Below are 57,671 nucleotides of genomic sequence, written 5' to 3'. Positions count from 1 at the left end.
GCCAGACCCAGCGCGCGGGCCGCCTCGGCCTGGGCGAGACCCTTGGCCTCGGCCGCCGCGGCCTCCGCCTGGCCGGTCGCCTTGGTCGCCTCGGCGGCGGCCAGACCCCGGGCCCGGGTGGCCTCGGCCTCGGCCGCCGCGCCGATCTTCAACCGGTTCGCCTCGGCGGCGGCCTTCAGCTCGGTCTCCTTGGCGTCCGCCTCGGCCGCCGAGATCCGCGCGTCACGCTCGGCCTCGGCCTTGGTGCGGGTCTCGTACGCCCGGGCGTCGGCGGGCTTGCGGACGTCCGCCTGGAGCTGCTGCTCCTTGCGGTGCGCCTCCAGCTCGGCCACCTTGGTCTCCTGGACCACGACCTCCTGCCGGGCGGCGGCCTGCGCCAGCGGTCCGGCCTGCATCGCGGCGGCCGTCGCCTTCTCCAGCTCGGCCTGGTAACCGGCCTGCTGGATACCGGAGTTGCGGGTCGCCTCGGCCTTGCGCGCGGCGGCCTCCTGCTCGGCCTCGGTGGCCTTCCGGTCGGCCGCGGCGGCCGCGATGCGGGCGTCCCGCTGGACGGCGGCGGCGTGCGGCGCGGCCAGGTTCTTGATGTAGCCGGTCGGGTCGAGGATCTCCTGGATCTGCAGCGAGTCGATGATCAGACCCAGCTTCTCCATCTCGGTGCCGGACGCGGCCCGGGTCTCACCGGTCAGCCGCTCGCGGTCACGGATCATGTCCTCGACCGTCAGATTGCCGACGATGGAGCGGAGGTGACCGGCGAACACGTTGTGCACCCGCTGGCCCATCGCCTTCTGCTGGTCCAGGAAGCGGCGGGCGGCGTTGGCGATCGACACCGCGTCATCGCCGACCTTGAAGATCACAACGCCCTTGACGTGTACCGGAATTCCCTGCGACGTCACGCACTCGACGTCCAGCTCGGCCTCGTTCAGGTCGAGCGACAGTCGGCGGACCGCCTGCACGCCGGGCACCACCAGCGTGCCGCGGCCGGTGACTATCCGGAAGCCCAGGCCCTCGCCGACCCCCTCGGCGCGGTGCTTGGACCCGGAGATGACCAGTGCTTCGTTGGGTTCGGCTACCCGCCACATGAGCTTGAAGACGGTCACGATGACCACAAGAGCGACGACCGCTCCCACAACGCCGATCAACATCGGCATTCTCCCCCTTCAGGGCACCGGTTCCGTGGCTGCGCTCTGTTGTGCAGGATGGCGCGGAACGCGGTGGCAGCAGGAGATTCTGCGCCTGATGAGATCCAATGTGAAGCCGGGACGGTCCGTGTTCTGCATCGAACCCGTCAAGATTGCGTCAACGCGATGACAATACGGGTGACTTGGACTTGTGCCGTCCGGCCGGAGCAGTGTTCGGGCCGGCGCACGGGCGGCGGTGCTCAGGCCAGTGCGCGGGCCACGTAGACCGTGCGCGGCGGCTGGTACTCCACCACGACCACCGGAGTACCGAGCGGCAGCGTCTCGTCCGGCACCGACGGGTACGCCAGGAACGCCTCCGTCCCGCACCGCTCCGGTACGTGCACCAGCACCTCGCCGACCAGACCGGCACCGACCTTGCCGGTGACCCGGCCCGTGTTACCCACCATGGCCCCAGTGTGCCCCTCACCGCGCACGGCCGGAACCCGTCTGGACCGCCCGGGTTTCGCCCGCTACGGTGTTGGACGTCTCACGCAGGCAACACCGCCTGCCGAAACGGGAGCTCGGAGCACCGGGCTGAGAGGGCGCTGACCGGTACGCGCGTACCGAACGCTGCGCCGACCGCAGGAACCTGACCGGGTAATGCCGGCGTAGGGAGTAGAGGTCCGAGATGACCACGTTTGATGCACAGCAGCCTGCCCGCGAGCCGGAGGCGACCGCCAAGGTCACCAGCGCGAGCACCGGCTACCCGACCCCGGCATGGCGGAAGGCGTACCGCGAGGGCTCCCGGCCCGACCTGCGGGTGCCGTACCGCGAGGTCCGGCTCACCAACGGCGCCACCGTGCCGCTGTACGACACCTCAGGGCCGTACACCGACCCCGCGTACGAGCCGGACGTGCGCCGCGGTCTGCCCGCGCTCCGCGACGCGTGGATCCGCCAGCGCGGCGACGTCGAGGAGTACGACGGCCGTGAGGCCCGCCCCGAGGACGACGGGATCCGGCACACCTCGCCGCGCGGCGGCAACCTGCGCAACCTGGACGCGGTCTTCCCGGGCCGCCCGCGCCGTCCGCTGCGCGCCCGGGACGGCGTCGCGGTCACCCAACTCGCCTACGCGAAGCGGGGGATCGTCACACCGGAGATGGAGTTCATCGCGCTGCGCGAGGGCCTGGAGGCGGAGTTCGTCCGGGCCGAGGTCGCCGCCGGCCGGGCCGTCATCCCGCTGAACGTGAACCACCCCGAGGTGGAACCGGCCATCATCGGCACCAACTTCCTGGTGAAGATCAACGCCAACATCGGCAACTCCGCGGTGACCTCCTCCATCGAGGAGGAGGTGGAGAAGATGACCTGGGCGACCCGCTGGGGCGCCGACACCGTCATGGACCTCTCCACCGGCCGCAACATCCACACCACCCGCGAGTGGATCCTGCGCAACTCCCCCGTGCCGATCGGCACCGTGCCGCTCTACCAGGCGCTGGAGAAGGTCGACGGCAAGGCCGAGGAGCTGAGCTGGGAGGTCTACCGCGACACCATCATCGAGCAGTGCGAGCAGGGCGTCGACTACATGACCGTCCACGCGGGCGTACTGCTGCGCTACGTCCCGCTGACGGCCCGTCGCAAGACCGGCATCGTCTCGCGCGGCGGCTCGATCATGGCGGCCTGGTGCCTGGCGCACCACAAGGAGAACTTCCTCTACACCAACTTCGAGGAACTCTGCGACATCCTGCGCGCCTACGACGTCACCTTCTCGCTCGGTGACGGCCTGCGTCCGGGTTCGATCGCGGACGCCAACGACGAGGCGCAGTTCGCCGAACTGCAGACGCTGGGCGAGCTCGGGCGCATCGCGCGTTCGAAGGACGTCCAGGTGATGATCGAGGGCCCGGGCCACGTCCCGATGCACAAGATCAAGGAGAACATGGATCTCCAGAAGGAGATCTGCGACGAGGCGCCCTTCTACACCCTCGGCCCGCTCACCACGGACGTCGCCCCCGGCTACGACCACATCACCTCGGGCATCGGCGCCGCGATGATCGCCTGGTGGGGCACGGCCATGCTCTGCTACGTCACGCCCAAGGAGCACCTGGGCCTGCCCAACCGCGACGACGTCAAGACCGGCGTGATCACCTACAAGATCGCCGCCCACGCCGCCGACCTCGCCAAGGGCCATCCCGGCGCCCAGGCCTGGGACGACGCGCTCTCCGACGCCCGCTTCGAGTTCCGCTGGGAGGACCAGTTCAACCTGGCCCTGGACCCGGAGACCGCGCGTGACTTCCACGACGAGACCCTCCCCGCCGAGCCCGCCAAGACGGCCCACTTCTGCTCCATGTGCGGGCCGAAGTTCTGCTCGATGAAGATCAGCAAATCCATCAACGAGAAGTTCGGCGGCGGGGCCTCGCCGGAGTACGACGAGACGGCCGTCGAGGGCATGAAGACCATGTCCGAGGAGTTCAAGGCCCAGGGCAACCGGGTCTACCTCCCGCTGGCGGACTGACACCACGACTGTCAGGGCTGCCTCGGAAACCCGGACGGGGCTCCGGGGCAGCCCCGGTGCCCCGAGCAGCTTCGGCCGCTCGGGGCACCGCTTCGTTGTCGCGCGTGTCCCGGCCGGACGAGGCCGTTAAGTGCCCTGTCCCGGGCCGGCGTTCGGCGGTGGAAAACCCAAGTCGGCAGCCGGAGCGGGGTCGGGTGCTGACGGCCGGGCCGCCGGAGCGCCAAGATGAAGGAATGTCAGCTGACTTGAGCACACCACGACGTATCGCCGACGACCACGTGGAGCGGGTGGCCGCGCAGGACCCGTCGGTCGCCACCGCGTTGGGGCTGAACCCGGGGGACGACCGGCAGCCCGACCTGTCGCCGGAAGGCTTCGAGGCACTCGCCGAACTCGCCCGCGGCACCCTCGGCAGGCTCGACGGCCAGGAGGCGGGAGCCGACCCCGCCGAGCAGGCCTGCGCCCGGCTGCTGCGCGAGCGGCTCACCGCCGAACTCGCCGTGCACGACGCCGGCGACCACTACCGTTCGCTGCGCAACCTCAACTCCCCGGTGCAGCGGCTGCGTTCCATCTTCATCCTGATGCCCACCGAGACCGAGGACGACTGGGCGGCGGTGGCCGGCCGGCTGCGCAACCTCCCCGGCGCGCTGGACGGTTACCGGGCCACCCTGTCCGAGGGGATCTCGCGCGGTCTGCTCTCCGCCCCGCGCCAGGTGGGCGCCGTGATCCGCCAACTCGACGCCTGGACCGGCCGGGACACCGGCGGTACCAGCTGGTTCGCCGACTTCGTCTCCGGCTGCGCCACCGGGCAGCGCCCCGGGCTGGACGACGACGCCGTCGGGGCGAGCGCCGCCGTCGGCGAGTTCCGCGACTGGCTGCACGGGACGTACCTGCCCGCCGCCGCCGGAGTCCCGGACCCGGTCGGCCGGGAGCGCTACCTGCGGTCCGCCCGCTTCTCCACCGGCGCCGACGTCGACGTCGACGAGGCGTACGCCTGGGCCTGGGACGAGTTCCACCGGAACCTGGCCGAGATGCGGGCCGAGGCCGGCCGCATCCTGCCCGGCGCCACCGTGCTGGAGGCCATGCACCACCTGGACGAGTACGGCCACGTCATCAAGGGGGAGGAGGAGATCCGGGTCTGGCTGCAGCAGATCATGGACGAGGCGATAGCGGCGCTGGACGGCACCCACTTCGACATCTCGGGGCCGCTGCGCCGGGTCGAGTCGAGGATCGCGCCCCCCGGCAGCTCCCCCGCGCCGCACTACACCCGTCCCAGCCTCGACTTCAGCCGCCCCGGCCGGACCTACCTGCCGACCCTCGGCAAGGACACCTTCCCGACCTGGGAGATCGTCAGCACCTGGTACCACGAGGGCGTTCCGGGCCACCACCTCCAGCTGGCCCGCTGGGTCGAGGTCGCCGACCGGCTCAGCCGCTACCAGGTGACCCTGGGCAGTGTCAGCGCCAACACCGAGGGCTGGGCCCTGTACGCGGAGCGGCTGATGGACGAACTCGGCTTCCTCTCCGACCCGGGCCGCCGCCTCGGCTACCTCGACAAGCAGATGCTGCGCATCATCCGCGTGATCATCGACATCGGCATGCACCTGGAACTCGCCATCCCCGCCGACTCCCCATTCCACCCGGGCGAGCGCTGGACTCCGGACCTGGCCACCGCGTTCATGGCCGCCTACCACGGCAGTTCCGTCGAGCGCCGCACCGGCGAGGTGGACCGCTACCTCGGCTGGCCGGGTCAGGCGATCAGCTACAAGCTCGGTGAACGTGCCTGGCTGCAGGGCCGCGAGGCCGCCAGGAAGCGGCACGGCGGCGCCTTCGACCTCAAGGCCTGGCACATGAAGGCGCTCTCCCAGGGCTCCTACGGGCTCGACGACCTGGCCGCCAACCTCGCGACGCTGTAACCGGTCGTTCCAGAACGAGGAGACCGCGCCATCCGAGGGCGCGCGGCCCGGCCGCGCGCCCGCCGCGTCGGCTGCGAAATCCCACGGCCTTCGACTTCCACGCCGCCGAGGGCCGCTCCTGGCGCCTCACGGTCGACGGCGACGGCGCGCGCTCCACCCGCATCCCCGCGCCCACTGCCGCGACCGGCGAGGACTCGGACGCAGCCGGCGCCTCCATCCATGGCACGGCCAGTGAGTTGGTCCTCTACTTGTACGACCGTATCCCGGCCGACTCCTTGCACGTTGACGGAGACGCAGGGTTGCTCGACCTGCTCCGCGCCTGGGAGCCGGAGGAGAAGTAGGACGTAGCGGGGGCGGTTGGCCGCGCCTCCGCCGAGCCGTAGACCGGTTCACCTGGCCCGGCCCGGCCGCATGTGCTCTGAAGCCGCACGGACCGGCGGAGAAGACGCGGCGCTGAGACGGGACCATCGCCCGCCGCGAGACCACGAGCCGGAGCCGGACGGTCAGACCTCGTCCGGTCCGGTGAAGCCCGGCGGGCTGTAGCCCGGGCTGCTGAACTCGGCGGTACGCGGCGTACGGCCCTCGGGGTCGGTCAGGTTCTCGGCACCCGGGCTGGTGAAGCCCGGGCTGCCGAAGGCCGCGCGGCTGTAGCCGGGACTGAGCAGCTCCGGCGGGTTGGGGCGGGCGGCCGGTTGGGCGGGGAGCGCGGGTTCGGCGCTCAGGTTGGCACCCAGGTAGGGGAGCAGTGCGCGTTCGAGCAGCGCGGTGTGCCAGGCGAGCCGGGCCTCGGCGAGGCCGTCCGGTGGCGTGGGAGCGTCCGTCCGGCCGCCGCCGGTGCCGCCGTCGGGCGCCGACCCGACTGCCGCCCGGGGCTGTGCCGCCGCCTGGGGCTGTGCTGCCGTCTGCGGCGGTGCGTACGGCGGCGGTGCCGTGCTGTCGCGCAGTGCGGTGAGCAACAGTCCGACCGCGCCGGCCACCAGCGTGGCGACGCCGACGGCCAGCGCCGTCCACCCGGCGGTCACCACGGCCCGTCCGAGGGCGAGAGCGGGGCTGGTGGCGCGCAGGGTGTAGCCGAGCAGCAGCAGGACGGCCGCCGCCGACCAGGAGAGGATCGGCGCCAGCACGGTGAGCGCGGGCAGCACCCCGACGCCCTGTTCGGCCGGCGCGGGGGCCGGCTCCGGTTCCGGCCGCGTCCGGGGCCGGGCGTCCTCCTGGTGGCGCCGGGCGGTGCGCATCCCGGTGCGCATCCCGGTGTAGCGAAGGTACTCGTCCGCTGCGCCGGCCGCGGCGGTGTCGGCGGCGAGCAGGGCCTTGGTGCGGAGCTGGGCGGCGGTGAGGTGCGGGCCGGCCCCGGCCAGGGCAGCGAGTATCTCCGGGGCGCGCAGGGCTTCGTCGAGGATGCGCTCGAAGTCCGGGCGGTCCTCGGCGAGCAGATGTGGGGTGGTGGTCATGGGTACCCCGTTCCGCTGGATCACGGAGGTGGACTGGACCATGCCGGTGGACCGTCGGGTGCCGGCGCTCGGGGCGACCGGGACCCGGCCCGGCATGGTGCATCGATGGTAGGGGCGAGCAGTGAGTGACTGACAGTCGGTTTCCAGATTTTCAGTGGTACGAGCACCCTTGTGGTATCGGACGGCCGTTCGCTCTGGTGCGGCCGTTCGAAAGCGCCGGCACCCGGCCGGAGACTCCGGGCCGGGCGCCAGGTGTTGATCCGGCGTCAGTTGAGCGGCAGTCGGGCGACCAGCAGCCGCCCCTCCATGGTGACCCCGCCGTCCATCGCGATGGCCAGCTCGTCCGCGTAGATGTACGGGCCGGGGATGTGCGGCGGCACGCCCTCCTCGGCGTGCGTGGAGCCGGTGAGGTACGGGATCGGGCTGTGCCCGTGCACCACGCGCTGCCCGCCGTACGCTGCGAGCAGCTCGTGCGCGGCCATCGGCCCGGCCTGGCCGCGGAAGGCGAACCGCTTGGTGAAGCGGCGGAAGCAGTCCCACCACTCGTCCGCGCCCTCGTCCGCGAGCAGGTGGTGCACCGCGTCGTTGACCTCGGCGATGGACTCGCCGTACTCCAGGTAGGCGGTGGTGTCGGAGTGCAGCAGCAGGTGGTTGTCCTCGAGGGCCATCGCGGGGAGCCGGGAGAGCCAGCTGATGTGGTGCGGCTCCAGGCGGTCCAGGTCCTGCTGCTGGCCGCCGTTGAGCCGCCAGGCGGCGAGGAAGGAGGCGGTGCCGGCGGTGGACTGGACCGGCTCGTCGCCGTACTTGGCGGCGCCGAGGAAGAGCAGTTCGTGATTGCCCATCAGGGCCCGGCAGTAGCCGCCCGCGGCGGCGGCCTCGGCGGCGAGCTGCATGACCAGGTCGATGACACCGATGCCGTCGGGGCCGCGGTCGGTGAAGTCGCCGAGGAACCACAACCGGGCGCGACCGGCGGACCAGTGGCCCTCGGCGTCGATCAGGCCCTGCTGGTGCAGCGCGGCCCGCAGTTCGTCGAGATAGCCGTGCACGTCGCCGACCACGTACAGCGGGCCCGGGGCCTCGCCGGGGGTGGGCTGCGGGTACGGGAAGTGGACTTCCTCGGGCAGCGGCGGAGCGAGCGGTGGACCCAGTTCGATGGTCGGCCGGTCCTCGTGGTGGACCGGCGCCGGCAGCGGCTCGCGGTGGACCATCTGCACTGTCACGTCGTCGGGGTGACTGTGCGTCGGCCAGTGCTGTTCGAGGAAGCGGGCACCGCCGTAGCCGCTGTAAGTGGTGTCGTAGCCGTACCCGGGCGGCGGCTCGGGAGGCTCGTAGTAGGAGCCGTACGGGAGCACGTCGAGGTCCTGGGGGTGGTGGGGGCCTGAGTCGGGCAGTTCAGGCCCGGGGAAGCGGTCCTCGGGTGTCATTCGCCCATCATAGGAAGACCACTCTCCCGGCGTCCTCACCTGGTCGGTATCCAATCGGCCGGAGAGTCTCGCCGACCCGCTCCGAGCGGGCACGGACGGTGCTTCCGGCGCCTCAACCGGGGCGGTGTACGCCCCGATTTGTCCCATCGTGTGGCGGTCCAGGGCCTGTCCGGCGCCGCCTGCCCGGAAAGATCCGCCGGGCAGGCCCTCAAACCTCGCCCGGTGGGCGGGGGGCGCTGATGGTGGTCCGGGGACTGCGGCGCTGTGAGGATGCCCGCACGATCAGCTCGGTGGGCATCAGGGTGCCCGGCGGGGGTCCGGTGCCGGCGGTGCGGAAGCGCGGCGGGAAGAGCCGGGTGCCCCCGGTCAGGTCGGTGAGCGCCACGCCCGTGCCGGAGTCGACTCCCTCGATGGCGTCGATCAGCAGGTTGACCACGGTGGTGCCGATCCGGCGCGGCTTGAGCGAGAGGGTGGTGATCGGCGGCTCGGTGCCCGCGTACACGTCGCTCTCGCTGCAGCAGACCAGCAGCAGGTCGTCGGGGACCCGCAGGCCGTACCGGCGGGCGGCGGCGAGCAGGTCGGTGCCGTTGGGGTCGAACAGGCCGTACACCGCGTCGGGGCGGTCCGGGCGGGCCAGCAGCCGGTCGGCGGCGACCGCGCCGGCGGCCGGGTCGTGGGCGGGGTAGGTCTCGTAGACCGGTTCCTGGCCGACCCGCTTGCACCAGGCGAGGTACGCCTCGGTGGAGAGCCGGGTGTAGGTGTCGGTGCTGGTCCCGGTGAGCAGACCGATCCGGCGGGCGCCGGCCTCGGAGAGGTGGTCCAGGATGCCCAGCACGGCGGCCTCGTGGTCGTTGTCCACCCAGGCGGTGACCGGGCAGTTGCCGGGCTTGCCGTCGCTGACCACCGGTACGCCCGACCGGTACAGCTCGCTGACCAGCGGGTCCTGGTCGGGCGGGTCGATCACCACGGTGCCGTCCAGCGCGATGTTGCTCCAGACGTCGTGCCGCGAGGAGGCGGGCAGCACCACCAGGGCGTACCCGCGGCCGAGCGCCGCGCTGGTCGCCGCCCGGGCCATCTCGGCGAAGTAGGCGAACTCGGTGAAGGTGAACGGTTCCTCGCCGTAGGTGGTCACGGTCAGCCCGATCAGTCCGGACCGGCCGGTGCGCAGGGTCCGGGCGGCCGCGGACGGGCGGTAGCCGAGGCGCTCGGCCACCTCGCGCACCCGGCTTCTGGTCTCGTCGGGCAGGCGGCCCTTGCCGTTGAGGGCGTCCGAGACAGTGGTGATCGACACTCCGGCGGCTGCCGCCACATCCCGGATGCCGGCCCGCTCCAGACGCCGGGAGGTGGGTCGCCGACCGCTCTGATTGGCTGCTGCTGTCATGGCTGACCGATCGTATGGCGCATGGCGGCGGTCCGTGTCCGGGGCGTCAACCGGGTGAGAAGTACCGTTTCTCCAAGAAGTGTCGTGGTGGTCCCCTTGGATATCCGCGCCAATTCCGGCTTCCTGCCTCTGACATGTGCCGTCGGAACCCGGCAGAATGGCTGATCCGCGTCCATGGCCCCGAGGACCATCTCACTCCTACGGGTGAGCGCGATCGGTATCGTTCAAGGCACCCGACCGGGGCGGAACGGGTGCGTCGGAAGGGTTCGACACCGCGCGGCGACCCCCGCGGCACCGGGCACCGATCGCACTGCGGCCACCAGGCGGCACGTACCCGCCGCACGAACAGCAATGAGCAGAAGGAGTGCACCGTGAGCGAGACGGCAGCGCAGGGGCCCCGGCTGAGGCCGACCCTGGACGCCATTCCGACCTACAAGCCCGGTAAGCCCGCCGGCGCCGACTCGTACAAGCTGTCCTCCAACGAGAACCCCTACGACCCGCTGCCGGGCGTGCTGGAGGCCGCCGTGGCCGCCGCCGGCTCGCTGAACCGCTACCCCGACATGGCGGTCACCGAGCTCACCGCCGAACTGGCCGCACGCTTCGACGTCCCCGCCGAGCACATCGCCACCGGCACCGGCTCGGTCAGCGTCGCCCAGTCCCTGGTGCTCTCCACCGCCGGTCCCGGCGACGAGGTCATGTTCGCCTGGCGCTCCTTCGAGGCGTACCCGATCATCACCCAGGTCGCCGGTGCCACCCCGGTCGCCGTCCCGCTCACCGCCGACGAGGCGCACGACCTGGACGCGATGCTCGCCGCGATCACCGACCGGACCCGGCTGATCTTCGTCTGCAACCCCAACAACCCCACCGGCGTGGTGATCCACCGCGCCGAGCTGGAGCGCTTCCTGGACGCCGTCCCCAGCGACGTCCTGGTCGTCATCGACGAGGCGTACATCGAGTTCATCCGCGACGAGCAGGTCCCCAACGGGATCGACCTCTACCGCGACCGCCCCAACGTCTGCGTGCTGCGCACCTTCTCCAAGGCGTACGGCCTGGCGGGCCTGCGGGTCGGCTTCGCCGTCGCGCACGAGCCGGTGGCCACCGCGCTGCGCAAGACCGCCGTGCCGTTCGGCGTCAGCCGGATCGCCCAGGACGCGGCCCTCGCCTCGCTGCGCTCCGAGGACGCGCTGCTGGAGCGCGTCGAGGCACTGGTCCAGGAGCGCGCCCGGGTCGCCGCGGGTCTCGTCGAGCAGGGCTGGACGGTCGAGGACTCCCAGGCCAACTTCGTCTGGCTGCGCCTGGGCGAGCGCACCCTCGACTTCGCCGCCGCCTGCGCCGAGGCCGGCGTGGTGGTCCGTCCGTTCCCGGGCGAGGGCGTCCGGGTCACCATCGGCGAGACCGAGGCCAACAGCATCTTCCTGGCCACCGCCGCGGCCTTCCGCAAGGAGCTCTGACCTCCCGCGGGCCCGACCGGCAGGGGCACGGCGCGCGCATCGGCGCGCCGTGCCCCTGCGTCGTCGAGGGTGGTGTGAGGCGCGCGGCCGGACACCCACTTCGATACGCAGGCCTACACGGACCACTTCGCGGGCCGGCCGACCGCCGAGAGTTCCGGGGCCAACGGGCCCGCCCCTGACGGCTGCTGCCCCAGGAGGGGCCGGACCGGATCAGAAAGCGGACCGGAAACGCTGGGAAATCCCTGAGAGGTCGATCAACCGCTGCCCAAGCGGGAGGAAGCGTTCCGGCCGCCCGGGACCCGGTATGAGGCTGAATGTCCGGATTGCTGGCGTCAGCTCGCTCCCAGGTCTGCCCCAGGACTTGGCAAGAGCACCGCGTCACGCTGACCCCCATGAAGGTGCTCCCGCGACGGCGTGGTGCCGTCCTCGTCAATTCCGCGCTCGGCGTGGTCCTGCTGGGTGGTGCCGCCCTGGCGTACGCCACGCTGGGCAGCGGTACCAGTACGGCCGCGGGCCGGCCGCAGACCCGGACCGCCACGGTGACCAAGGGCACCGTGCTGGCCACGGTCTCCGGCTCCGGCACGCTCTCCTCCCCCGGCGACGCCGGGCAGGACTTCGCCACGGGCGGCAAGGTGACCGCGATCAAGGTGGCGGTCGGCGACACGGTGAAGAAGGGCCAGCTGCTCGCCACCGTGGACACCACGCAGGCCCTTCAGCAGGTCACCGCGGCCGAGTCCGCGCTCACCGCCGCCCAGGCCAACCTCACCAAGGCGCAGGACGGCGAGACCACCACCACCCAGGTCCCCGCCAGCGGCAGCAGCAGTGGCAGCGGCCGGGGAGGCGCGTCGGCCGCCCCCAAGACCACCACCGTCACCACCACCAAGGTGGATGCGGCCCAGGTCGCCCAGGCCCAGCAGCAGCTGACCACGGCCGAGGCCGGGCTCACCAATGCCAAGGCGGCGCTCGCCGGCACCAGCCTGGTCGCCTCGGAGGACGGCACGGTCGCGTCCGTCGGCGGCAAGGTCGGCGACACCGTCGCGGGCAGCTCGGGCTCCGCCGGCTCCGGCTCGGGCGGCAGTGCCGGCAGCAGCGGCAGTGGCAAGTCCGGTGGCAGCGGCTCGGGTTCGAGCACGACGAGCACGCCGAGCGGCTTCATCGTGCTGACCAACCCGGCCGGGATGCAGGTCTCCGCGTCCTTCTCCGAACTCGACTCGCTGAAGCTGAAGAAGGGCCAGGCGGCCACCGTCACCCTGAACGCGAAGTCCGACACCCAGCTGAAGGCGACCGTGCTGTCGGTGAGTTCGCTGCCGGTCGGCTCGGGCAGCGGTGGCGCGGGCGGGTCCTCCAGCGCGGTCCAGTACGGCGCGGTGCTGCAGATCGACGGTGACACCAGCTCGCTGCGGACCGGTCTCAGTGCCACCATCTCGGTGGTCACCGGCGAGGCCGACAACGCGCTCTCCGTCCCGACCGCCGCGCTCTCGGGCACCGGTGACTCCCGGACCGCGACCGTGGTGCACGACGACGGCAGCACCGAGCGGGTGGACGTCACCGCCGGGGTGGAGGGTGACTCCACGGTCCAGGTGGTCTCCGGGCTGACCGAGGGCGAGCACGTCCAGCTCACCTCGACCACCGCGGGCACCGGAAACGGCTTCCCCGGCGGCTCCTTCCCCGGCCTGGGCGGCGGTGGTGGCGGCGGATTCGGCGGCGGTGGCGGTGGCGGCTTCGGCGGCGGCCGTGGCGGCAACGGCGGTGGCGGCAACGGCGGTGGCGGCAACGGCGGTGGCGGGGGCGGTCGCGGATGACACCCTCCCAGACGGCGGCCGCCCCGGAGGCCCGGCAGCGGGCCGTCCAGCAGCCGCCGGTGATCCAGATCCGCAACCTCACCAAGGCGTACGGCCACGGCGACGCGACCGTGCACGCCCTGCGCGGCCCGCTCGCGCCCGGCACCGGCGAGCCCCAGGGCGTCAGCCTCGACATCGCCCAGGGCGACTACGTCGCGGTGATGGGCAGTTCGGGCTCCGGCAAGTCCACGCTGATGAACATCCTGGGCTGCCTGGACGTCCCGACCTCCGGCCGCTACCTGCTGGACGGCATCGACGTCGGGCACCTGGACGAGCAGCAGCTCTCCCTGGTCCGCAACCGCAAGATCGGGTTCATCTTCCAGTCCTTCAACCTGGTGCCCCGTACCACCGCGCTCGCCCAGGTAGAACTCCCGCTGGCGTACGCCGGCGTGCGCGCCGCCGAGCGCAAGCGCCGGGCGCTCGCCGCGCTTTCGCTGGTCGGCCTGCTGGAGCGCGCCGGGCACCGGCCCAACCAGCTCTCCGGCGGCCAGCAGCAGCGCGTGGCGGTCGCCCGCGCGCTGGTCACCGCACCCGCGATGCTGCTCGCCGACGAACCCACCGGAAACCTGGACAGCCACTCCACCAAGGAGGTGCTGGCCATCATCGACGGCCTCAACGCCACCGGCCGCACCGTCGTACTGATCACCCACGAGGACGAGGTGGCCGAGCACGCCAAGCGGGTGCTGCGGATGGTCGACGGGCGGATCATCTCCGACGTCCGGCAGGCCCCGGTGGACGGGCCGCCGCCCGCGCTGCGCGAACTCACCGGAGCCCGCCCGTGATCGTCTGGCAGATGCTCCGCTTCGCACTCGGCGGCCTGGCCGCCAACAAGGTCAGGTCGGCGCTCACCATGCTCGGTGTGCTGATCGGCGTGGCCTCGGTGATCCTGCTGCTGGCGGTCGGCAACGGCTCCTCGCAGGCCGTCAAGAACTCGATCACCTCGCTCGGCACCAACTCGCTCACCGTCTCCTCGATGAACGCCCGCGGCGGCGGCTCGGCAGCCAAGAAGCTCACCGTGGACGACGCCAAGGCGTTGGCCGCCGCCACCGACGCACCGTCGATCAAGTCGGTCGCCCCGGTGGTCACCACCACCGCCACCGCGCTGTACGGGAACATCTCGTACACCCCGGGCTCGATCATCGGCACCTACCCGGCGTACTTCGAGACCGCCAACCAGAAGGTGGCGCACGGCGACTACTTCAGCAACGACGACGTGCTGAACTCCCGCAAGGTCGCGGTGATCGGCTCCACCACCGCCGCCCAGCTGTTCGCGGACGAGGACCCGGTCGGCAAGCGGATCGTGGTCGGCGGCACCCCGTTCACCGTGGTCGGCGTGCTCGCCACCAAGGGCAGCACCGGCTTCAACGACCCGGACGACGTGGTGATCGCGCCGCTGCCCACCGTGCAGAACGCCTTCACCGGCTTCGGCTCGGTCAACCAGATCCTGGTGCAGGCGTCCTCGGCCGACGCCACCACCGCCGCGCAGAGCGACATCACCCGGATCCTGATGGGCAGCCACGGGATCTCGGACCCGAGCAAGGTGGACTTCCGGATCAGCAACCAGACCTCGCTGCTGACCGCCCGGGAGAGCACCACCAAGACGTTCACCGTCCTGCTCGGCGCGGTCGCCGCGATCTCGCTGCTGGTCGGCGGGATCGGGATCACCAACATCATGCTGGTCACCGTCACCGAGCGGACCAGGGAGATCGGCATCCGCAAGGCGCTCGGCGCCCCCAAGGCGGTCATCCTGGGCCAGTTCCTCACCGAGTCCACCCTGCTGTCGGTGCTCGGCGCCGGGCTCGGGGTGCTGGCCGGGATCGTCGGCTCGCAGTTCAGCATCGTCGGCATCAAGCCGGTGGTCATCCCGCAGTCGGTGCTCGGCGCCTTCGCCATCGCGGTGGCCATCGGCCTGTTCTTCGGCAGCTATCCCGCCAACCGGGCCGCCTCGCTGCGCCCGATCGACGCCCTCCGGCACGAGTAGACCCCCCCCACGAGCAGCCCCCAGAGCAGACCCCTGAGACGAGCAGAAGAAGGCCACATGACCTCCGAACACGAGCCGTCGGCGCAGCCCGCGGCGCCGGCCGACCCCGCCGCGCACGTCGAGCTGCTGGCCACCCCGCCGGACGCCCGCGACATCACCGCCGAACTCGCCGCGCCGCCGCGCCGCAAGCTGCCCTGGGTCACCCTGGCCCTGGCCGGCGCGGCCATCGCGGTGTTCTCCTTCGCCGGCGGTGCCTGGTACGAGCAGGGCAACGGGAAGAGCAACACCACCCAGCGCGCCGCCGGCCAGCGCGGCCAGGGCTTCGGCGGCGGCCAGGGCGGTTACGGCCAGGCCGGCGGCCGCCGCGGCGGTGGCCAGGGCGGCCAGGGCGGGGCCGGCTTCACCCGGGGCACGGTCAAGGCCGTGGACGGCAGCACGGTCTACCTCACCGACGCGAACGGCAACACCGTCAAGGTCACTACCGGCGACAGCACCAAGGTCCAGCTCAACAAGGAGGGCAAGGTCTCCGACCTCCAGCCCGGCCAGAGCGTGACCGTGATCGGCACCCCCGACTCCTCCGGCGGCTACGCGGCCACCCAGCTCACCGAGGGAGCCGGTGGCCCCGGCGGCTTCGGTGGTGGCGGTTTCGGCGGCGGGGGCCTCGGCGGAGCCCGTAACCCGTCCAACCCGTCCAACCCGTCCAACCCGTCCAACGGCTGAACCCCGCAGTCGTCGGACGAACCCGGGCCCGGCAGATCCCCCATCGGCCGGGCCCGGCCCCGTGGGCGGTGGAACCGGGCCAAAGGCTGGTGGAGCGAACACAAGATCCACTACTGTCCGGTCCGGCAAAATCAAATGATCATCGGGGGAATCGTGTCGGACCAGACTCCGGCTCGGCGGAGCGGCGCGGCCGCGCTCGGCTGGGTGTTCACCATCATCTTCAACATCGTCGCGCCGATCCTGACCGAAAGTCAGCTCAAATCGCACGGGTACCCCGACTACACCGCGCTGCTGGCCTCGGCGGCCTGGCCGATCCTGGGCATGCTGATCAGCATCGCCTGGCAGCGCAAGATCGACGAGTTCGGCATCTTCAGCCTGATCATCGTCGCGCTCACCCTGGCGGTCACCCTCGTCGGCCCGCACTCGGCCCGGCTGCTCCTGGTCAAGGACTCGGCGATCACCGGCCTCTTCGGCCTGGTGTGCCTGGCCACGCTGGCCGCTCCGCGCCCGCTGATGTTCTACTTCGGCCGCAAGTTCGCCACCGACGGCTCCCGCGAGTCGATCGACCACTGGAACGGCCTGTGGGCCTACGAAGGCTTCCGCAAGGTCCAGCGCACGATGACCCTGGTCTGGGGCCTGGGCTCGATCGCCGAGGCGGCACTGCGGATCGTCCTCTCGTACGTCCTGAGCAGCGGCGCGATGGTCGCCGTGAACTCCGTGCTCTCCTACGGAGCCACGGCCGCCCTGATCGTCTGGACCATCGCCTACGGCAAGCGTGCCCACGCCCGGGCGGCCGCCACCACGGCCGCGGCTGCCACCTCGGCCGCGGCTGCCTGATGCTTCGATGGGGCGCGGGGGAGCCTCGTCCGCCGTGGCGCGCCGGGCGCGCCACGGCGCGCACGCGGTCGGCCTAGGACGGCCCCGCGCCCGTGGGCGTTACCTGGTCGATGTACGTCTAATCCCGTCCTCATCAACCACGCGTAGCCTCCCCGGGCTATCGTCCAACGAGGATGCATCGTCCGACCGGGAGGCGGAACAGCAGTGCAAGGGACAGTTTCGACAGCCAGCGGTACCGCCACAGCGGGTGTGCCCGCACGTCAGGCTGGCTCGGGCGGCGAACCGTTCCTGCTGGTGGTGGACGACGAGCCGAACATCCGCGAGCTGCTCTCCGCGAGCCTGCGCTTCTCCGGCTTCCGGGTGGCCTCCGCCGCGACCGGCGAGGAGGCGCTGCAGGCCGTCGCCGCCGAGCGGCCCGACCTGGTGGTGCTCGACGTGATGCTGCCCGACCTGGACGGCTTCACCGTGGTCGAGCGGCTGCGCCAGCAGGCCCAGTGGCCGCAGGCCGCCGAGCACGTCCCGGTGCTCTTCCTCACCGCCAAGGACGGCACCGGCGACAAGGTCCAGGGGCTCGCGGCAGGCGCCGACGACTACGTCACCAAGCCGTTCAGCCTGGAGGAGCTGATCGCCCGGATCCGGGCCATCCTGCGCCGGGCCGGCGGCCCCGCGGAGGACGGCCGGCTGGTGGTCGGCGACCTCACCCTCGATCCGGTCGCCCACGAGGTCACCCGCGGCGAGCAGACGATCTCGCTCTCGCCGACCGAGTTCAAGCTGCTGCACTACCTGATGGCCAACGTCGGCCGGGTGGTCTCCAAGGCCCAGATCCTCGACCACGTCTGGGCGTACGACTTCGGCGGCGACCTCTCCATCGTCGAGTCGTACATCTCCTACCTGCGCCGCAAGCTCGACTCCGGGCCCGCGCACGGTCCCAAGCTGATCCATACCGTGCGCGGCATCGGCTACGCCCTGCGCCGCCCGCCCCAGCACTGAACCCGTGCGCCGCCTCCGCCTGCCCAGAAAGCTCCCCGGACTGCCGAGGCTGCCCCGGTTCACCCGCCTGACCAGGTCCGCCCGGCTGCCCCGGCTCACCCGCCTGACCAGGTCCGCCCGGCTGTCCCGGTTCACCCGGCTGTCGCTGCGGGCGAGGCTGCTGGTGCTCGCGGTGCTGCTGGTGGCCACCGGGCTGGTGGTGAGCGACACCGTCGTCCTCGGGACGGTCCGCGTCCAGCTCGCCGACCGGGCCGATCAGCAACTGCTCCGGTTCGCCGGACCGCTGTCGCGCCGCGCCCCCGGCAGCAACCGCCAGAACAACCCGAGCCCGAACCTGCACCGGGCGGGCCAGTTCCTGCCCAGCCAGTACGTGGTGCAGTACCTGTCCGCCGACGGCACGGTCCAGCAGACCATGCGGCAGCCGATCGCCGAGACCGATCCGGCACCCGATCTCGGGAAGCTGACGAAGAGTCAACTTGGCCAGCATGCGGGAGAGTTGACCGGATTCGACCTTCCCGACCAGACCGGCCAGGGGCGCTGGCGGGTGGTCGTGCTCCCGCTGCTGCACACCGGCGGCAACCCGTTCGCCGCCCCCTCCTACGTGCTGGCCGCGGTCTCGATGGACGACGTGGACGCGACGGTGGCCAAGCTGCGCGCGTCCTTCTGGGCCATCGGCGGCGCCGTCCTGGTGCTGATCGCCGCGCTCGGCGCGATCGCGGTACGGGCCGGGCTGCGCCCGCTCGCCAGGATCGAGCAGGACGCCGAGCTGATCGCCGCCGGACGGCTCTCGCACCGGATGCCCGAACTCCCGCCCGGCACCGAGGTGGGACGGCTCTCCGCGACCCTCAACGGGATGCTCACCCAGATCGAGGCCGCGTTCGCCGCCCGCGCCGAGTCCGAGGCGAAGATGCGCCGCTTCGTCGCCGACGCCTCGCACGAGCTGCGCACCCCGCTCGCGGGCATCCGGGGCTTCGCGGAGCTGTACCGGATGGGCGCGCTGCCCGACGTGGACCGGGCGATGGACCGGATCGAGAGCGAGGCCGTCCGGATGAGCGGGCTGGTCGAGGACCTGCTCACGCTCGCTCGGCTCGACGAGGAGCGCCCGCTCGACCTGGCACCGATGGACCTGCGCACGCTGGCCGCCGACGCCCTGCACGACCTGACCGCGCTCGACCCCGGCCGCCCGGTCTCCCTCACCGGGCCCGACGGCAGCGGCGCCCCGCAGCCCGCTCCGGTGCTCGGCGACGAGGCCCGGCTGCGGCAGGTGGTGACCAACCTGGTCGGCAACGCGGTCAAGCACACCCCCTCGGGCACCGCCGTCCGGATCGGGGTCGGCACCACCGGCGACGGCCACTGCCTGCTGGAGGTCGCCGACTCGGGCCCCGGTCTGACCGAGGAGCAGGCCGCCCAGGTCTTCGAGCGCTTCTACCGCGTCGACGCCTCCCGCAGTCGCCACGAGGGCGGCGGCGCCGGCCTCGGCCTGGCCATCGCCACCGCCTTGGTCCACGCCCACGACGGCACCCTCACCCTCTCCACCGCCCCGGGCAGGGGTGCCGCCTTCCGCGTCCACATCCCCGCACAGAGCCACTGAGCGAACGGGCGGCCCCGCCGCCAGGGCATCTCTCCCGCGGCAGGCATTTCGGGCACGTCTTCCGGGTGGGGCCTTTGGGGCCGTCCTTCCGGGGCGGGCAGGCAGCCCGGGGGAGACCCGATCTGCCCGCGAGGAGTGCCCGTCCGGCCCTTGCCCCGAGGGCCGCCGCGCAGTCGCCCTGTCAGGCTCCTGACCGGCCAAGAAGCCCGCGGTTGCCGTGCCGTCCGCTTCTCGTCGCAGGTCACAGCCGCGCCGGATGATCCGTCCGGCCATCCGAGACCCACCCCCCACTGTCCGCGCTGTCGTAAGCATGGGAGATACTGCCTTGTGAACGTGTTCACGTTCACAAGCGGGCAAGCCTGTGCCGATCGCTCTCGGGCCGAAGTGCGGCTTGTCCGAAATGCGGGGAACGACCAGAGAGAGGGCGCCGTGGAGCTAGCAGTCGCTCACGAGACCATCGCGAGATGGCAGTTCGGTGTCACCACCGTCTACCACTTCCTGTTCGTGCCGCTGACGATCAGCCTCGCCGCCACCGTGGCCGGCCTGGAGACCGCCTGGGTACGGACCGGCAAGGAGAAGTACTTCCACGCCACCAAGTTCTGGGGCAAGCTCTTCCTGATCAACATCGCCATGGGCGTGGTGACCGGGATCGTGCAGGAGTTCCAGTTCGGGATGAACTGGTCCGACTACTCGCGCTTCGTGGGCGACGTCTTCGGCGCCCCGCTCGCGATGGAGGCGCTGATCGCCTTCTTCTTCGAGTCCACCTTCATCGGCCTGTGGATCTTCGGCTGGGACAAGCTGCCGAAGAAGATCCACTGCGCCTGCATCTGGATGGTGTCGATCGGCACCGTGCTCTCCGCGTACTTCATCCTGGCCGCCAACTCCTGGATGCAGCACCCGGTCGGCTACGCGGTCGACAAGGCCACCGGCAAGGCGCGGCTGACCGACATCACCAAGGTGCTGTTCCAGGACACCACCCTGGTCGTGGTCTTCCACACCCTCACCGCCGCCTTCCTGACCGGCGCCGCCTTCATGGTCGGCATCGCCTCGTACCACCTGGTCCGGGCCGGGCGCGCCGCCGCGGCCGGAGAGGTCACCGAGGCCCAGCGCAAGAAGGTCGCCACCATGCGGACGTCGCTGCGGGTGGGCCTCGCGATGGCCGTGGTGGCCGGCCTCGGCACCGCGATCAGCGGTGACACCCTGGCCAAGGTGATGTTCGAGCAGCAGCCGATGAAGATGGCCGCCGCCGAGGCGCTCTGGGACACCCAGTCGCCCGCGCCGTTCTCGGTCTTCGCGGTCGGCGACGTCACCAAGGGCCACAACTCGGTGGAGCTGGAGGTGCCGGCGGCGCTCTCCTTCCTGGCCAAGAGCGACTTCAGCTCGGCCGTCCCCGGCATCAACAACACCGCCGAAGCCGAGGCGGCCAAGTACGGCGGCAAGCCCACCGGCTACATCCCGAACGTCTTCGTGACGTACTGGGGCTTCCGCCTCATGATCGGTTTCGGGATGACCTCCTTCGTGGCCGGCCTGATCGGGCTCTGGACCACCAGAAGAAGATTCCTCCTCGCCCCCGAGTTCCGCACCGAGGATGACGAGGCACCCCGGCTGATGCTCACCAGGACCCGGGAGATGGGTCCGTTCCTCACCAAGTGGAGCTGGCGGATCGGCATCTGGACCATGGGCTTCCCGCTGATCGCCAACAGCTTCGGCTGGGTCTTCACCGAGATGGGCCGTCAGCCCTGGGCCGTCTTCGGCCTGATGACCACCGCCGACGCCGTCTCGCCCAACGTCAACGCCGCCACCCAGATCGGCGCGCTGGCCACCTTCACGCTGCTGTACGCGATCCTCGCGGTGATCGAGGTGCGGCTGCTCGCCAAGTACGCCTCGGCCGGACCGGTCACCTCGGAGCAGCCGCCCGCGAAGGACCCGACGCTCCGTGGCCCGTCCTCGGCAGAGGACGCCGAAAAGCCCCTCGCCTTCGCCTACTGAGACCCCGTTCACCGAGGGACAGTGACATGCAACTCCACGACGTCTGGTTCGTCCTCATCGCGGTCCTGTGGATCGGCTACTTCTTCCTCGAAGGCTTCGACTTCGGCATCGGCGTGCTCACCAAGCTGCTCGCCAGGAACACCGCCGAACGCCGGGTCCTGATCAACACCATCGGCCCGGTCTGGGACGGCAACGAGGTTTGGCTGCTCACCGCCGGCGGCGCCACCTTCGCCGCCTTCCCCGACTGGTACGCCACCCTGTTCAGCGGCTTCTACCTGCCGCTGCTGGTGATCCTGGTCTGCCTGATCGTCCGGGGCGTGGCCTTCGAGTACCGGGCCAAGCGCACCGAGGAGCGCTGGCAGCGCAACTGGGAGCACGCCATCTTCTGGACCTCCCTGCTGCCCGCCTTCCTGTGGGGTGTGGCCTTCGCCAACATCGTCCACGGAGTGGCGATCGACGAGCACAAGAACTACGTCGGCGGCGTCCTCGACCTGCTGAACCCCTATGCGCTGCTCGGCGGCCTGGTCACCCTGGTGCTGTTCACCTTCCACGGCGCGGTGTTCGCCTCGCTCAAGACGGTCGGCGAGATCCGCGACCGGGCGCGCGCCGCGGCGCGCCGGCTCGGGCTGGCCACCTCCGTGGCGGCGGCGGGCTTCCTGGCCTGGACCCAGGCCCACCAGGGCACCGGCTGGAGCCTGGCCGCGCTGCTCGTCGCGGTGCTGGCGCTGGCCGCCGCGCTGGTGGCCAACCAACTGGGCCGCGAGGGCTGGGCGTTCACCTTCTCCGGGCTGACCGTGGTGGCGGCGGTCGCTATGCTCTTCCTGTCGCTCTTCCCGGACGTCATGCCCTCGACGCTGAACAGCAGTTGGTCGCTGACGGTGGAGAACGCCGCCTCCTCGCCCTACACGCTCAAGCTGATGACCGTCATCGCGGCGGTCTTCACCCCCCTGGTGCTGCTCTACCAGGGCTGGACGTACTGGGTATTCCGCAAGCGGATCGGCGTCCAGCACCTCCCGGTGGTCCACACCGCCGACCACTGACCCGCCCGCGCACGCACCGAAGGAGCCGACCGTGAAGCCTGTGGACCCCCGGCTCCTGCGGTACGCCCGCACCACCCGCGCCTTCCTCGCCGGGTCGGTGGTGCTCGGTGCCCTCGGTGCAGTGCTGGTGGTGGCCCAGGCCTCGCTGATCGCCGAGATCGTGGTCCGGGCCTTCCAACGGCACTCCTACCACCTCGCCGCTCCGCTGCTCTGGCTGGCCGCCACCGCGGCCGGCCGGGCGGCGGTCGCCTGGCTGACCGAGCTGACCGCACACCGCTCGGTCGCCACGGTGAAGTCCACCCTGCGGCGGCGGTTGCTCGACCACGCCACTGCCCTCGGTCCCGCCTACCTGTCGGGCCGGCGGACGGGGGAACTCACCGCGCTGGCCACCCGGGGCGTCGACGCCCTGGACGACTACTTCGCCCGCTACCTGCCGCAGCTGGCCCTCGCCGTGGTGGTCCCGGCGGTGGTACTAACCCGGATCCTGGGTGCCGACTGGATCTCCGCCGCGATCATCGCGGGCACGCTGCCGCTGATCCCGCTCTTCATGGTGCTGATCGGCTGGGCCACCCAGTCCCGGATGGACCGGCAGTGGGCCTCGCTCTCCCGGCTCTCGCACCACTTCCTGGACGTGGTCGCGGGCCTCCCCACGCTCAAGGTCTTCAACCGGGCCAAGGCGCAGGCCCGCACCATCGCCAGGATCACCGACGAGTACCGCCGGGCCACCATGCGGACCCTGCGGATCGCCTTCATCTCCTCATTCGCCCTGGAGCTGCTCTCCACCCTCTCGGTCGCCCTGGTCGCCGTCTCGATCGGCTTCCGGTTGGTCGACGGCAGCCTCGGTCTGGAGACCGGGCTGCTGGTGCTGATCCTGGCGCCCGAGGTGTACTTCCCGATCCGGCAGGTCGGCGCGCTCTACCACGCCAGCGTCGAGGGGCTCGCCGCCGCCGACCAGATCTTCGAGGTGCTGGAGACCCCACTGCCCGCCTCGGGCACCAGTCCGGCCCCCACGCCGGCCGGTGCGGTGATCTCGGTCGAGGGGGTCGGCGTCACCCACCCGGGCCGGACGGCCCCCGCGCTGTCCGGGCTCTCGCTCACCATCCGGCCGGGTCGCACGACCGCGCTCACCGGCCCGAGCGGCTCGGGCAAGAGCACCCTGCTGTCCGTCCTGCTCGGCTTCACCCGGCCGGACTCGGGCCGGGTGCTGGTCGACGGCCAGGACCTCGCCGACCTCGACCCGGTGAGCTGGCGCAGCCGGATCGCCTGGGTGCCGCAGCACCCCCACCTGTTCGCCGGGACGATCGCCGAGAACGTCAAGCTCGCCCGCCCCGACGCCACCGACGACCAGGTCAGGGCCGCGCTCGCGGCCGCCCACGCCACCGACTTCGCCGCCCTGGACACCGTGCTCGGCGAGGGCGGCGCCGGCCTCTCGGCCGGCCAGCGCCAGCGCATCGCGCTCGCCCGCGCGCTGCTCACCGACCGGCCGCTGGTCCTGCTGGACGAACCCACCGCCAACCTGGACGGGGCGAGCGAGGCCGCCGTCGTCGAGGCCGTCCGCGCCCTGGCCGGCCGCACCGTCCTGCTGGTCGCCCACCGTCCGGCCCTGCTCGCCGTCGCCGACCACCACTACCACCTCGCCGCCCCCGAACCCGTGCCGGTCGTACAGGCCGCCCAGGCATCCGAGGGGCAGCCGGAGAGCGAGCAGGACGCACTCCGCGACCCCGGCGGGGCGGTGTCCGCGCTTCCCGTAGCGCGAGTGCCCCACGCGGTTCCCCGCGACGCCGAGGACGAAGGCGCCGTCCCAGGGCTCCCCGAGGCGGCTGCCAAGCCCCGCCTGGCGCCCGCCGTCCTGCTGGGCGCCCTCGCGCTGGGCTGCGCCGTGGCCCTGATGGCCACCTCCGGCTGGCTGATCTCCTACGCCTCAGAGATGCCCCCGGTGCTCTACCTGATGATGGCCGTCACCTCGGTACGGGCCTTCGGTATCGGCCGCAGCGTCTTCCGCTACGCCGAGCGCCTGGTCTCCCACGACGCCGTCCTGCGCGCCCTCGGGGGCGTCCGGACCGCCGTCTACCGGCGGCTCGAACAGCTCGCCCCGGCCGCCCTGCCCGCCTTCCGCCGCGGCGACCTGCTCTCCCGCCTGGTCCGTGACGTGGACGCGGTCCAGGACCACCACCTGCGCTGGCGCCTGCCCGCCGCCGTCGCAACTCTGGTCTCGCTCGGCTCCGCCGCCGCCCTGGCCGCTTTCCTCCCACTCGCGGGCGCCCTGCTGGCGCTCGGCCTGCTGCTCGCGGGGGCCGTCGTACCCGCCCTCGCCGCCCGGCTCTCCGGCCGTGCCGAGCGCCAACAGGCGCCAGCCCGTGGCGAGTTGGCGGCCATTGTGGTCGACACCCTGACCGGTGCCGCCGAACTGGCCGTCGCCGGGGCGCTGCCCGCCCGGCTCGACGCCACCCGCTCCGCCGACCGCCGCCTGACCGCCCTCGCAGCCCGCTCGGCCGCCGCCGGCGGGGTGTCGGCCGGGCTGATCGCCCTGGTCACCGGGCTGACCGTGGCCGCGAGCGCGGCCGCCGGAGTGCAGGCGGTCAGCGGCGGCACGCTCCCGGGGGTGTGCCTGGCGCTGGTGGTGCTCACCCCGCTGGCCGCCTTCGAGGCCGTCGCGGGCATGCCCACCGCCGTGCAGTTCCGCGAGCGCAGCCGGGCCGCACGGGCCAGGCTCGCCGAGGTGCTCGCGGCCGAGCCGCCGGTCGCCGAACCCGTAGCACCGGCCGCCCCGCCCGCCGACCCGTTCCCGATCACCGTCCGTGGCCTGACCGCCCGCTGGCCGGGACAGGCCGAGGACGCGCTGCGCGACGTCGACCTCGACCTCACCCCGGGCCGTCGGATCGCCGTGGTCGGCCCGTCCGGCTCCGGCAAGACCACCCTCGCCCAGGTGCTGCTGCGCTTCTTGGGCCAGCGCGCGGGGGCCGTCACCCTCGGCGGGTGTCCACAGCCTGTGGACACCCGGATGCTCGACTCGGACGACGTCCGCCGCGTCATCGGCCTCTGCGCCCAGGACGCGCACGTCTTCGACAGCTCGCTGCGCGAGAACCTGCGCCTCGCCCGGCCGGACTGCACCGAGGAGCAGCTGCGGGCCGCGCTCGCCGCCGCCCGCCTGCTCGACTGGGTGGACGGCCTGCCCGACGGCCTGGACACCATGGTCGGCGAGCACGGCGCCCGGCTCTCCGGCGGCCAGCGCCGGCGCCTGGCACTCGCCCGCGCGCTGCTCGCCGACTTCCCCGTACTGATCCTGGACGAGCCCGCCGAGCACCTGGACCTGCCCACCGCCGACGCCCTCACCGCGGACCTGCTGGCCGCCACCGCGGGCCGTACCACCCTGCTGATCACCCACCGGCTGGCCGGGCTGGACGACAACACGGTGGACGAGGTGATCGTCCTGGAGCACGGCCGGATCGTGGAGTGCGGCCGCTGGTCGGAACTCGCCGCGGATCCGGACGGCCGCCTCGGCGCGCTCCGCCGGCGGGAGGAGCGCGCCGACACGCTGCTCGCCGCCGTCTGAATCATCGGGTCAAACCTGGACAAACTAGGCTCACAGGCATGGAGAGCAGACCGGACCCCGCCCGAGAGGACCGGCCACAGCCGGGCCGCTCCGTGCCGGAGCGTCCTGTCCCCGGGCGCACCGCGCCGGCGTACTCCGCACCGGACCTCACCACGCAGCCAGCCGCCGGCCAGCCCCCGCACCGGGTGCCCGAGATCGCCTCGCTCGGCCTGGACACCCTGGTCACCGAGGTCGCCGAGCGACTCCAGTCCGCCGCCGCCGTCACCGAGCGGATGCAGCGGCTGCTGGAGGCCGTGGTCTCGGTCGGCGCCGGGCTCGACCTGCACGCCACGCTGCACCGGATCGCCGCCGCCGGGGCCGAACTGGTCGACGCCAGGTACGCGGCCCTCGGTGTGATCTCCCCGCACGGCGACGGGCTCTCCGACTTCATCCACATCGGCATCGATGACGAGACCGCCGACGAGATCGGCCAACTCCCCACCGGACGCGGCATCCTGGGCGCCCTGATCGAACGCCCCGAACCGCTGCGGCTGGCCGACCTCGCCACCGACCCGCGCTCCGTGGGCTTCCCGCCGCACCACCCGCCGATGACGTCCTTCCTCGGCGAGCCGATCCGGGTCAGGGGCGAGGTGTTCGGCAACCTCTACCTGACCGAGAAGCGCAGCGGCAGCGGCGTCTTCACCCCGGAGGACGCCCAGGTGCTGAACGCGCTCGCCGCCGCGGCCGGGGTCGCCATCGAGAACGCCCGCCTCTACGAGGAGGGCCGCCGCCGCGAGCGCTGGATCGCCGGCGCCGCCGCCGTCTCCACCGCGCTGCTCTCCACCGACGAGGCCGAGGTCGCCCTCACCGTCGCCGCCGAGCAGGTCCGCGAACTGGCCGACGGCGCACTGGGCATGATCCTGCTGCCCACCGGCGACGGCCAGATGCGGGTGGCCCACGCCTCAGGCGAGGCGGCCGAGTTCGTCCGGGGCGAGCTGCTCCCGGAGGGCAGCTTCGCCTCCCGGCTGCTGGCCGGTTCGGGCGTCTACCTGGACGACATGTCCACCGACCCCGACGTGGAGATCCGGCTCGCCCGCAACTTCGGCGCCTCGATGGCCGTCCCGATGATCGCCGCCGGACGGGTCCTCGGCGGGCTCTGCGTCTGGCGCAGCGTCGGTGCGCCCCCGTTCACCGAGACCGAGAAGCAGCTCGCCCAGACCTTCGCCTCGCAGTCCGCGCTCGCCCTGCGGCTGGCCGAGGGCCAGCGCGACCAGCAGCGGCTGGCCGTCTTCCAGGACCGCGACCGGATCGCCCGGGACCTCCACGACCTGGTGATCCAACGGCTGTTCGCCACCGGCATGATGCTGGAGGGCGCGGCCCGGCGCGCCATCGTCCCCGAGGTCAGGACCGGCATCGGAAAGGCGGTGGACGAGCTCGACGCCACCATCCAGGAGGTCCGCACCACCATCTACGCCCTCCAGCACGACGAGAGCGGCGACGAACCGGACAACCTGCGCACCCGCGTGCTGCGCGAGGCCAGCCAGGCGGCCGCCGCCCTCGGCTTCAAACCCTCGGTGACCTTCACCGGCCCGGTGGAGAGCCTGGTCGGCGAGCAGACCGGCCGCCAACTCCTGGCCGCGATGAGGGAGATGCTCTCCAACGCGGCCCGCCACGCCCGCGCCTCCCGGGTCGGCACCGAGATCGACGCCACCGTCCACCTCGACGCCGACGGCCACCCGCTCTCCGGCGACCCCGAGTCGCTGGACCTGGCCGGCCGGCCGGGCGTGCTGCTCACGGTCACCGACGACGGGGTCGGCATTCCGCACGGCGGCCGGCGCAGTGGGCTGAAGAACCTCACCAGGCGCGCCGAGAACCTCGGCGGCGCCGCCTGGCACGAGCCCGGTCCCCACGGCAAGGGCACCCGGGTCCGCTGGTCGGCCAGGCTCTGACGACCGGGCCGGAGCGTGCCGCCCGGCCGCGCCGGGTCAGCCCCGTTCGAGCAGTTCCTCGATCGCCACCGCCACGCCGTCGTCCTCGTTGCTGACGGTGTGCTGCGCGACCGCAGCCAGCACCTCGGGGTGGGCGTTGGCGACGGCGTACGAGGTACCGGCCCAGGCCAACATCTCCAGGTCGTTCGGCATGTCGCCGAAGGCCACCACCTCGGAGCGGTCGATCCCCTGCTCACGGCACCAACTGGCCAGCGTGCTGGCCTTGGTGACCCCGAGCGCGCTGATCTCCAGCAGGGCGACCGGCGCGGAGCGGGTGATCTCGGCGAGGTGTCCGGCGACCCGGCGGGCCTCTACCAGGAAGGCGTCCGGATCGAGGTCGGAGTGCTGGGCGAGCACCTTGTAGAGTCCGCGCATCCGACCCTGCGGAGCCAGCAGCTCCTCGGCCGGGGCGGCCGGCTGGGCGTCGTCGTCACCCCACATCCTGAGCTCGTACTCGGGCTCGCGGGCGAACCCGTCCAGGTGCTCGAAGGCGAAGGCGGTACCCGGCAGCGCCTCCCGCAGCGCCGTGATCACGGCCAGTGCGTCCGCCGGGCCCAGCGGGAAGACCTCCACCATCTCGCCCTGCCGGACGTCGAAGACCGCTCCGCCGTTGGAGCAGATCGCCACCCCGTGGCCGCCGATGTGCGGGCTGATCTGCTGCATCCAGCGCGGCGGCCGCCCGGTCACGAACACCACCTGCACGCCCGCCTCCTCGGCCGCCGCCAGCGCGGCGGCCGTCCGTTCGGAGACGGTCCCGCTCGGGCAGAGCAGGGTGCCGTCGAGGTCGGTCGCGATCAGACGGGGGCGCGCGGGATTGGTGGTCACCGCTCCATCTTCGCGCACCCGCCCGGCGCCGCCTCCGGCCGGCTCGGACGGCGGCCCCGCCCGGGGCCCGGCGCCCGGGGCCTCCCGGCGCCGGTGCCAGGGCTCACCCGGCGTACCGGGACGGGCGGGGCGACGCCGGTCAGGAGTGCCAGAGCTCCTTGATCTCGGTGATCTCCCCGGCGGAGTTCTGGGTGATGTCGTAGACCGGGAAGGCGGAGCAGGTCAGCGGGGGCTTCACGTTCTGGCCGCCGTCCAGGCAGTCACCGATGTGGTTCCAGAGCTCGCCGACCGCGACCGACTTGTAGCCGACCGACCCGGCGGCGAGCTCGGCCTTGGCGTGCGGTGCGAAGACGAACCTCTCCGGGCTGCCGACCGCCTCCCAGTGGCCGTCGTTGGGGTCGCAGGCGAACTTGGTCGCCTTGGCGAGCATGGTGTTCTGCTTGGGCTGCTGCACCGGCTGGACGATCTTGTGGCCCGCCGGGAGCTTGGCCGGGGTGCAGTTCTCCCCGGGGTCCCCGTCGGGAGCGCTCGAGGACTTGCCGGCGGGCGCCGGCTTCGCCGTGCCGGAGGCAGCGCCGGAAGCCGGGGCGGACGGCGCCGCAGGGGCCGCCGAGGAGCCGCCGCCCGTCGGGTCGTTGGGATCGCACCCGACCAGCCCGAGAGCGGCGACGGTGAGCACGGCGGCGACAAGCAGTCTGCGAGAGGACATCGCGAAGGTTCCCCCATGGTTGTGACGCGGCGTCGGGCCGCGCTGACGGCGAGACAGATTATCGATCCGTGCCGACACCTGCTCACGCAGCCCGCCACTGCTAACCCCGCGCTCACATCCCGCCGGCTCAGCCGCATCTGACGCACCATGCGGCGGTGCCCCTGGAGCGGGTGGGGGCGTCAGTGCCCGACGGGCTTGAGGGCGGCGATCAGCAGCCGGTTGGAGAGCGCGGTCGGGCGGCCGTTGTTCAGGTCGGTGGTGGAGACCGAGAAGACGCCCTTCATCGACAGGTCGCGGGTGGCGAACATGCCGTTGGCGTAGCCGAGGTCGTGGCCCGTCTTGCCCCAGAGCACGGTGCCGTCGGGCAGCGGGTTGCCCATCAGCCCGGCGCCGAAGCAGGCCGGACCCGGATTGCCCTTGCCGTCGGTGCAGTTGGAGTTGTCGAAGTACTTGAGCGTCTTGCCGTCGCTGCCCTCGGGCAGCCGGAACATCTCGTCCAGCTGGGCGGTGGGCAGCAGCCGGCCCTGGAACAGCGCGGTGATGAAGTGGTCCAGGTCGGACGGGGTGGAGATCATGTTGGACGGGTTGCCGCCCTGCTCGCTGACGTCGACCGTCCTGCCGTCGCCGCCGGGCAGGTAGCCGTGCAGGTACGGCCGGGGCATCCGGGTGCGGTCCTCGGGCACGGAGGTCTGCGAGAGGTGCAGCGGCTCGATGATCCGCTCGGTGACCTCGTCCTTGAACGAGTTGCCGGTGATCTGCTCGATCAGCTTCCCGGCGATCCGGAAGCCCAGCGAGTTGTACTGCTGCGCGGTGCCGGGCGCGAAGTTCGGGCCGGGCGCCGGGCGGCCGACCGGGCGCAGGGTGTCCTGGATGACCTGGTCGAAGGTGCGGTAGTCGTACCGGTGGGCGATCAGGTAGTCCGCCGACTGGTCCGGCGCCCCCTGGTCGACGTCCGGCAGGCCGCTGGTCATGTTGAGCAACTCGCGCACGGTGACGGGCTGGAAGGCGTCCGGCAGCAGCCCCGGCAGGTAGTGCTGGACGGTCTGGTCCAGGTCGATCCTCCCCTCGGCCGCGAGCTGCAGGACGACCACGGTCTCGAAGGTCTTGGAGATGCTGCCGATGTGGAAGTGCGCGTCGGCCGGAACGCTCCGTCCGGTCACCGTGTCACCGGACGACCCCTGCCACACCTGGCCGCCCTTGACCACCCGGGCGATCGCCCCCGCCGTCCCCTCTCCCGGCCGGGGCTGGATCGCCGCCTGCAGCGCCGCGGTGTCCAGCGTCTGCTGCCCCGCCCGCGCCGCGACCCGCTCGCTCGCCATCGCCTGTCCGCCGACCACGGCAGTGGTCCCGACCGCGGCCGCACACGCCAGTCCAAGGCATGAAACGCGTCGCACGAACTTGTTCACCGCTGACTCCCCGGTCTCCCGACACCGCCCGCTGCGGTCTCGACCCACAGCCTCTCCCGCCGCCCCACCCCCTCGGAACCGGTGATCGCCCTGACCGCGCCCTGAACCCTCCCTGACGTCGGGTCGGGTCCGCGCGGTCGCCGGCAGCGGGGCGGCCGGGGCGATTTCCGTCGAGGGAGCCCGAGCTCGATGAGCCAGGTGGTTCACGCAGTGCTACAAGTCGGCCGCCTGCCCGGTCGGCGGCGTGACCGTGATGCGCGTGGCGCCGGAGGCCTGCGGCACCTACCGCGTATGTACGGACTCGTCGAGGCGTGGTCGTCCCCTACTGTCGATGGCGTGTGTCCGAGTCCCGCGGTCCTCCCCAACCACCGGTGGGGCGAAGGGCAGAAGAGGAGGTGGCCGGCCTGCTCCCGGCTCGCGGGTACTTCCTCCGGCTCCTTGCGCGTCAGCACGCCCTCGACTGCGGTGCGGCCCTGCGCTCTTACGCGTGATCGGGCTGACGCGGCACGCGCCGCGCCCTGGTGAATCTCCGCCGTTGGCTGCCGGCCGCAAGTTCGATGAGGCGCTCGCCGATCACGGAAACGCCGGGTCGGGGCTCCTGGGCGTAGTACCAGGGCTTGCGTCGGCGCAGTAGAGCCTCGCCGTGGTCGCTCCAGGTGAATCCGGGTTTCCGCAGCAGCTTCCGGAACACCGTGTCGGCGGCTTCCGGGTACGCCGTGGCCAGTCGGCGGATCGGTAGTGGCGCGATCGACTCCTCGCGCAGGTACGTGCGCAGCACGTCCTGGTGCCGCCTACGGCCCGGGAGGGCCGGGTGGGCGAAGAGGTCCCGCAGCAGCCCGTAGTCTGCGTAGAAGTTGAGTCCGTCGATCTCGTCGTAGATGACGCCGACGGTGTCCGAGTCCGCGAGGTCCCGCTGCAGTTCGAAGGCCGGAAAGTCCAGCCCCGGAAGCCGCCTGCCTCGCGCACGGTCGGGCTGTCCGGCCAGGGTGGCCTCCTGCCGGTGCCTGTAGTAGGCGTTGAGCTGCTTCTCGGCCTCGGCTGGGGGAAGGACCAGTTCGTCGGTGCCGAAGAACTCGACGAATGCGGCCCGGTCCTCCCGCATCCGCTCCCATCCCTGCTCGATCTTCTCGGGGTTGCGGAAGACCAGTTCGGGTCGGCTGGTTGCCAGTTGGAGTGCGGCCTGGGCGACCTCGGTGGCGCTGGACTTCGGGTAGGACAACATCATCCCGGAGATCAGCCACATGCCGTCGGCCGACCGGACCGGCACCAAGCAGGTGAGAAGGAACTGTCCCTTGGACACTCCTCGGAAGGCCCTCGGCCCGACGTTCGAGTACGTGCGGTACTCCAGGTCGTCGACCAGGTTCAGCAGGACGACGGCATCCCCGTCCTTGCGCCGGACCTCGAAGATGCCCTCGACCGGGTCACGCCAGCCGAGCAGCATCTCCCGGTCGACTTCGCTCAAGTCCCGTCGCGAGGCGACGAATCGGTCGACCACGGTCGTACCGTCCGGCAGGCGGTACCGCAGGATGAAGTGGTCGGTGATCCGGACCGCCTCACCCTCGTCCAGCAGCCGTTCAGGGCCCGCGGCCTCCAGCAGGAGGGGAGTCAACCACCGGTCGAAGCGCGGGCTCTGCCCGAAGGCGACCAGATCCCCCTTCAACTCGGCGCTGCGCTCGATGAGATCGCTGAGCGAGCGCTCATCGATGCCGTGATTCGCGTCCCGTACGGCGATCGCCACGTCGTGCCTTCCCTGCAAGCCGGTTTCGAAGAGATAATGCGAGCTGCTCAGCCGACCCAGTGCCGGTAGGCATCGAGCCACTCGGCGCCGCCCGGGGCAGGGGTCGGCATCGGCAGGTCCAGGATCCCGATCCTCTGTCGATCGGGGCCGCGACAGGACCGTGCGACGATCCCGCCGTCCTGACCGAGGTCGACGCCGCGCACGGTCACCTCGACCCCGAGAACCGTCGTGTTGAACGGCATCGTGAGGTTCTCCTCGATCATGGTGAACAGGCCGGTCAGCTGCTCGTCCTCGGCGTAGGCGCCGACAGTGGCTTCTTCGACCACGGCCTCAAGCTCGGCTTCACCCAGAACGCCCATGGCGCCACGTTAGCGGTCACGCAGGTGACGTCGCCGCGGGTTGCTCGAAACCTCACCCGCCGGAGCGTACGCGTAGGGTCGAGGGTATGCGCTTGAGCACGGTGATCCTCCCCATCCGCCGGTGGGGCGAGGGCAGAAGATCTGGCGGCGGGCCGAGGAGCTCGGGTTTCACGCCGCGTACACGTATGACCACCTGAGCTGGCGGTCCTTCCAGGACGAGTGGTTCGGGGCGATCCCGACGCTGACGGCCGCCGCGACGGTGACCAAGCGGACGCGGATCGGCACGCTGGTGACCTCGGTCAAGCCTCGTTCACCCATCGCAGCCTGAGCTGCGGAAACGCTCGGCAGGAGCGTCCGGGCGCCGGGTTCAGACCGGGATGAGTCGGACGCGACTGCCGCAGAGTCTCGCCATGTCGTCGACGTCGGAGGTGAGCATGGCCACCGGTCCCGGTTGGCGCAGTGCCATCTCGGCGACAGTCGCGTCGATCGCGTACTTGTGGCCGTGTAGGCCGGCTTGCTTCAGCAGCTCGGCCGAGGCTCGTGCGGTCTGTTCGGTGACCGCCTCGATCTTGACCTGCGAGAGCACCCAGTTCAGCCGAGGGGCGTTCACCCGTGCGTGCATGACCTCCACGATGGTGTTGGCGCAGACCACCAGATCGGCTGCCATGGAGTGGAAGCACCGGATCATCGCGAGCACGCTGCGGTCCTGCGCGATCCAGGCGGACACTCCCTGAGAGTCCAGTACGACGGTCTCAACACGCTCGCTCACGCGGCGTTCGCCGTGCTGCCGGGTTCGGCCGAGCCGAAGATCCTCGCGTGCGCGGCAGCGAGCTCCCCCTCCGTGAACGCGCCGTGGTCCTCCTCGTAGCGACGCAGCTCCTCACCGAGCAGCTGGTGCCTGATCTGCCGCGCGACCGCCTCGGCGACGTAGCCGGAGACGTTGTCCGTGAGCTTCTTCAGCTCGGCCACCTGCTCGGTGGGCAGGGTTACTGTGATCCGGGTGGTAGCTCCCATGGGGCAAGCATACTGCGGTATGTCTCGGCTTCGCGGGCCTTTCAAAGGGCCGTGGCATGCGTCCGAGCACCGCGACCCTCCCCAACCACCGGTGGCGCGTTGAAGCCGCCGTTCACGGCGTTCCAGCGGTCCGCGTGGTTGCTCCAGTGGTGGCCTTCGTATCCGTTCCATGCTTGGGACTGCGCGCTGTTGACGATGTGATGCATCGGTTCGGCTCCATGGTGTGTGTCCGCTGCTCAGCAGTGGACCTACACGTACGACGAAGCCGGGCGGACTACCAGTGAATGCGACTTCCAAGGTCGCACCATCAGGTACCGGTACGACCCCTCCGGACAGCTTCTCCAGGTGACCGACCCACTCGGTCAGGTCATTGAGTACACATACGACCTACTGGGGCGTTGCACCGCACAGAGCGCTGATGGGAACTCTCGTAACGTCGGTCAGTCCTCGTTCACGCATCACGTCCTGACCTGCGGCGACGCACTGTCGGGATCGAACGGGCGGACTGAGGAGGTCAGATCGACTCGACCGCGATGCGGCGGTGGCACAGTCGCCGCAGGTCCTCGAAGTCACTGGTCACGATCGTCACGTCGCCGTGCTCAAGGTGCGCGGTGGCGGCGAGCATCGCGTCGATCGCGTACTTGTGACCGTGTAGCCCCTCGGCTGCAAGCAACTTGCTCGCAGCACGCGCGATCTCTTCCGTGATCGGCCGCACCTTGACCAGGGATACGGCGTGATCGAACGCCGCCTGGGGCACCTCGGGGTCGCGCGCCTCCACCAGTGTGGCCGCGCTGGTCACCACGAGAAGATCCAGCGTGCGGGCGACGTCCAGCCAGATGGTCATGTCACGATGCCGCCGGGAGAGTTTGGAGAGCGCCTCACTGTCGAGAACGAGGGTGCCGCTCACGTGGCATCCGCCGGAGCGGCCTCTCCTCGGTGGGCGGCATGGTGGGCGCGGATGCGCTCGGCCCTGGCCGCCACCTCGGCCGGATCGACCGGGCCGTGCTCGGCCTCGGCGGCGGCGATGTACTCGTCGATGGCTTCGCGCTGGAGCTGACGCTGCACGGCCTCCTCGATGTAGGAGGAGACCCCCTGCTTGCCGGCGCGTGCGCGGATGGCGTCCAGGGTCTCGGCGCGCAGGGAAACGCTGGTGACGCGGGTCTTGCCAGGGCGAGACGTGTCCATAGCAAAGAGTGTAATACATCATGTGTTAGCGGTGGGGCGGTTCTGGTTTTGGTGTTCGGCGCCGGTGAGCACGATTCGCGTAGGGTCGCTTGCATGCGACTCAGCACAGTCATCCTCCCTATCCACCGCTGGAACGAAGGCCAGAAGATCTGGCGGCGGGCCGAGGAGCTCGGGTTTCACGCCGCGTACACGTATGACCACCTGAGCTGGCGGTCCTTCCAGGACGAGCCGTGGTTCGGGGCGATCCCGACGCTGACGGCCGCCGCGACGGTGACCAAGCGGATGCGGATCGGCACGCTGGTGACCTCGCCGAACTTCCGGCACCCGGTCACGCTGGCGAAGGAGCTGCTGTCGGTCGACGACGTCTCCGGCGGGCGGCTGACGGTGGGGATCGGGGCCGGCGGCGTCGGGTTCGACGCCACCGCGATGGGCCAGGAGGCCTGGACGCCCAAGGAGCGGGCGGAGCGGTTCGGCGAGTTCCTGCCGCTGCTGGACAAGCTGCTGACGCAGGACGCCACGACCCACGAGGGCCGGTTCTACTCGGCGGTGGAGGCGCGGAACATCCCGGGCTGCGTGCAGCGTCCGCGGGTGCCGTTCTACGTGGCGGCGACCGGCCCGCGCGGGCTGCGGCTGGCGGCGGAGCACGGGCAGGGCTGGGTCACGTACGGCGACCCGAAGGGGCCCGCGGCGATGCCGGCGGAGCAGGCGCCCGCCGTCATCAAGGCGCAGCTGGAGAAGCTGACGGCGGCCTGCGAGGCGCACGGCCGGGATGTGGCGACCCTGGAGAAGGTGCTGCTGCAGGGGTCGACCGCGGAGAAGCCGCTGCAGTCGGTGGGCGCCTTCGTCGACTGGGCGGGGACGTACCGCGAGCTCGGCATCACCGAGCTGGTGATCCACTGGCCGGTGCCGGCCTCGGTCTTCGAGAACGACCTCGCGGTCTTCGAGGAGATCGCCACCGAGGGACTCTCGCAGCTGGGCTGAGCCCGGCCGCGGGCGGGACGGCGCCGGGCTGCCCGAGTGGGCGCCCCGGCGCCGTGCTGTCCACGGGTTCCGTCGCGGGGCCGACCCGTCGTGGTCGGGGCCCGTTGCGGTTCGATCACGACGTGTCCGATTGATCGGCCAATGCGCCGACTGTCGGGAACTATCGTGTTGTTGAAGGGGTTGACGGGATCTCATAATCCTGCTGAACGCGTTGCGGCCGTCCGCGCGGAGCCGGCGGGGGACGGCCCGGACCGGGGATCGCGCGCGGCGTCATCCATTCACAGTGGGGGAATCCCTTGTCCGCGCCCGAAACCGCGTCGGTCGACAACGCGCCGCCTGACAGAGCGCCGTCCGACACCGCGCCACCTGACCACGCACCGTCCGACGGCGCCCCGTCCGACCGCGCGCCGTCCGACCCGCCCGCACCAGCGGCCGTACCGGGACCCAGGTCCGCGCGCGGGCTGCCGCGCGCCGTGGGCATCGCGCTGGCGACGGCCGGCCTGCTCGCCGTGACCGCGACCAGTGCCGCGGTCACCGTCGCCGTGGGCAGGCCGGCGGCGCACCCGGCCGCCTCGGCCGCCCGTCCCGCACCACCGGCCACGGTCACGGGCACCACCACCCCGACCACCCCGACCGCCACCCCGAGCACGAGCGCAGCGCCGACCCCCACCCCGAGCAGCACCCTGCACGGCACCGTGAACGGCAGCACGCACGGCGGCGACCTCCGCTACTTCCTGCTGCCGATGCCGGACGGCGCCGAGCCCTACGGCTCCCCCGACGGCACCGGGCTGAGCGTCAAGGACATCGCCGCCCAGTACAGCAACGCCGGCGAGATCCCCTCCGTGCTGGACTCGTACGGCTACCAGGACGACGGCGCCTACCGCCGGTACCGCTCCGCGGACGGCAAGCAGGAGGTCGAGACCCGGCTGCTGCGCTTCAAGTCCCGCGCCATGGCCCAGGAGTTCGCGCAGGCGGAGACCTTCAAGAACGGCGAGGGCTTCGACATCGACGGCGACGACTCGGCCAAGGGCTACCTGATGAAGCCGCGCCAGGAGGCCTGGACCGGCAGGCTGGTCGGGGTGGGCTACGTCGGCGACGTCCAGTACGAGATCACCGTCTTCGTGAAGGGCACACCGGACAAGTCGCAGCTGATGGACGTGATGAAGCGCCAGCGCGAGCGGCTGTCCGACGGCGGCTGAGCCGCCGCGGCCTCCCGCCACCGGACTTCGATTCCCTTCCGACACAGCGGCCGAACCGCCGCACTGGAGAAAACGTGATCACCCACGAGACCGAAGAGTCTCCCGAGCGGCACCAGGGCCAGGAGCCGGGAGGGGCGGCCGAGTTCGGCGACGTCGTCTCGTCCGGTCTGCCCGAGCCCGTCGTGAATCCGGACGCCGGTCCGGACGCCGGGCGCCGCCGCCCCCGTACCGTGACGCTGCTGGCCGGCGCACTGCTGCTGGGTCCGCTGCTGGGCGCCGGCGTCGGCTACTCGATCCAGGCCGCCCGCCCCGAGACGCCGCTGCCGTCGCTGCACGTCGCCGTGCCGGGCTACCCCGCCACCCCGTTGGACCCGGCGGCCGCCGCCGAGGCCGCGCCGAAGCCGCTCGCGATCGACGGCGACCTGCGCAAGCTGCTGATCAGCAAGCCCGACGGCGCGGACGACTGGGACAACTACGGCCACGGCGACGGGTCCGGCTGGCTCGGCGTCGGCGCGAAGGCCGGTTCGTACGGCGGTGCGGACCGGCAGTTCAGGGATCTGGTCCACGGCGGCTTCCGCCGGGACGCGATGGTCGCCTGGACCAAGGGCGGCAACAACTACCGGGTCGAGCTGATCCAGTTCGACGAGGACCACGTCTCCTCCGCGGTCGCCTGGGCCCAGGGGGACACCGGTGGCGGCACCGGCATCGACGGCACGCTGGACGGCACGGTGCACGGCACCTATCTGGCGCGGACCCAGCAGGAGCACTTCGTGGACAGCACCACCACCTACTACTTCGGGAGCGCCACCGCCCGGCGCGGCAACGTCGTGATGGTGGTCAGCATCTACTCCCAGAGCCGGGTCTCCGCCGACGAGCTCAAGGACATCGCCGAGCAGCAGTGGAAGCGACTGGTATGAGCGAGACCACCGGTACGACCGGTACGGACGGGACCGCGGCCGAGCAGCAGCGCCCGGCCTCGTCAGACGAGTTGAGGCCGAGGCCGAAGCCCGGCCCGGCACTGCGCGCGGGTGCGGCGGTGGTCGCGGCGGCACTGCTCGGGGTCGGGATCGGCGTCGGCATCCTGAAGGTCCGGTACCGCGATCGGGAGCCCGACGCCGCCGCCCTGGCCACCGTGCCAACTGCGGCGCCGAGCGCTCCGGCAGGGTCCTCCTACGGCGCCAAGTCCAATGGCACGCACTTCGGTTCGATGCGCGACCTGCTGCTGCCGGTGCCCGCCGGATACACGCTGGGCCCGGACGCCGGGGCGTACGGCAACGACACCGAACTGACCGAGGACCAGCGCAGGGCCTGGGCCGACGACCAGGTGCAGGCCCTGCCGGAGAAGCTCCGGGACGAGGTGCGCAAGGTCTGGCAGGACGTGCCGCTGAAGGGCGGCGGGGTCCGTAGCTACGCCGATGCCGCCGAGGGCGACCTGGTGGTCACCATCTGGTTGCTCCAGTACCACCAGGACGCGGTGAAGGCGGACAACGCCTTCGTGGGCGCGATGGCGTCGGACTCCGGGCTGTTCCGCGAGGGGCCGCAGGTGCCGGGACACCAGGAGGCGCACTGCTACCTGCCGTCCGCGCCACCGGGCGAGAAGCTCGACGCGCTGATCTGCTCGGCGGCGGTGGGCGACCTCCGGGTCGAGACGAGGGTGGAGGGCGTGGCGCCGCTGCCCAAGGACAAGGTCGTGACCCTCCTCCGCCGGCAACTCGACCGGCTCGCCCTGCCAGGAGCATCCGCATGACCGAGATCATCCGACCCGACACACCGGTCGAGCCCGCAGCGCCCGCCCCCGCCCCCGTCCGTGCGGAGCCCGCGCCCGAGCCCGCCGCGGTGTCCCTGGATCCGGTGAACCCCTGGGCCGTCTCCGCCGAGGCGAGCGCCGCCGAGACCGCCCGGAAGCCGGGCCGCGCGGCCGTCCTGCGCTGGGGCGCCGCCGCGTTCCTCCTGCTGCTCTCGGGGACCGCGACGGCGGTGGCGGTCACGACGCAGGACCGGACCGACATCCCCGGTCTGCGGACCGCGAACGACGGCCGGTACGCGTTCCCGGCGCTGACGTTGCCTCCGCTGCCGTCCGGCAAGCCCGCACCGAGCGCCGACCCGGCGAACCGGCGCCACTACGCGGATCTGCGCGGACTGCTGCTGCCCGCTCCCAAGGGCGCGTCGGACGAAGCCGGTCCCCCGGCCGCGCCCGCTACCGCGAGCACCGCGCCGTCCGCCGGCACGTCCCCCTCCGCGAGCACCGCGCCCTCCACCGCAGCCGTCACGCCCGTCACGCCGGCCACGCCCGCCACGCCCGCCACGCCCGCCACGCCCGCCACGCCCGTCACGCCCACCGCGACCGCCGCCGCAGGCGCGGCCCGGGCGAGCTGTGCGGACTACGCGAACCGTCACAAGTCCCCGGCCGTGCTCACCGCGATGCTCGACGAGAACGCCTGCCGCGCCGCAGCCAGGCGCGCATGGACCGGACCGGACGGCACCCGCACCGAGATCTGGCTGCTCTCCTTCGGTTCGCACACCGAGGCCGGCGCCTTCGCCCGCGACCTCGACACGGACGACCTCAAGGACGTGCCGGCGCTGGTCCACGCCCAGCTGCCGATCGACGCTGAGGGACACACCATGAACCAGCTGCTGCAGACCAAGGAGCGGGCGGCCGGGAAGGATCCGGTCGGCCGGGTGGCCGAGCTGGTCAACGGCGACGTCTTCGCCTCGGTCGTGATGACCAACCCGAAGGGCGTCCCGGTCCAGGCCTTCCAGCAGGTGACGATCCTTCAGTCCGTCATGCTGGGCTGACGTCTCACACGTTGTGGGTCCGACCCCCTAGGGGATCGGACCCACAACGTCGTCCCACAGGCGCAAACGGGATTCGTCGCCCCAGCTCATATCGCGCGTGGCCGCCGCGCACTACGTTGGAAGACGTGTCCACTGTCATCAAGACGGACGGCCTCACCAAGAGGTTCCCCCGGGTCACCGCGCTCGACCGGCTCACCGTGGAGGTGCAGCCCGGGGTGGTCGGCCTGGTGGGGGCGAACGGAGCGGGCAAGTCCACACTCATCAAGATCCTGCTCGGGCTCTCCCCGGCGACCTCCGGCACCGGCCAGGTGCTCGGGTTGGACATCGCCACCGAGGGCCCGGCCATCCGTGAGCGGGTCGGCTATATGCCGGAGCACGACTGCCTGCCCCCGGACGTATCGGCGACCGAGTTCGTCGTCCACATGGCCCGGATGGCCGGTCTCCCGGCGGCCGCCGCCCGCGAGCGCACCGCCGACACCCTGCGGCACGTCGGACTGTACGAGGAGCGCTACCGGCCGATGGGCGGCTACTCGACCGGTATGAAGCAGCGGGTGAAACTCGCCCAGGCACTCGTCCACGACCCGCAGTTGGTGCTGCTGGACGAGCCGACCAACGGCCTGGACCCGGTCGGCCGCGACGACATGCTGGCACTGATCCGCCGGGTGTACAGCGACTTCGGGATCTCCGTCCTGGTCACCACCCACCTGCTGGGCGAGCTGGAGCGCACCTGCGACCACCTGGTCGTCATCGACGGCGGTCGCCTGCTGCGCTCCTCGTCCACGGCGTCCTTCACCGAGGCCACCCAGCTGCTCGCGGTCGAGGTCACCGACCACCCGACGGACCTCGGCTTCGACGCCGACGAGGCCGTCCGGGCCCGGCTCACCGAGGCGGGGCTGACGGTCGCGCCGGACGGCTCCAGGGTCCTGCTGGTCGAGATAAGGGACGACGAGACCTACGACACGGTCCGCGACACCGTCGCCGACCTGGGACTCGGTCTGGTCCGGCTGGAGCAGCGCCGGCACCGGGTCGCCGAGATCTTCGCCGGCGACGCCCGAAGCGGCGATGCCCGAACCGACGACACCCGAACGGACCACGCCGACGGTGCCCGAGCCGGCGACGTCCGAACCGACGCGGCAGGAGGTGCCCACGATGTCGCTGCCCCCTGAGGCCGTGCCCGGCCGGACGGCCGCCGCCGACAGCGGCGTGATCCACGACATCGGCTACCGCTCGTACCGGGGCCCGCGCCTGGGCCGCTCGTACGCCACCCGTTCGCTCTTCGTACAGAGCCTGCGGGCCGCGTACGGGCTCGGGCGCTCGGGCAAGTCCAAGGTGCTGCCGATGCTGGTGCTCGGTGTCCTGGCGGTGCCCGCCGTGGTGATCGTCGCCGTGGCGATCCTGCAGCACGGCAAGCAGCTCCCTCTGGACTACCCGCAGTACCTGGCCAGTTTCTCGATCTTCATCGAGATCTTCCTGGCGGCCCAGGCTCCGGTGCTGATGTCCCGTGACCTGCGCTACCAGACGGTGCCGCTGTACTTCTCGCGGCCGATCACCCGGGGCGACTACGTACGGGCCAAGTTCGGCTCGATGGTCGCGGCGATGCTGATCCTGATGGCGGTGCCGCTGGTGGTGCTCTACCTGGGCGCGATCCTCGGCGGACTGCCGCTGGGCCACAACACCGGCCACTTCCTCTACGGACTGGTCGCCGCCGTGCTGTACGCGGTGCTGTTCTCCGCACTCGGCCTGCTGATCGCCGCGAGCACCCCGCGCCGGGGCTTCGGCGTCGCCGCGATCATGGGTGTGCTGGCGATCAGCTCGATCATCGCGGGCATCGTCTTCGGCCTGTCGGGCGGGATGCGTGCCGAGGTGCCGGACTCCGCGCACTGGGCCTCGCTGCTCTCCCCGTCGATGCTGGTGGACGGCCTGGTCAACCAGGTCTTCGGCCTGGCCGGCGACTCGCGCACGACGCACGCCCCGGGCGCGCTCGGCGTGGCGGTCTTCGCCGCCGAGATCGCCGTACTGGTGGTCGGTTCCTACTGGCTGATGGTCAGCCGCTACCGGAAGATCTGAGAGGGCGTCGGCATGGCTGTCATCACCATCGACAAGGTCTCCCGCTGGTTCGGCAACGTCGTCGCGGTCAACGACGTCTCCATGAGCATCGGACCGGGCATCACCGGCCTGCTCGGGCCGAACGGTGCGGGCAAGTCCACCCTCATCCACATGATGAGCGGCTTCCTCGCCCCGTCCGCCGGGGCCGTCACGCTGGACGGCGAGGCGATCTGGCGCAACCAGCAGGTGTACCGGAAGATCGGCCTGGTCCCCGAACGCGAGTCGATGTACGACTACCTGACCGGCTGGGAGTTCGTGCTCGCCAACGCCGAGCTGCACGGCCTGCCCGACCCGGGCGCGGCGGCGAAGCGGGCCCTGGCCCTGGTCGAGATGGAGTACGCCCAGGAACGCCGCACCGGCACCTACTCCAAGGGCATGAAGCAGCGCGTCAAGATGGCCTCCGCCCTGGTGCACGACCCGTCGGTGCTGCTGCTCGACGAGCCGTTCAACGGCATGGACCCGCGCCAGCGCCTTCACCTGATGGAACTGCTGCGCCGCTTCGGCGCGGACGGCCGGACGGTGTTGTTCTCCTCGCACATCCTGGAGGAGGTCGAGCAGCTCGCCCGCCACATCGAGGTGGTGGTGGCCGGACGGCACGCCGCCTCCGGTGACTTCCGCAGGATCCGGCGGCTGATGACCGACCGGCCGCACCGCTACCTGGTCCGCTCCAGCGACGACCGGCGGCTGGCCGCCGCGCTGATCGCCGACGGCTCCACAGCCGGGATCGAACTCGACTGGCAGGAGCGCGCGTTGCGCATCCAGGCGATCAACTTCCAGGGCTTCACCACCCTGCTGCCCAAGGTCGCCAAGGAGGCCGGCATCCGGCTCTACACCGTCTCCCCCGGCCGACGAGTCGCTGGAGAGCGTCTTCTCCTACCTCGTCGCGTCCTGACCCCGCGTTCCACTGGAAGGGCTGGAACCCATGAACCGGACCGTAGCCAGGCTGACCGTGCGCGGCCTGCTGGGCCGCCGCCGAGGCCTCCTGCTGCTGGCCGTCCCGGCACTGCTGCTGGCGGTCTCCGCGGCCGCGCGGAGCTCGGGAGCCGACCGGCACGACCTGGCCGTCAGCATCCTCGGCACGCTCTCGCTCGGCACCCTGGTGCCGATCCTGGGCCTGGTGGTCGGAACGGGCGTGATCGCGACCGAGATCGACGACGGCTCGATCGTCTACCTGCTGGCCAAACCGCTGCCCCGCTGGAAGATCATCACCACCAAGCTGGCCGTGGCGATCGCCACCACCTGGGTGTTCGCCGCCGTCCCGACCCTGCTGGCGGGCCTGATCATCTGCGGCACCAAGGACGGCCTGGCCCTCGCCTTCACCCTGGGCACGCTGGTCTCCGGCGCCGCCTACAGCGCGGTCTTCCTGCTGCTCGGCGTGGTCACCCGGCACGCGGTGATCGCCGGCCTGGCGTACGCGCTGGTCTGGGAGAGCCTGGTCGGCAACTTCGTCAGCGGCGCCAAGACCCTCAGCATCCAGCAGTGGGGCCTCTCGGTGGCCAAGGCGTTCGCCGCCGACGGCGCGCTGAGCGCCCCGGTCGCCCTCGGTGCGGCGATCCCGCTGTTGATCGTGATCACCATCGCGGCCACCGCCTTCGCCTCGGTGAAGCTGGCCGGCATCACCCTCGCGGGCGAGGAGTAGGACCGGAACGGGCGGGCGAACGGCAAGGCCGCCCGCCCGCCCGGAAGCGGCGAGGCGTCATCGCTGGGCCAGGTGCTCCCCGAGGCGGTCGAGGCTGGAGTTGAGGCCCGCCAGGGCCTCCGGGGAGCGGTACATCGGCGGGACGCCGGTCTGGTGGATCACGACCTCCGTCCGGTCCCCGTCGAGGTCGACCAGCCGGATGCTGCCCACCACGGTCGACCCCTCCTGGGCGAAGGTGAGCAGCTCGGGCTCCTTGACCTCCTGGAAGACGCCCTTCATCGGGTACCGGTCCCCGGTCGCGTCGACGACCATGGTGCTGTCGAACCGGCCGCCAGCCCACGGCTCGATGGTGACGGTGTCCAGCGGCACGCTCGTCCCGGCCGGTCCCCAGAAGCGGACGAACTGCTCGGGCTGGACGTACGCCGCGAACACCGCCGCACGGGGTGCGGCGAACTCACGGGTGATGGTGACCTCGCCGAGCTCGTTCGCGTCAGTCATGTCGTTCTCCCACTCTTGGCTCCGCTGTCTGCTTTCACCGGGGTAGACCGGGCGGCGGCGGGAAACTCATCGCTCCGGGGAGAACTTTTTTTCCGGGCTTCCGGAATCCTTCCGGAAGCCCGGAACCCGCCTCAGAGCGTGCGGTCGCGTCCAGCGCCGAAGCCTGCCACGGCGACGACCGCGGCGAGGCACAGCAGCAGGACCAGCGTCAGGTTCCAGCCACCGGTCGCCTGGTGCAGCGCACCGGCACCGACCGGTCCGACGGCGGCGACCAGATAGCCGATCGCCTGGCTCATCCCGCCCAGCTGGGCGGCGCCAGCCGCGCTGCCGGTCCGCAGCACGATGAAGGCCAGCCCGAGGCCGAGCGAACCGCCCTGGGCGACACCGAGCACCGCGGCCGAGACCCAGGCACCGGAGACCGGGGCGAGCAGCAGGCCGGTGATCCCCAGCCCGTTGAGCACCGCCATCGAGACGGCCAGTGCGCGCTGGCTGGTCATCCGGCCGGCCGCCAGCGGCACCAGGAAGGCGCCCGCGACCTGCACCAGGTTGCTGAAGGCGAAGACCAGACCGGCCTCGCTCCGGTCCATGCCGTGGTCGGCCAGGATGGTCGGCATCCAGGCGACCAGGGTGTAGACCATCAGCGAGGAGATGCCCATGAACAGGCTGATCTGCCAGGCCAGCGGCGAGCGCCAGATCCCCTCGATCGGCTTGCCCATCGGTGCGGCGGCCACCGCCGCCCGAGTACCGTCCGACGCGGCGGCCACCGCCGCCCGCTCCTGACGGGAGCGCAGCACCTGCGGCAGCCAGGCGAGGGCCGCGATCAGCGCGAGCAGCGACCAGGCGCCGAGCGAGCCCGCCCAGCCGCCGATCGCCTTCTCCAGCGGCACCGAGGAACCGGCCGCCAGGGTGGCGCCGATCAGCATGGTGGTCGAGTAGACACCGGTCATGGTTGCGGCCCGGTCCGGGAACTCGCGCTTCACCAGGCCGGGCATCGAGACGTTGAGCACGGCGATCGCGACACCGATCACCACGCAGCCCGCGTACAGCGCGGCCACCGAGGGCAGCACCCGCAGCAGCACTCCGGCGCCCAGCACCAGTACCGCGCCGAGCACCACCCGCTCCGCGCCGAAGCGCCGGGTCAGCCGGGGGGTCAGCGGCGCGCCGAGGCCCTGGAAGAGCACCGGAACGGTGGTGATCAGCCCGCTCACGGTCGAGGACAGCCCGAAGGTCCGCTGGATCTCGCCGACCATCGGGGAGACGGCGGCCAGGCAGGCGCGCATGTTGAGCGCGACCAGCACGATGCCGAGCAGCAGCAGCGCGGGGTGGGCGAGCTTGGTGCGAGTACGGACTACTGGGATCGTGACCGGCTGCTGGGTGCGGGTGACCGACATGGCGGGCTTTCTCTCCGGGCAGGGACCGATGGGGTCCGGGTAGGACAGGCGTCCGGGCAGGACAGACTGGAGGCGGGACGGACTGGAGGTGGTACGGACGAGCGGCGGTACGGACGAGCGGCGGTACGGACGGGCGCCGGGGCCGACGAGGTCAGCAGCCGCGTCCGTACGCGGACGGCGGGTCGTACCGGGCGCTACTTCCGCGCGGCGATAGTGGCGAGCAGCTGCTCCACGGCGGCCGTCGGCTCCGCGAGCAGCTCGCGACATGCGGCCTCGGCGCGCTCCGGATCACCGCTCTCGATCGCGTCCACCAGCGCCTCGTGGGTCGCGACGACCACCTCGGGCATCTCGTGGTCGCCGAAGGCCGTCCGCATCGACTCGTGCACCGAGGCGCCGAAGTAGCGGTACACCTCGGTGAGCGCGGGGTTGTGCGCGGCCTCCACCACGGCGGTGTGGAACTCCAGGTCGTGCTCGACCGTGGCCTCCCGGCCGGCCCGCTCCGGGTGCGAGGCGATCACCTCGGCCTCCCGGGCCAGCGCGGCGCGCATCCGGGTGATGTCCCCGGGCGTGTGCCGCAGCGCGGCCAGCCGCGCCGCCTCGGTCTCCAGCGCGGCGCGGACCTCCAGGACGTCCCGCACGCCGGAGCGCTGCACACCGCGCAGCACGGCGGCCGGGTCGCTGGTGGAGCGGACGAACGTCCCCTCACCCTGGCGCGACACCAGCATTCCGGCGTGCACCAGCACCCGGATCGCCTCGCGCACGGTGTTCCGTCCGACCCGCAGCCGCTCGGCCAGCTCGTGCTCGGTCGGGATCTTCCCGCCGACCGGCCAGGTGCCCGCGCTCAGCTGCTCCCGCAGCTGCTCGATCGTGGCGTCGACGAGCGAGCGCCGTCCGGCGGCCTGCAGGCCGTCGTTGCTGGCAGTCACCATGCCGGGGCTCCCTCCGGGTCGATTGGTCATCCTGAAACCGCTTGCCCGGTCATCCTACAAGTAGTTGTCCGGTTGTCCTACAACTGGGGAGCTGGTTGTCCTACAACTGATCGGCTGATCGTCCTCCAACCCACTATCTGATCGCGAATGACCGCCAGTAGTTCGAGGAGGTCCGCGTGGACCGGGCGTGCTCGGAAGTCGCCCGTTATGTGAGGGATCAGGCAATCCGGAGCCCGGGCAGTGACTTCGTCATGTGGCCTTTATATGCTCCGCTGAAGCTTCTGCGTATATCTGTGCGAGAGCTGCGTACCATCCGGGGCGGTGGTACGGCACGTTCGGCGGTCGCCGGGCGTTGCTCCTGCACACGGCGGGTCTGCTGTGTGCTGTGTTCCTGCCGTCTGGTGAAGGGTGTGGGTATGTCAGGCCAGCGGGCGGGAGCGTCCGGCCACGACGCCGAGTGGTGGCGCGACGGAGGGGCCCAGGGCGGTTCGGGGCTCGGTACGGACGCTCAGCGCGGTGTGCCCGGGCCGCGTCGCGGGGCCGGGGCCGCGGATGCGCCGAGGCTCGGAGGCCGGGCGGCAGCCCGTCGCGGCAACGGGGACGGCGGCGACGACGGGGACGGCGGTGGCCGCGGCGGCCGGGGAGCGGGCCGCGGCGGCGGGCCGCGCGGCAAACAGAAGCGCAGCAAGAAGAAGATCACCGCCTGGGTGGCGGCCTCCTCGCTTGTCCTGCTGGTGGCCGGTGCGGGCGCGGTCTACCTGAAGCTCAACGGCAACATCAGCACCTTCGGCCAGGACGGCGTCAGCAAGGACCGCCCGGACGCGGGTGCCGCCGACGCCAACGGCAACCGGCCGGTCAACGTGCTGCTGATCGGTTCCGACTCGCGCGGCGGTACCAACAAGGACCTCGGCGGCGGCGGGGACGCGGGTGCGCGCTCGGACACCACGATCCTGTTGCACATCTACGCCGACCACAAGCACGCCGTGGGCATATCGTTCCCGCGCGACGCCCTGGTCACCCGTCCCGCCTGCAAGCTGCCGAACGGCAAGTGGACCAAGGAGGAGAACAACGTCATGTTCAACTCCGCGTTCGCCGTGGGCGACACCGACAAGGGCAACCCGGCCTGCACCCAGAACACCGTGGAGAAGCTGACCAACCTGCGGGTCGACCACACCATGGTGGTCGACTTCGAGGGCTTCGCCGCGATGACCAGCGCCATCGGGGGTGTCACGGTCTGTCTGCCGAACGCCGTCTACGAGGGCGACCTGGACCCGAACCTCGTCCACAAGGGCAAGCAGATCTTCGCCAAGGGTGAGCAGACGGTCGAGGGCCAGCAGGCGCTGGACTACGTCCGGCTGCGGCACGGTGTCGGCGACGGCTCCGACATCGGCCGGATGAAGCGCCAGCAGGCGTTCCTCTCCGCCCTGATCAAGGACGTCAAGGGCAAGGGCATGAGCCCGACCAACCTGCTCCCGCTGGCGGACGCCGCGACCAAGTCGCTGACGGTCGACGAGGGCCTGGGGACGGCGGACAAGCTGCTCTCCTTCGCGCTCTCGCTGAAGGCCATCGACCTGCACGACATCAAGTTCATCACCGCCCCCTGGAAGTACGAGGGCGCCCGGGTCGCCCTGGTCCACCCGGATGCCGAGGAGCTCTTCGCCGCGCTCAAGGCCGACCGGACGCTGGACGGCCAGGACGCGAGCGGCGGGGCGAGCGCCAGCCCGTCGGCCGACGCCTCCACGGCCCCCGCCCCGGACGGCGGCCAGAGCACGGCCGTGCCCGCCTCGGTGGACGGCGCCGGCATCCGGGTCGGCATCTACAACGGCACCACCACCCCGGGCCTGGCCAACGCCGCGGAGACCAAGCTGAAGGACGCGAAGTTCACCGTCACCACCAAGACCAACGCGGCCACCCGGGACCACGCCACCACCTCGGTCCAGTACGGCCCCGGTGACAAGGCCAAGGCGCAGACCGTCGCCTCGGTCTTCCCCGGCGCCACGCTGGAGCCGGTCTCCAAGGCGGGCATCAACGTGGTCCTCGGCAAGGACTTCGCGGCGGCAGGCGGCGGCTCGGGCGCGGGCGGTGCCTCCGGCGGGTCGGGCGCGGCCCCGGGCCCGCTGCCGACCAGCGTCAGCAACGGCGCCCGTTCGGCCGACGACGACCCGTGCAGCAACGTCTCGTACGGCTGACCGGCGGTTGAACACGACGACGGTGCCCCTCCCGGAATCCGGGAGGGGCACCGCCGTGAGCCGTCAGGCCGCAGACCCTTCCGACCGACCGCCGGACGGACGGCCCGGGCGGACGGTCTCAGCAAGCGGCCGGGAAGAGTCGTTCCAGGACGATCGCGACGCCGTCCTCGTCGTTGCCGGCGGTGACCTCGTCGGCGATCGCCAGCAGCTGCTCGTGGGCGCCCGCCATGGCCACGCCGTGCGCGGCCCAGGCGAACATCGGGACGTCGTTGGGCATGTCGCCGAAGGCGACGGTCTCCCGGGACTTCACGCCGAGCCGGTTGGCGGCGACCGCCAGGCCGGTGGCCTTGCTCAGGCCGACCGGCAGCAGTTCCACTATCCCCGTCCCGGCCACGGTCACACCGACCAGGCCGCCCGCCACCTGCTGGGCGATCTGCGCCAGTTCGTCGTCGTCGTGGTCCGGGTGCTGGATGTAGAGCTTGCTGATCGGTGCGGTGAGCAACTCGGAGGCGGCCACCCGAGCGATCGGCAGGTCGCTGCCGATCTGCAGCTCGTAGCCGGGACCGGCCAGTACGGCACCGTCCAGGCCGTCCTGGCTCGCGGCCACCGCGAGCGGACCGACCTCTGCCTCGATCTTGGCCAGCGCCAGCTCGGCGAGCCTGCGGTCCAGGGTGAGCGAGGTGAGCAGCCGGTGCTCACCCGCGTGGTAGACCTGGGCGCCCTGCCCGCAGACGGCGATGCCGGTGTAGCCGATCGCGTCGAAGACCGGGCGGGCCCAGTTGGCCGAGCGGCCGGTGACGATGATGTGCAGCGCTCCGGCGGCGACGGTGGCCGCCAGCGCGGCGCGGGTCCGCTCCGAGACGGTCTCCGCCGAGTTCAGCAGGGTGCCGTCCAGGTCGGTGGCGACCAGCCGGAAGGGCAGGTCGCCACCGGGGGAGACGTCAGGTCGGTGGCTCGTGGTGCTCATCTGCCGTACGTCTCCCCGGGGTTACTGCGGGCGTGCGGAAGTTGCTCCCCAACTACCGCGCGATGGTGCTTACTTGACGGGCTCCAGCACGGCGCGGCCGCCGAGGAACGGGCGGAGCGCCTCGGGGACGGCGACCGAGCCGTCGGCCTGCTGGTGGTTCTCCAGGATCGCCACGATCACGCGCGGGACGGCGACCAGGGTGCCGTTCAGCGTGGCCAGCGGGCGGACCTTGCTGCCCTCCTCGCGCAGTCGGATCGACAGGCGGCGGGCCTGGTACTCGGTGGTGTTCGAGGTGGAGGTGACCTCGCGGTACTTGCCCTGGGTCGGGATCCAGGCCTCGATGTCGAACTTGCGTGCGGCCGAGGAGCCGAGGTCGCCGGAGGCGACGTCGATCACCCGGTAGGGGAGTTCGAGCGCGGTGAGGAAGTCCTTCTCCCACTGGAGCAGGCGGCGGTGCTCGGCCTCGGCGTCCTCCGGCGTGGTGAAGACGAACATCTCCACCTTCTCGAACTGGTGGACGCGGATGATGCCGCGGGTGTCCTTGCCGTAGGTGCCCGCCTCGCGGCGGAAGCAGGAGGAGAAGCCGGCGTAGCGCAGCGGCAGCCGGTCGGCGTCGATGATCTCGTCCATGTGGTACGCGGCCAGCGGGACCTCGCTGGTGCCGACCAGGTACCGGTCCTCGTCGGGGAGGTGGTAGACGTTCTCCGCGGCCTGGCCGAGGAAGCCGGTGCCGTCCATGGCGGCCGGGCGGACCAGGGCCGGGGTAATCATCGGGATGAAGCCGGCCTCGGTGGCCTGCGCCATGGCCATGTTGACCAGGGCGAGCTCCAGCAGCGCGCCGACGCCGGTCAGGTAGTAGGAGCGGGCGCCGGCGACCTTGGCGCCGCGCTCGGTGTCGATCGCGCCGAGGATCTGGCCCAGCTCGACGTGGTCCTTGGGCTCGAAGCCCTCGGCCGCGAAGTCGCGCGGGGTGCCGATCTCCTCGAGGGTGACGAAGTCCTCCTCGCCGCCGACCGGGGCGGCCGGGTCGATCAGGTTGGCGAGCGAGCGGAGCAGGCGGTCGGCCTCCTCCTTGGCCTCGGTCTGCTCGGCGTCGGCGGCCTTGACCGCGGCGGCCAGCTCCTTGGTGCGCTGGAGCAGCGCGGCCTTCTCCTCGCCCTGGGCCTTGGCGACCTGCTTGCCGAGCACCTTCTGCTCGTTGCGCAGTTCGTCGAAGCGACTGCCCGAGGCCCGGCGCCGCTCGTCGGCGGAGAGGAGGGCGTCGACCAGGCCGACGTCCTCGCCACGGGCGCGCTGCGAGGCGCGCACTCGGTCAGGGTTCTCACGAAGCAGGCGAAGGTCAATCACGAGGCCAGCCTACCGGGGAGGGGAGCGCTCCCAGGAACCGGTTTTGCCGCGTCGCGGCGGCCGGGTGTCAGGCCGGGTGTCAGGCCGGGTGTCAGGCCGGGCGCGGCCGGTGCCGGTGTTTGCCGTCGGCCCGGCTGTCCGGGATGCTGCCCGGGCCCCGACGGCGGCCGGTGCCCCAGGTGTGGCCCGATGTGGTCGAGGGCGGTGGACCGACCTGGGGATAAGTCCGCTCACCCTGTGGATAACCGCTGTGGACAGGAGGCGCGGAGACGGCCCTGGGGGCACTGTCCACAGGCTCTTCGGCAAGCCTGTGGACAGGCGAGCGATGCAGGCTCTCGCGAAAATGAACCGAAGAATTGAGGTTTCAAACCTCGATTCACCTTCTCGGCCGAGGTAATTCGCTCGCTCGGACGGGTGATTTGATGGCTCTAGGGTGACTCTGGTCCGATTGGTCGGTCCTGCTGGCTAGCTGATGATCTGACCAGCTCTGTAGATGGATATGCCGGTTTGTCGATTCATCCCCAGTCCTGTGGATGGGCTGTGGATAACTCGGCAGTCAGCCGATCTGTGGATGAACGGTCAGGCCTGTGGATGGGCCGGGTCCATCGACGCTCCGGGGTCGACGCCGCGTGACCGCTCAGGTGAACTGTCCGTGTATTGGAGAAAGACGCAATTTGACCGAACAGCACCGAATCGTTCCGTGCTGTTCATGAAAACGACCACTGGTGATCGGTGTGCATGGCGCACACCGAGTGGATCGCCTGGACGGGTCAGAGTTCGCCGCGTCCGTCGAGGCAGCGCGAGAGCCAGTCCGAGGCCGTGCTGAAATCCTCGTCCCGGGTACCGGGCCGCTGCGGCGTCGGGGTGCTGTGGTCGGCGCGCGGATACGAGCCGAGGAACCGCACCTGCGGGCAGATCCGCTTCAGGCCCATCAGCGCCTCGCTCACCCGCCGCTCGCTGAGGTGGCCCTCGCAGTCGATCAGGAAGCAGTAGCTCCCCAGGCCCTCGCCGGTCGGCCTCGACTCGATGCGCATCAGGTTCACCCCGCGCACCGCGAACTCCTGCAGCAGCTCCAGCAGCGCACCCGGGTGGTCGTCCGGCAGCCAGACCACCATCGAGGTCTTGTCCGCGCCGGTCGGCGAGGAGACCCGTCCGGGGCGGCCGACCAGCACGAAGCGGGTGGTCGCGTTCTCCGCGTCGTGGATGTCGTCGACCAGGACGTCCAGGCCGTAGATCGGGGCCGCGAACGCGCCCGCGAAGGCGCCGTCGTAACGGCCCTCCTGCACCAGCCGGGCGCCGTCCGCGTTGGAGGCGGCCGACTCCCAGCGGGCGTCCGGCAGGTTGGCGGCGAGCCAGCGGCGCACCTGCGGCTGGGCGACCGGGTGGCTGGTGACGGTCTTGATGTCCGTCAGCTCGGTGCCGGGACGGACCAGCAGCGCGAACGCGATCGGCAGCAGCACCTCGCGGTAGATCATCAGGGGCTTGCCGGTGGCCAGTTCGTCGCTGGTCGCGGTCACCGCACCCTCGACCGAGTTCTCCACCGGGACGAAGGCCCCGGCCGCCTCCCCGGCCCGGACGGCGTCCAGCACCGCCGGCACCGAGGCGAGCGGCACCAGTTCCCGGGTACCCGCCTCGGGCAGGGTGCGCAGGGCGGCCTCGGTGAAAGTGCCCGCGGGCCCGAGAAAGGTGTAGCGGGTGGCCGACATGACGCCTCCGTGCGAAATGCGAAAGGGGTGTGCGCGATCGTGCTCGACCTGTCACCTTAGCCACTCGGGACGGCCGTCGGCGAAGCCTTCCACTCCGTGAACGGCCGCCCCGCGACGAGAACGGGCCCCGAGGCCAGGGCCCGGTAGTTCGCCTGCCCGGCCCCGGAACTCGCCCCCGGGAGAGCTCACCCCTCCAGCAGGGCCTGGCCGACGTAGCCGCCCTGCGGCGCGCCCGGCGGGACGGCGTACAGGCCGCTGGCCTCGTGCCGCAGGAAGCGGGAGAGGCTGTCCCCCCGGGCGAGTCGGCGCTGCACGGGGATGAAGCCGCGCGCCGGGTCGGCCTGGAAGGCGATGAACAGCAGCCCGGCGTCCAGCGAACCGTCCGGCAGCAGCCCGTCCTGGAACGAGAAACCCCGGCGGAGCATGGCCGCCCCGCCGTTGGACGCGGGTGCGGCGACCCGGATGTGGGCGTCGACGGGTATCGCGAGCAGTCCGTCGCCGTTCTGCTTCGCCAGATCGACGGGGGTGGACTCGGTGCCGCCGGAGAGCGGTGCGCCGTCCGGCTTGCGGCGGCCGATCACCCGCTCCTGGCGGTCCGTCGGCAGGTTCTCCCAGTTGTCCAGCAGCATGCGGATCCGCCGGAAGACCACGTAGGAGCCGCCCGCCAGCCAGCCGGGGCCGTCGGCGAAGACCTTGGCGGCGAAGTCGGGGTCGGTGGGACGGGGGTTGTTGGTGCCGTCCACCTGGCCCATCAGGTTGCGCGGGGTCCTGGGGCGGTCGGTGGCACCCGGTGTGCGGCTGAAACCGGACATCTGCCAGCGGAGCGTCGCCAGCCCGGAGGCCTGCTGCTGGAGGACCCGCAGTGCGTGGAAGGCGACCAGTGCGTCGTCCGCGCCGATCTGCACCCAGAGGTCGCCGTCGCTGCGGGAGCGGTCGACTGCGTCCTCCGGGAAGTCCGGCAGCGGGGCGAGCTGCGGCGGGCGCTGAGAGGCCAGGCCGGTCTTGTCGAAGAGCGAGGCGCCGAATCCGAAGGTGACGGTCAGCGTGCAGGGGCCCGCGTCCAGCGCGATCTGGTTCTCGTGCGCCCCGGCCTGCTCCCCGCGCGCCAGCAGCGCGGCGGTCTCGGACCAGCCCTTCATCAGCCGGCGCAGCCCTTCCCGGCCGGTGCCAGGCGTCAGGTCGAACGCGGCCAGCTGGGCGCGCGCCTGCGCGGGCTGGACGATCCCGGCCTGGTGCGCCCCGTGGAAGGGCACGGATGCCCGGCCGAGAGCCGGGGCGCCGTCGCTCCGGCTCCCGTCGCGCGGCGCGGCGACGGCCCAGCCGCCGACCGCGCCCGCGCCGGCGCCGACCGCGAGCCCGGCCCCCGCGCTGCCCAGTAGGGCGCGGCGGGAGAGGCCCGCGGCGGCGGGCGCCGCCGTCTCCGGTGCCTCGGACAGTTCCGACATCTGCTCGGTCAACACATTCACCCGATCTTGAGCGACTTGACCTCGGTCGACTGGTCGATGTCCGAGGAGCGGACCGTCACCGACACCACCCAGTCGCCGGCGAGCGGGAGTTGGGCCGTCCCGGACCAGCGGCCCGGCCCGTCGGAGTCGAGGGAGGCGGGCAGCGGCCCGAGGTCCCGGTCGGGCAGGGTGAAGGCCAGCTGCAGCTCGGGCACCTCGGCGGGCTTGCCCGAGGAGTCGTCCAGGCTGAGCTTCACCGTGTTGGACCCGGTTGCGGCGGGGTTGAGGACCACCGTGGCGGTGCCCTTGGCGTTGGGGGTCCTGCCGCCGGTGTCGTACGGGATCTTCAGCTCGACGGTCTTCGCGGGTGCGGTACCCGGAGCACTGCCGGTCGCGGTCGCCGCCGGGGCGTCGCCGGTGGCGGCCCGGGCGACCCGTCCGGGCGGGGAGTTGGTGAGCATGGTGGTGACCACCAGAACGACCACCGCGACGGCGCTCTCGGTCAGCACCGAGCGACGCAGCCCCGCGCGGGCCGGCGGGCCGTCCTGGGCCCGCTGCACCATGGCCGACCGCCGGGCCGCCCGCTGCCGGGCCAGCTGCGCCTGCCGCACGGGGTCGGCGGCCTCGGGCCCGTCCTGGGCGGCGTTCTCGATGGTGCTCTCGGCGGTGTCCTCGGCGGTGTCCTCGGCCACGGTGCTCGTGGGCACCTTGACGGAAGCGGTCACTCGGGCAGCGCCCTCGCCGGCGGCCTCGGCACCCTCGGCACCCTTGGCACGTTCGGCGGCCGATCCCGCCCGGAGCCGGGCGACCCAGGCGCGGGAGATCCAGGCGACGCCGACCATCGCGACCACGCAGCCGATCTTCACCAGTAGCAGCCGCCCGTACTCGGTGCCGAGCAGTGCGCTCCAGGAGCCGACGCCGCGCCAGGACTGGTAGACGCCGGTGGCGGCGAGGACCGAGACGGCGCCGAGGGCGAGCTTGGAGAAGCGTTCCACGGCGGCGATCGCGAGGCCGGCCCGCAGTCCGGCGACCAGGGCGACCAGCCCGCCCAGCCAGAGCGCCATCGCCAGCAGGTGCAGGATCCCCAGCGGCAGGGCCAGCCAGACCTGGATGCCCGCGGAGGCGTGGTCGGCGCCCGCCCAGGTGGCGGCGAGCGCGGTGGCGAGGACGACTCCGGCGATGCCGAGGCCGAGTCGGGCGTCCCGCTGCGGACGTTCGGCGGCCAGCCGTTCCAGGCGGTGCAGCTCGTCCTCCTCCGGGTCGCCGGTGCTCTCGGCGGTCTCCTCGCGGCCACCGGTGTTCTCCACGGAGTCCGCGGAGCCGTCCGACTGCCCCAACTGCCCCACCAGCAGCGAGAGGAACACCCCGCCCGCCGCGAGCAGCAGCAGTCGCGCGGAGAGCGCGGTGCCGATCCGTTCCTCCAGCGTGCCGCGGACCAACGAGAGGTCGAAGGCCACGCCGATGCCGCTGCCGCGCTCGTACGGGGCGCGCAGCAGCAGGACGGCCACGGTGGCGACCAGCAGGCCGATCCAGCCGGTCATCAGCAGCCGCTGCACCGAGCGCACGGCCGCGCCCCTGGGCCAGCAGATCAGTACGAAGGCGGCCACCCCGGCGAGCAGGGCGAAGGAGGCGTAGGCGACGGTCCGGGCGAGTCCGTAAGCGAAGGCGACCGTCCCGTCGGCCTTGGCGTTCTGGAGCTGGCCGGTGGAGACCGTGGTGGCGGAGGGGGCACCGACGGAGAAGGTGAAGGCGCCGCCGACGGGGTGCGAGTCCTCCGAGACGGCTCGCCAGGCGACGGTGTAAGTGCCGTTCGCCAGGCCGCTGTTGAGCGAGACTCGGGCGGTGTCGTTCTTCCCGTCCAGATGGCTCGGGTTGCCGGCGTCGACCTGCTGCCCGGTCGGGCTGAGCACCCGGACCGAGTCGGCGGAGAGCGAGACGCCCTCGCTGAAGGTCAGCGTCACCGCGGCGGGGGCCTGCGGGACAACCGAGTTCTGGGCGGGGTCGGCGCTGACCAGCGCGGCGTGGGCGGCGGCCGGTCCGGCCGTGCCGAGCAGCAGCACCAGTGCGGCACCGAGCGCCGCCACCAGGGCACCGAGTCTCTTCAACATGTCGCGGTCAGCTTCCCGGTCGGTAGGTGAGGGGTTTGACCGGCACCTGGACGGAGATCTTGTCGCCCTTGGCGAAGGTCAGGTCGAGTTCGAGCTCGTCGCCGACGGCCGGGGTCTTATCCCAGCCCATGATCATGAGGTGGTTGCCGCCCCGGTCGAGCGAGAGCGTGCCGTGGGCGGGCACGTCTAGGGCGCCGACCTGCTGCATGGTGCTGTCGGTGGAGCGGTGCATGGTCACCGAGCTGGCGTCGGGGCTGGAAACCTTGATCAGCTGGTCGTCGGCCGAGCCGGTGTTCTTGACGGTCAGGTAGCCCGCGGCCATGCCGCCGGGGGTGGCGGGGAGCGGGATGTAGGAGTCGGCGACGGTCAGCCGGGGCTGTCGGCCGTCCGCGCCGCCGTCGCCGCCGGTGCCGCACGCGACGAGTATGGTCGCGGCGGTGAGGACGGTGGCCACGCCGGCGCCGATCAGCGCGGTGCGGCGGAACTGCCTGCTCATGCGGCCGCCTCCGCTCGCCCGATGAGGGTGGTCACGCGGACACCCCCTTGGCCAGCAGCGGCAGGTCGTGCTTGTAGGTGTCGACCGAGCTGTTGCTCAGGTAGAGCAGGTGGGCCTTGTTGTCCGGGGGCAGGAAGGTGAGCACCTGGGCGCCGTGGCTGGAGGTGACGGTGCCGTCCTTGTTGACGATCGGGTCCTCGACCATGACGCCGAGGGTCTGGGCGGCGGCCTTGACCTTGTTCAGGTCGCCGGTGAGCCCGATGAAGTCCTTGCCCATCGAGTCCAGCCAGGTGCGCAGCACCTTGGGGGTGTCGCGCTCGGGGTCGGTGGAGACGAAGACCACGTCGATCTTCTTCCGGTCCGCTTCGGGCAGCGAGGCCATCGCGACGCCGATGTCGCCCATGGTGGTCGGGCAGACGTCGGGGCAGCTGGTGTAGCCGAAGAACAGCAGCGTGGGGTGCCCGTCGGTCTGCTTGCGCAGGTCGAAGGGCTGGCCGGAGGTGTCGTCGAGGACCAGGTCGGGCTTCTGGAACTGCTTGGCCAGCACGCTGCCCTTGTACGGGGAGTTGCTGGTCTGCTGGACGACCTTCGCGGCGCCGTCGCTGCTGCCCGCCGCGCTGGAGCCGCAGGCGCTCAGGGCGAGGGCGGCGGCGAGCGCGAGGGCGGTGGCGCCGAGTGCGCGGCGCCCGGCGCGCGGGGCGCCGGTGGAGGTGGTCGCGGTGGCGGTACGTGGCATGGCGGTGGGTCCGATCGTTCGCGTGGTGCTGCCGGGTGGGGGGGGGGGGGGGGGGGGGGCCCCACCGGGAGGGGGCCGGAGGCGGGGGAGGGGTTTTTGCGGCGGCAGCTCGTAAAAACAAAGAAGGGGAAGAAGGGGGAGGAGAAAAGGAA

General features: G+C 71.8%; 47 protein-coding genes and 3 pseudogenes (1 of these 50 cut by a window edge). 26 read left to right on the top strand and 24 right to left on the bottom strand.

Translation table 11 applies throughout. The features are described 5' to 3' along the window. A protein-coding gene (locus ACZ5ON_RS10015) for a flotillin family protein (protein WP_465588355.1) crosses the window boundary here: on the bottom strand, positions 1-1,148 show its 5' portion. The gene continues 346 nt to the left of window position 1, outside the view; 1,148 of the gene's 1,494 nt are visible here — the first part of the coding sequence; its start codon is at positions 1,146-1,148; its stop codon lies beyond the left edge, outside the window. 230 nt (positions 1,149-1,378) lie between these two features. Further along, positions 1,379-1,585: a hypothetical protein gene (locus ACZ5ON_RS10010; protein WP_465588352.1), complete on the bottom strand. Its 207-nt coding sequence runs from the start codon at positions 1,583-1,585 to the stop codon at positions 1,379-1,381. A 221-nt stretch (positions 1,586-1,806) separates the two neighbouring features. Between ACZ5ON_RS10010 and thiC the strand changes: the two genes are divergently transcribed. From thiC to ACZ5ON_RS09995, 3 genes and pseudogenes are all read left to right on the top strand, one after another. Then, positions 1,807-3,624, top strand: coding sequence for a phosphomethylpyrimidine synthase ThiC (thiC, locus tag ACZ5ON_RS10005; RefSeq protein ID WP_465588349.1), 1,818 nt, complete (start codon positions 1,807-1,809; stop codon positions 3,622-3,624). Positions 3,625-3,857: 233 nt separating this feature from the next. After that, positions 3,858-5,534 carry a DUF885 domain-containing protein gene (locus tag ACZ5ON_RS10000; RefSeq protein WP_465588346.1) on the top strand — a complete coding sequence of 559 codons (1,677 nt, stop codon included), beginning with the start codon at positions 3,858-3,860 and terminating at the stop codon, positions 5,532-5,534. Between the two features lie 80 nt (positions 5,535-5,614). Then, positions 5,615-5,875, top strand: a pseudogene (locus ACZ5ON_RS09995) (hypothetical protein); the annotation flags it as partial. Positions 5,876-6,037: 162 nt separating this feature from the next. On the opposite strand, the gene ACZ5ON_RS09990 reads toward ACZ5ON_RS09995, so the two are convergent. The 3 genes from ACZ5ON_RS09990 to ACZ5ON_RS09980 all read right to left on the bottom strand — a co-directional run bounded on the left by ACZ5ON_RS09990 (position 6,038) and on the right by ACZ5ON_RS09980 (position 9,790). Beyond that, entirely contained in the window at positions 6,038-6,985 is a 948-nt protein-coding gene (locus tag ACZ5ON_RS09990; protein ID WP_465588343.1) for a hypothetical protein, read from the bottom strand. A 266-nt stretch (positions 6,986-7,251) separates the two neighbouring features. After that, entirely contained in the window at positions 7,252-8,409 is a 1,158-nt protein-coding gene (locus ACZ5ON_RS09985) for a metallophosphoesterase (RefSeq protein ID WP_465588341.1), read from the bottom strand. A gap of 208 nt (positions 8,410-8,617) precedes the next feature. Beyond that, positions 8,618-9,790 (bottom strand): LacI family DNA-binding transcriptional regulator, encoded by a 1,173-nt coding sequence (locus ACZ5ON_RS09980; RefSeq protein WP_465588338.1) that lies wholly within the window; start codon positions 9,788-9,790, stop codon positions 8,618-8,620. Positions 9,791-10,161: 371 nt separating this feature from the next. Here ACZ5ON_RS09980 and hisC point away from each other — a divergent pair, with 371 nt between their 5' ends. From hisC to ACZ5ON_RS09920, 12 genes are all read left to right on the top strand, one after another. After that, the gene (hisC, locus tag ACZ5ON_RS09975; protein ID WP_465588335.1) at positions 10,162-11,241 is read left to right on the top strand and encodes a histidinol-phosphate transaminase; all 1,080 of its coding nucleotides are present in this window, start codon (positions 10,162-10,164) and stop codon (positions 11,239-11,241) included. A 392-nt stretch (positions 11,242-11,633) separates the two neighbouring features. Continuing rightward, positions 11,634-13,043: an efflux RND transporter periplasmic adaptor subunit gene (locus ACZ5ON_RS09970; RefSeq protein WP_465588332.1), complete on the top strand. Its 1,410-nt coding sequence runs from the start codon at positions 11,634-11,636 to the stop codon at positions 13,041-13,043. Continuing rightward, positions 13,040-13,864 carry an ABC transporter ATP-binding protein gene (locus tag ACZ5ON_RS09965; RefSeq protein WP_465588329.1) on the top strand — a complete coding sequence of 275 codons (825 nt, stop codon included), beginning with the start codon at positions 13,040-13,042 and terminating at the stop codon, positions 13,862-13,864. Before ACZ5ON_RS09970 ends, ACZ5ON_RS09965 begins: the two co-directional genes overlap by 4 nt. Continuing rightward, a complete protein-coding gene (locus ACZ5ON_RS09960) occupies positions 13,861-15,063 on the top strand; it encodes an ABC transporter permease (RefSeq protein WP_465588326.1) in 1,203 nt (400 codons plus the stop codon). Before ACZ5ON_RS09965 ends, ACZ5ON_RS09960 begins: the two co-directional genes overlap by 4 nt. 57 nt (positions 15,064-15,120) lie before the next feature. Then, positions 15,121-15,783, top strand: coding sequence for a single stranded DNA-binding domain-containing protein (locus tag ACZ5ON_RS09955; protein ID WP_465588323.1), 663 nt, complete (start codon positions 15,121-15,123; stop codon positions 15,781-15,783). A gap of 153 nt (positions 15,784-15,936) precedes the next feature. Continuing rightward, complete coding sequence (locus ACZ5ON_RS09950) at positions 15,937-16,620, top strand: VC0807 family protein (RefSeq protein ID WP_465588321.1); 684 nt, start codon at positions 15,937-15,939, stop codon at positions 16,618-16,620. Between the two features lie 249 nt (positions 16,621-16,869). Further along, a complete protein-coding gene (locus ACZ5ON_RS09945; protein ID WP_465588315.1) occupies positions 16,870-17,610 on the top strand; it encodes a response regulator transcription factor in 741 nt (246 codons plus the stop codon). A gap of 4 nt (positions 17,611-17,614) precedes the next feature. Next, positions 17,615-19,201: a HAMP domain-containing sensor histidine kinase gene (locus ACZ5ON_RS09940; protein WP_465588312.1), complete on the top strand. Its 1,587-nt coding sequence runs from the start codon at positions 17,615-17,617 to the stop codon at positions 19,199-19,201. A 429-nt stretch (positions 19,202-19,630) separates the two neighbouring features. Next, the gene (locus ACZ5ON_RS09935) at positions 19,631-21,190 is read left to right on the top strand and encodes a cytochrome ubiquinol oxidase subunit I (RefSeq protein ID WP_465588308.1); all 1,560 of its coding nucleotides are present in this window, start codon (positions 19,631-19,633) and stop codon (positions 21,188-21,190) included. Positions 21,191-21,216: 26 nt separating this feature from the next. Then, positions 21,217-22,230 carry a cytochrome d ubiquinol oxidase subunit II gene (gene cydB, locus ACZ5ON_RS09930; protein ID WP_465588305.1) on the top strand — a complete coding sequence of 338 codons (1,014 nt, stop codon included), beginning with the start codon at positions 21,217-21,219 and terminating at the stop codon, positions 22,228-22,230. A 31-nt stretch (positions 22,231-22,261) separates the two neighbouring features. Beyond that, the gene (gene cydD, locus ACZ5ON_RS09925; protein ID WP_465588302.1) at positions 22,262-25,783 is read left to right on the top strand and encodes a thiol reductant ABC exporter subunit CydD; all 3,522 of its coding nucleotides are present in this window, start codon (positions 22,262-22,264) and stop codon (positions 25,781-25,783) included. A gap of 38 nt (positions 25,784-25,821) precedes the next feature. Then, positions 25,822-27,711, top strand: coding sequence for a GAF domain-containing sensor histidine kinase (locus ACZ5ON_RS09920; RefSeq protein WP_465588299.1), 1,890 nt, complete (start codon positions 25,822-25,824; stop codon positions 27,709-27,711). 36 nt (positions 27,712-27,747) lie between these two features. Here ACZ5ON_RS09920 and ACZ5ON_RS09915 read toward each other — a convergent pair whose 3' ends face one another. The 5 genes from ACZ5ON_RS09915 to ACZ5ON_RS09895 all read right to left on the bottom strand — a co-directional run bounded on the left by ACZ5ON_RS09915 (position 27,748) and on the right by ACZ5ON_RS09895 (position 32,787). Next, complete coding sequence (locus tag ACZ5ON_RS09915; RefSeq protein WP_465588296.1) at positions 27,748-28,575, bottom strand: HAD family hydrolase; 828 nt, start codon at positions 28,573-28,575, stop codon at positions 27,748-27,750. Positions 28,576-28,714: 139 nt separating this feature from the next. Beyond that, positions 28,715-29,284 (bottom strand): hypothetical protein, encoded by a 570-nt coding sequence (locus ACZ5ON_RS09910; RefSeq protein ID WP_465588293.1) that lies wholly within the window; start codon positions 29,282-29,284, stop codon positions 28,715-28,717. Positions 29,285-29,463: 179 nt separating this feature from the next. Then, positions 29,464-30,690 carry a serine hydrolase domain-containing protein gene (locus ACZ5ON_RS09905; protein WP_465588290.1) on the bottom strand — a complete coding sequence of 409 codons (1,227 nt, stop codon included), beginning with the start codon at positions 30,688-30,690 and terminating at the stop codon, positions 29,464-29,466. A gap of 481 nt (positions 30,691-31,171) precedes the next feature. After that, positions 31,172-32,428, bottom strand: coding sequence for a hypothetical protein (locus tag ACZ5ON_RS09900; RefSeq protein WP_465588287.1), 1,257 nt, complete (start codon positions 32,426-32,428; stop codon positions 31,172-31,174). A gap of 47 nt (positions 32,429-32,475) precedes the next feature. After that, positions 32,476-32,787 (bottom strand): hypothetical protein, encoded by a 312-nt coding sequence (locus ACZ5ON_RS09895; protein WP_465588284.1) that lies wholly within the window; start codon positions 32,785-32,787, stop codon positions 32,476-32,478. Positions 32,788-32,873: 86 nt separating this feature from the next. Between ACZ5ON_RS09895 and ACZ5ON_RS09890 the strand changes: the two are divergent. Next, positions 32,874-33,106, top strand: a pseudogene (locus ACZ5ON_RS09890) (LLM class flavin-dependent oxidoreductase); the annotation flags it as partial. A 48-nt stretch (positions 33,107-33,154) separates the two neighbouring features. On the opposite strand, the gene ACZ5ON_RS09885 reads toward ACZ5ON_RS09890, so the two are convergent. From ACZ5ON_RS09885 to ACZ5ON_RS09870, 4 genes are all read right to left on the bottom strand, one after another. Beyond that, complete coding sequence (locus tag ACZ5ON_RS09885; RefSeq protein ID WP_465588281.1) at positions 33,155-33,556, bottom strand: DNA-binding protein; 402 nt, start codon at positions 33,554-33,556, stop codon at positions 33,155-33,157. Beyond that, a complete protein-coding gene (locus tag ACZ5ON_RS09880) occupies positions 33,553-33,801 on the bottom strand; it encodes a hypothetical protein (RefSeq protein ID WP_465588278.1) in 249 nt (82 codons plus the stop codon). Before ACZ5ON_RS09880 ends, ACZ5ON_RS09885 begins: the two co-directional genes overlap by 4 nt. Positions 33,802-34,315: 514 nt before the next feature. Next, complete coding sequence (locus tag ACZ5ON_RS09875; RefSeq protein ID WP_465588274.1) at positions 34,316-34,708, bottom strand: PIN domain-containing protein; 393 nt, start codon at positions 34,706-34,708, stop codon at positions 34,316-34,318. Continuing rightward, positions 34,705-34,986: a hypothetical protein gene (locus ACZ5ON_RS09870; RefSeq protein ID WP_465588267.1), complete on the bottom strand. Its 282-nt coding sequence runs from the start codon at positions 34,984-34,986 to the stop codon at positions 34,705-34,707. Before ACZ5ON_RS09870 ends, ACZ5ON_RS09875 begins: the two co-directional genes overlap by 4 nt. Positions 34,987-35,079: 93 nt before the next feature. Here ACZ5ON_RS09870 and ACZ5ON_RS09865 point away from each other — a divergent pair, with 93 nt between their 5' ends. The 9 genes and pseudogenes from ACZ5ON_RS09865 to ACZ5ON_RS09825 all read left to right on the top strand — a co-directional run bounded on the left by ACZ5ON_RS09865 (position 35,080) and on the right by ACZ5ON_RS09825 (position 43,707). Beyond that, entirely contained in the window at positions 35,080-35,967 is an 888-nt protein-coding gene (locus tag ACZ5ON_RS09865) for an LLM class flavin-dependent oxidoreductase (protein ID WP_465588264.1), read from the top strand. Positions 35,968-36,263: 296 nt separating this feature from the next. Then, positions 36,264-37,166: a hypothetical protein gene (locus tag ACZ5ON_RS09860; RefSeq protein WP_465588261.1), complete on the top strand. Its 903-nt coding sequence runs from the start codon at positions 36,264-36,266 to the stop codon at positions 37,164-37,166. Between the two features lie 74 nt (positions 37,167-37,240). Next, positions 37,241-38,083: a hypothetical protein gene (locus tag ACZ5ON_RS09855; protein ID WP_465588258.1), complete on the top strand. Its 843-nt coding sequence runs from the start codon at positions 37,241-37,243 to the stop codon at positions 38,081-38,083. Further along, complete coding sequence (locus tag ACZ5ON_RS09850; RefSeq protein ID WP_465588255.1) at positions 38,080-38,913, top strand: hypothetical protein; 834 nt, start codon at positions 38,080-38,082, stop codon at positions 38,911-38,913. The genes ACZ5ON_RS09855 and ACZ5ON_RS09850 overlap by 4 nt, the downstream gene beginning before the upstream one ends. Beyond that, positions 38,910-39,962, top strand: coding sequence for a hypothetical protein (locus ACZ5ON_RS09845; protein WP_465588252.1), 1,053 nt, complete (start codon positions 38,910-38,912; stop codon positions 39,960-39,962). The genes ACZ5ON_RS09850 and ACZ5ON_RS09845 overlap by 4 nt, the downstream gene beginning before the upstream one ends. 125 nt (positions 39,963-40,087) lie before the next feature. Beyond that, a complete protein-coding gene (locus tag ACZ5ON_RS09840; protein WP_465588249.1) occupies positions 40,088-41,128 on the top strand; it encodes an ABC transporter ATP-binding protein in 1,041 nt (346 codons plus the stop codon). After that, positions 41,112-42,029: an ABC transporter permease gene (locus ACZ5ON_RS09835; RefSeq protein ID WP_465588246.1), complete on the top strand. Its 918-nt coding sequence runs from the start codon at positions 41,112-41,114 to the stop codon at positions 42,027-42,029. The genes ACZ5ON_RS09840 and ACZ5ON_RS09835 overlap by 17 nt, the downstream gene beginning before the upstream one ends. Before the next feature lie 12 nt (positions 42,030-42,041). Next, positions 42,042-42,960 (top strand): annotated as a pseudogene (locus tag ACZ5ON_RS09830) (ABC transporter ATP-binding protein). A 30-nt stretch (positions 42,961-42,990) separates the two neighbouring features. Further along, a complete protein-coding gene (locus ACZ5ON_RS09825) occupies positions 42,991-43,707 on the top strand; it encodes an ABC transporter permease (RefSeq protein WP_465588243.1) in 717 nt (238 codons plus the stop codon). 57 nt (positions 43,708-43,764) lie between these two features. On the opposite strand, the gene ACZ5ON_RS09820 is transcribed toward ACZ5ON_RS09825, so the two are convergent. From ACZ5ON_RS09820 to ACZ5ON_RS09810, 3 genes are all read right to left on the bottom strand, one after another. Beyond that, entirely contained in the window at positions 43,765-44,205 is a 441-nt protein-coding gene (locus ACZ5ON_RS09820) for an SRPBCC family protein (protein WP_465588240.1), read from the bottom strand. Positions 44,206-44,336: 131 nt separating this feature from the next. Next, complete coding sequence (locus ACZ5ON_RS09815; RefSeq protein WP_465588237.1) at positions 44,337-45,596, bottom strand: CynX/NimT family MFS transporter; 1,260 nt, start codon at positions 45,594-45,596, stop codon at positions 44,337-44,339. Positions 45,597-45,790: 194 nt separating this feature from the next. Continuing rightward, entirely contained in the window at positions 45,791-46,525 is a 735-nt protein-coding gene (locus ACZ5ON_RS09810) for a FadR/GntR family transcriptional regulator (RefSeq protein WP_465588234.1), read from the bottom strand. A gap of 416 nt (positions 46,526-46,941) precedes the next feature. Between ACZ5ON_RS09810 and ACZ5ON_RS09805 the strand changes: the two genes are divergently transcribed. Continuing rightward, positions 46,942-48,714 carry an LCP family protein gene (locus ACZ5ON_RS09805; protein ID WP_465588231.1) on the top strand — a complete coding sequence of 591 codons (1,773 nt, stop codon included), beginning with the start codon at positions 46,942-46,944 and terminating at the stop codon, positions 48,712-48,714. Between the two features lie 118 nt (positions 48,715-48,832). Here ACZ5ON_RS09805 and ACZ5ON_RS09800 read toward each other — a convergent pair whose 3' ends face one another. From ACZ5ON_RS09800 to ACZ5ON_RS09770, 7 genes are all read right to left on the bottom strand, one after another. Continuing rightward, a complete protein-coding gene (locus ACZ5ON_RS09800) occupies positions 48,833-49,681 on the bottom strand; it encodes an HAD family hydrolase (RefSeq protein WP_465588228.1) in 849 nt (282 codons plus the stop codon). 69 nt (positions 49,682-49,750) lie between these two features. Continuing rightward, positions 49,751-51,028 (bottom strand): serine--tRNA ligase, encoded by a 1,278-nt coding sequence (gene serS, locus ACZ5ON_RS09795; protein WP_465588225.1) that lies wholly within the window; start codon positions 51,026-51,028, stop codon positions 49,751-49,753. Between the two features lie 770 nt (positions 51,029-51,798). Further along, positions 51,799-52,734, bottom strand: coding sequence for a prephenate dehydratase (gene pheA, locus ACZ5ON_RS09790; RefSeq protein ID WP_465588221.1), 936 nt, complete (start codon positions 52,732-52,734; stop codon positions 51,799-51,801). A 185-nt stretch (positions 52,735-52,919) separates the two neighbouring features. After that, positions 52,920-54,191: an iron uptake transporter deferrochelatase/peroxidase subunit gene (efeB, locus tag ACZ5ON_RS09785; RefSeq protein ID WP_465588217.1), complete on the bottom strand. Its 1,272-nt coding sequence runs from the start codon at positions 54,189-54,191 to the stop codon at positions 52,920-52,922. A gap of 5 nt (positions 54,192-54,196) precedes the next feature. After that, positions 54,197-56,287, bottom strand: coding sequence for a FixH family protein (locus ACZ5ON_RS09780; RefSeq protein ID WP_465588214.1), 2,091 nt, complete (start codon positions 56,285-56,287; stop codon positions 54,197-54,199). Positions 56,288-56,294: 7 nt separating this feature from the next. Continuing rightward, entirely contained in the window at positions 56,295-56,783 is a 489-nt protein-coding gene (locus ACZ5ON_RS09775; RefSeq protein ID WP_465588210.1) for a copper chaperone PCu(A)C, read from the bottom strand. A gap of 31 nt (positions 56,784-56,814) precedes the next feature. Beyond that, positions 56,815-57,519, bottom strand: a complete 705-nt coding sequence (locus ACZ5ON_RS09770; RefSeq protein ID WP_465588207.1) for an SCO family protein — start codon at positions 57,517-57,519, stop codon at positions 56,815-56,817. Positions 57,520-57,671: the final 152 nt, after the last annotated feature.

The organism is Kitasatospora sp. NPDC032150, assembly GCF_055579945.1.
The sequence above is the reverse complement of the archived record's forward strand: the minus strand, read 5'-3'. Positions and strand labels throughout refer to the sequence as shown.

Excerpts from the sequence above, each read along its gene's own strand:
- ACZ5ON_RS09870 (WP_465588267.1), bottom strand. The coding sequence starts at position 34,986 with ATGGACACGTCTCGCCCTGGCAAGACCCGCGTCACCAGCGTTTCCCTG.
- ACZ5ON_RS09805 (WP_465588231.1), top strand. The coding sequence starts at position 46,942 with ATGTCAGGCCAGCGGGCGGGAGCGTCCGGCCACGACGCCGAGTGGTGG.
- pheA (WP_465588221.1), bottom strand. The coding sequence starts at position 52,734 with ATGTCGGCCACCCGCTACACCTTTCTCGGGCCCGCGGGCACTTTCACC.
- ACZ5ON_RS09800 (WP_465588228.1), bottom strand. The coding sequence starts at position 49,681 with ATGAGCACCACGAGCCACCGACCTGACGTCTCCCCCGGTGGCGACCTG.
- ACZ5ON_RS10010 (WP_465588352.1), bottom strand. The coding sequence starts at position 1,585 with ATGGTGGGTAACACGGGCCGGGTCACCGGCAAGGTCGGTGCCGGTCTG.
- ACZ5ON_RS09825 (WP_465588243.1), top strand. The coding sequence starts at position 42,991 with ATGAACCGGACCGTAGCCAGGCTGACCGTGCGCGGCCTGCTGGGCCGC.
- ACZ5ON_RS09820 (WP_465588240.1), bottom strand. The coding sequence starts at position 44,205 with ATGACTGACGCGAACGAGCTCGGCGAGGTCACCATCACCCGTGAGTTC.
- ACZ5ON_RS09865 (WP_465588264.1), top strand. The coding sequence starts at position 35,080 with ATGCGACTCAGCACAGTCATCCTCCCTATCCACCGCTGGAACGAAGGC.
- ACZ5ON_RS09895 (WP_465588284.1), bottom strand. The coding sequence starts at position 32,787 with ATGGGCGTTCTGGGTGAAGCCGAGCTTGAGGCCGTGGTCGAAGAAGCC.
- thiC (WP_465588349.1), top strand. The coding sequence starts at position 1,807 with ATGACCACGTTTGATGCACAGCAGCCTGCCCGCGAGCCGGAGGCGACC.
- ACZ5ON_RS09880 (WP_465588278.1), bottom strand. The coding sequence starts at position 33,801 with ATGGGAGCTACCACCCGGATCACAGTAACCCTGCCCACCGAGCAGGTG.
- ACZ5ON_RS09845 (WP_465588252.1), top strand. The coding sequence starts at position 38,910 with ATGACCGAGATCATCCGACCCGACACACCGGTCGAGCCCGCAGCGCCC.
- ACZ5ON_RS09920 (WP_465588299.1), top strand. The coding sequence starts at position 25,822 with ATGGAGAGCAGACCGGACCCCGCCCGAGAGGACCGGCCACAGCCGGGC.
- ACZ5ON_RS09770 (WP_465588207.1), bottom strand. The coding sequence starts at position 57,519 with ATGCCACGTACCGCCACCGCGACCACCTCCACCGGCGCCCCGCGCGCC.
- ACZ5ON_RS09965 (WP_465588329.1), top strand. The coding sequence starts at position 13,040 with ATGACACCCTCCCAGACGGCGGCCGCCCCGGAGGCCCGGCAGCGGGCC.
- ACZ5ON_RS09815 (WP_465588237.1), bottom strand. The coding sequence starts at position 45,596 with ATGTCGGTCACCCGCACCCAGCAGCCGGTCACGATCCCAGTAGTCCGT.
- ACZ5ON_RS09850 (WP_465588255.1), top strand. The coding sequence starts at position 38,080 with ATGAGCGAGACCACCGGTACGACCGGTACGGACGGGACCGCGGCCGAG.
- ACZ5ON_RS09775 (WP_465588210.1), bottom strand. The coding sequence starts at position 56,783 with ATGAGCAGGCAGTTCCGCCGCACCGCGCTGATCGGCGCCGGCGTGGCC.
- ACZ5ON_RS09955 (WP_465588323.1), top strand. The coding sequence starts at position 15,121 with ATGACCTCCGAACACGAGCCGTCGGCGCAGCCCGCGGCGCCGGCCGAC.
- cydB (WP_465588305.1), top strand. The coding sequence starts at position 21,217 with ATGCAACTCCACGACGTCTGGTTCGTCCTCATCGCGGTCCTGTGGATC.
- ACZ5ON_RS09810 (WP_465588234.1), bottom strand. The coding sequence starts at position 46,525 with ATGGTGACTGCCAGCAACGACGGCCTGCAGGCCGCCGGACGGCGCTCG.
- ACZ5ON_RS09990 (WP_465588343.1), bottom strand. The coding sequence starts at position 6,985 with ATGACCACCACCCCACATCTGCTCGCCGAGGACCGCCCGGACTTCGAG.
- ACZ5ON_RS09910 (WP_465588293.1), bottom strand. The coding sequence starts at position 29,284 with ATGTCCTCTCGCAGACTGCTTGTCGCCGCCGTGCTCACCGTCGCCGCT.
- ACZ5ON_RS09985 (WP_465588341.1), bottom strand. The coding sequence starts at position 8,409 with ATGACACCCGAGGACCGCTTCCCCGGGCCTGAACTGCCCGACTCAGGC.
- ACZ5ON_RS09780 (WP_465588214.1), bottom strand. The coding sequence starts at position 56,287 with ATGTTGAAGAGACTCGGTGCCCTGGTGGCGGCGCTCGGTGCCGCACTG.
- ACZ5ON_RS10000 (WP_465588346.1), top strand. The coding sequence starts at position 3,858 with ATGTCAGCTGACTTGAGCACACCACGACGTATCGCCGACGACCACGTG.
- ACZ5ON_RS09980 (WP_465588338.1), bottom strand. The coding sequence starts at position 9,790 with ATGACAGCAGCAGCCAATCAGAGCGGTCGGCGACCCACCTCCCGGCGT.
- ACZ5ON_RS09835 (WP_465588246.1), top strand. The coding sequence starts at position 41,112 with ATGTCGCTGCCCCCTGAGGCCGTGCCCGGCCGGACGGCCGCCGCCGAC.
- ACZ5ON_RS09970 (WP_465588332.1), top strand. The coding sequence starts at position 11,634 with ATGAAGGTGCTCCCGCGACGGCGTGGTGCCGTCCTCGTCAATTCCGCG.